Origin of the sequence: Streptomyces sp. NPDC058880, from assembly GCF_042742535.1 — a bacterium.
Lineage (GTDB): Bacteria > Actinomycetota > Actinomycetes > Streptomycetales > Streptomycetaceae > Streptomyces.
This window is the reverse complement of record NZ_JBHYMC010000045.1, coordinates 1-55,626: the sequence shown is the minus strand read 5'-3', so window position 1 is coordinate 55,626 and position 55,626 is coordinate 1. Positions and strand designations below refer to the sequence as shown.

The 55,626-nt window shown below is 72.7% G+C and carries 56 protein-coding genes and 1 riboswitch (1 of these 57 only partly in view); of the genes, 34 read left to right on the top strand and 22 right to left on the bottom strand.

Annotation, left to right across the window (positions count from 1 at the left end; translation table 11 throughout):
- On the bottom strand, positions 1-411 hold the beginning of the coding sequence (locus tag ACFW2G_RS23265) for an aldehyde dehydrogenase (NADP(+)) (RefSeq protein ID WP_384582937.1). The gene continues 1,113 nt to the left of window position 1, outside the view; the window shows 411 of its 1,524 coding nt (coding positions 1-411); it begins with the start codon at positions 409-411; its stop codon lies off the left edge, out of view.
- Between the two features lie 137 nt (positions 412-548).
- Between ACFW2G_RS23265 and ACFW2G_RS23260 the strand changes: the two genes are divergently transcribed.
- The 10 genes from ACFW2G_RS23260 (at position 549) to ACFW2G_RS23215 (ending at position 10,782) form a co-directional block, all read left to right on the top strand.
- The gene (locus ACFW2G_RS23260; protein ID WP_384454431.1) at positions 549-1,331 is read left to right on the top strand and encodes an IclR family transcriptional regulator; all 783 of its coding nucleotides are present in this window, start codon (positions 549-551) and stop codon (positions 1,329-1,331) included.
- 227 nt (positions 1,332-1,558) lie between these two features.
- Positions 1,559-2,458, top strand: a complete 900-nt coding sequence (locus ACFW2G_RS23255) for a hypothetical protein (protein WP_384582934.1) — start codon at positions 1,559-1,561, stop codon at positions 2,456-2,458.
- Positions 2,458-3,750: a sensor histidine kinase gene (locus ACFW2G_RS23250; RefSeq protein WP_384582931.1), complete on the top strand. Its 1,293-nt coding sequence runs from the start codon at positions 2,458-2,460 to the stop codon at positions 3,748-3,750. Before ACFW2G_RS23255 ends, ACFW2G_RS23250 begins: the two co-directional genes overlap by 1 nt.
- Positions 3,751-3,809: 59 nt before the next feature.
- Positions 3,810-4,430: a response regulator transcription factor gene (locus tag ACFW2G_RS23245; RefSeq protein ID WP_236647872.1), complete on the top strand. Its 621-nt coding sequence runs from the start codon at positions 3,810-3,812 to the stop codon at positions 4,428-4,430.
- 62 nt (positions 4,431-4,492) lie between these two features.
- Entirely contained in the window at positions 4,493-5,941 is a 1,449-nt protein-coding gene (locus ACFW2G_RS23240; RefSeq protein ID WP_037930159.1) for a penicillin-binding protein 2, read from the top strand.
- Between the two features lie 64 nt (positions 5,942-6,005).
- Positions 6,006-6,482, top strand: a complete 477-nt coding sequence (locus tag ACFW2G_RS23235) for a GNAT family N-acetyltransferase (RefSeq protein WP_384454423.1) — start codon at positions 6,006-6,008, stop codon at positions 6,480-6,482.
- Positions 6,483-6,613: 131 nt separating this feature from the next.
- Complete coding sequence (locus tag ACFW2G_RS23230; protein ID WP_384582928.1) at positions 6,614-7,318, top strand: DsbA family oxidoreductase; 705 nt, start codon at positions 6,614-6,616, stop codon at positions 7,316-7,318.
- 70 nt (positions 7,319-7,388) lie between these two features.
- Complete coding sequence (locus ACFW2G_RS23225) at positions 7,389-8,450, top strand: aminotransferase class V-fold PLP-dependent enzyme (RefSeq protein WP_384582925.1); 1,062 nt, start codon at positions 7,389-7,391, stop codon at positions 8,448-8,450.
- Between the two features lie 30 nt (positions 8,451-8,480).
- A complete protein-coding gene (locus ACFW2G_RS23220) occupies positions 8,481-9,584 on the top strand; it encodes an amidohydrolase family protein (protein ID WP_384454414.1) in 1,104 nt (367 codons plus the stop codon).
- A 223-nt stretch (positions 9,585-9,807) separates the two neighbouring features.
- Positions 9,808-10,782, top strand: coding sequence for an SCO1860 family LAETG-anchored protein (locus ACFW2G_RS23215; RefSeq protein ID WP_384582922.1), 975 nt, complete (start codon positions 9,808-9,810; stop codon positions 10,780-10,782).
- 334 nt (positions 10,783-11,116) lie between these two features.
- Here ACFW2G_RS23215 and cobC read toward each other — a convergent pair whose 3' ends face one another.
- Positions 11,117-12,568, bottom strand: coding sequence for an Rv2231c family pyridoxal phosphate-dependent protein CobC (gene cobC, locus ACFW2G_RS23210; protein ID WP_384582967.1), 1,452 nt, complete (start codon positions 12,566-12,568; stop codon positions 11,117-11,119).
- A 98-nt stretch (positions 12,569-12,666) separates the two neighbouring features.
- On the opposite strand from cobC, the gene ACFW2G_RS23205 reads away from it, so the two are divergent.
- A complete protein-coding gene (locus ACFW2G_RS23205) occupies positions 12,667-13,392 on the top strand; it encodes a ZIP family metal transporter (RefSeq protein ID WP_384454408.1) in 726 nt (241 codons plus the stop codon).
- A gap of 11 nt (positions 13,393-13,403) precedes the next feature.
- On the opposite strand, the gene ACFW2G_RS23200 is transcribed toward ACFW2G_RS23205, so the two are convergent.
- The 7 genes from ACFW2G_RS23200 to ACFW2G_RS23170 form a co-directional block, all read right to left on the bottom strand.
- Positions 13,404-14,855, bottom strand: coding sequence for a cobyrinate a,c-diamide synthase (locus ACFW2G_RS23200; RefSeq protein ID WP_384582919.1), 1,452 nt, complete (start codon positions 14,853-14,855; stop codon positions 13,404-13,406).
- Positions 14,849-15,448, bottom strand: a complete 600-nt coding sequence (gene cobO, locus ACFW2G_RS23195) for a cob(I)yrinic acid a,c-diamide adenosyltransferase (RefSeq protein ID WP_037930179.1) — start codon at positions 15,446-15,448, stop codon at positions 14,849-14,851. The genes ACFW2G_RS23200 and cobO overlap by 7 nt, the downstream gene beginning before the upstream one ends.
- Complete coding sequence (locus tag ACFW2G_RS23190) at positions 15,448-17,580, bottom strand: putative cobaltochelatase (RefSeq protein ID WP_384582916.1); 2,133 nt, start codon at positions 17,578-17,580, stop codon at positions 15,448-15,450. Before ACFW2G_RS23190 ends, cobO begins: the two co-directional genes overlap by 1 nt.
- Positions 17,581-17,758: 178 nt before the next feature.
- Entirely contained in the window at positions 17,759-19,279 is a 1,521-nt protein-coding gene (locus ACFW2G_RS23185) for a cobyric acid synthase (protein ID WP_384582913.1), read from the bottom strand.
- Positions 19,276-20,232: a cobalamin biosynthesis protein gene (locus ACFW2G_RS23180; protein WP_037930188.1), complete on the bottom strand. Its 957-nt coding sequence runs from the start codon at positions 20,230-20,232 to the stop codon at positions 19,276-19,278. Before ACFW2G_RS23180 ends, ACFW2G_RS23185 begins: the two co-directional genes overlap by 4 nt.
- 58 nt (positions 20,233-20,290) lie before the next feature.
- Positions 20,291-20,377, bottom strand: a riboswitch (cobalamin riboswitch).
- A gap of 172 nt (positions 20,378-20,549) precedes the next feature.
- Positions 20,550-20,771: a hypothetical protein gene (locus ACFW2G_RS23175; protein ID WP_037930191.1), complete on the bottom strand. Its 222-nt coding sequence runs from the start codon at positions 20,769-20,771 to the stop codon at positions 20,550-20,552.
- Between the two features lie 30 nt (positions 20,772-20,801).
- Positions 20,802-22,070: an inorganic phosphate transporter gene (locus ACFW2G_RS23170; protein WP_037930194.1), complete on the bottom strand. Its 1,269-nt coding sequence runs from the start codon at positions 22,068-22,070 to the stop codon at positions 20,802-20,804.
- 309 nt (positions 22,071-22,379) lie between these two features.
- Between ACFW2G_RS23170 and ACFW2G_RS23165 the strand changes: the two genes are divergently transcribed.
- Both ACFW2G_RS23165 and ACFW2G_RS23160 read left to right on the top strand, forming a co-directional pair.
- Positions 22,380-23,510, top strand: a complete 1,131-nt coding sequence (locus tag ACFW2G_RS23165; RefSeq protein ID WP_384582910.1) for an alpha/beta hydrolase — start codon at positions 22,380-22,382, stop codon at positions 23,508-23,510.
- 117 nt (positions 23,511-23,627) lie between these two features.
- Positions 23,628-25,052, top strand: coding sequence for a hypothetical protein (locus ACFW2G_RS23160; RefSeq protein ID WP_370466570.1), 1,425 nt, complete (start codon positions 23,628-23,630; stop codon positions 25,050-25,052).
- Between the two features lie 66 nt (positions 25,053-25,118).
- On the opposite strand, the gene ACFW2G_RS23155 is transcribed toward ACFW2G_RS23160, so the two are convergent.
- Complete coding sequence (locus ACFW2G_RS23155) at positions 25,119-25,514, bottom strand: VOC family protein (RefSeq protein ID WP_037930279.1); 396 nt, start codon at positions 25,512-25,514, stop codon at positions 25,119-25,121.
- Between the two features lie 62 nt (positions 25,515-25,576).
- Positions 25,577-26,467 carry a neutral zinc metallopeptidase gene (locus ACFW2G_RS23150; protein ID WP_384582907.1) on the bottom strand — a complete coding sequence of 297 codons (891 nt, stop codon included), beginning with the start codon at positions 26,465-26,467 and terminating at the stop codon, positions 25,577-25,579.
- Positions 26,468-26,697: 230 nt separating this feature from the next.
- Here ACFW2G_RS23150 and ACFW2G_RS23145 point away from each other — a divergent pair, with 230 nt between their 5' ends.
- From ACFW2G_RS23145 to amaP, 8 genes are all read left to right on the top strand, one after another.
- Positions 26,698-28,296: an ABC-F family ATP-binding cassette domain-containing protein gene (locus ACFW2G_RS23145; RefSeq protein ID WP_037930202.1), complete on the top strand. Its 1,599-nt coding sequence runs from the start codon at positions 26,698-26,700 to the stop codon at positions 28,294-28,296.
- 385 nt (positions 28,297-28,681) lie between these two features.
- Complete coding sequence (locus ACFW2G_RS23140) at positions 28,682-28,903, top strand: helix-turn-helix domain-containing protein (RefSeq protein ID WP_030010789.1); 222 nt, start codon at positions 28,682-28,684, stop codon at positions 28,901-28,903.
- 160 nt (positions 28,904-29,063) lie between these two features.
- Entirely contained in the window at positions 29,064-29,843 is a 780-nt protein-coding gene (locus ACFW2G_RS23135; RefSeq protein ID WP_384582904.1) for an enoyl-CoA hydratase/isomerase family protein, read from the top strand.
- 129 nt (positions 29,844-29,972) lie between these two features.
- The gene (locus tag ACFW2G_RS23130) at positions 29,973-30,398 is read left to right on the top strand and encodes an Asp23/Gls24 family envelope stress response protein (protein ID WP_106967711.1); all 426 of its coding nucleotides are present in this window, start codon (positions 29,973-29,975) and stop codon (positions 30,396-30,398) included.
- 17 nt (positions 30,399-30,415) lie between these two features.
- Positions 30,416-30,601: a hypothetical protein gene (locus ACFW2G_RS23125; RefSeq protein ID WP_030662934.1), complete on the top strand. Its 186-nt coding sequence runs from the start codon at positions 30,416-30,418 to the stop codon at positions 30,599-30,601.
- A gap of 6 nt (positions 30,602-30,607) precedes the next feature.
- Positions 30,608-31,015, top strand: a complete 408-nt coding sequence (locus ACFW2G_RS23120; RefSeq protein ID WP_384451726.1) for a hypothetical protein — start codon at positions 30,608-30,610, stop codon at positions 31,013-31,015.
- A complete protein-coding gene (locus ACFW2G_RS23115) occupies positions 31,012-31,572 on the top strand; it encodes a DUF6286 domain-containing protein (protein WP_052031358.1) in 561 nt (186 codons plus the stop codon). The genes ACFW2G_RS23120 and ACFW2G_RS23115 overlap by 4 nt, the downstream gene beginning before the upstream one ends.
- Positions 31,573-31,577: 5 nt before the next feature.
- A complete protein-coding gene (gene amaP / locus ACFW2G_RS23110) occupies positions 31,578-32,135 on the top strand; it encodes an alkaline shock response membrane anchor protein AmaP (protein ID WP_384451721.1) in 558 nt (185 codons plus the stop codon).
- 46 nt (positions 32,136-32,181) lie between these two features.
- Here the strand turns inward: amaP and ACFW2G_RS23105 are convergent, their stop codons facing one another.
- The 5 genes from ACFW2G_RS23105 to ACFW2G_RS23085 form a co-directional block, all read right to left on the bottom strand.
- Positions 32,182-32,937: an SDR family oxidoreductase gene (locus ACFW2G_RS23105; protein WP_384582901.1), complete on the bottom strand. Its 756-nt coding sequence runs from the start codon at positions 32,935-32,937 to the stop codon at positions 32,182-32,184.
- 10 nt (positions 32,938-32,947) lie between these two features.
- Positions 32,948-33,739: an SURF1 family protein gene (locus tag ACFW2G_RS23100; RefSeq protein ID WP_037930289.1), complete on the bottom strand. Its 792-nt coding sequence runs from the start codon at positions 33,737-33,739 to the stop codon at positions 32,948-32,950.
- Between the two features lie 80 nt (positions 33,740-33,819).
- Positions 33,820-34,053, bottom strand: coding sequence for a hypothetical protein (locus ACFW2G_RS23095; protein WP_075972011.1), 234 nt, complete (start codon positions 34,051-34,053; stop codon positions 33,820-33,822).
- Between the two features lie 110 nt (positions 34,054-34,163).
- Positions 34,164-35,141 carry a DEDDh family exonuclease gene (locus tag ACFW2G_RS23090; RefSeq protein ID WP_384582964.1) on the bottom strand — a complete coding sequence of 326 codons (978 nt, stop codon included), beginning with the start codon at positions 35,139-35,141 and terminating at the stop codon, positions 34,164-34,166.
- 122 nt (positions 35,142-35,263) lie between these two features.
- Positions 35,264-35,908: a TetR/AcrR family transcriptional regulator gene (locus ACFW2G_RS23085; RefSeq protein WP_037930217.1), complete on the bottom strand. Its 645-nt coding sequence runs from the start codon at positions 35,906-35,908 to the stop codon at positions 35,264-35,266.
- A 115-nt stretch (positions 35,909-36,023) separates the two neighbouring features.
- On the opposite strand from ACFW2G_RS23085, the gene ACFW2G_RS23080 reads away from it, so the two are divergent.
- The 7 genes from ACFW2G_RS23080 to ACFW2G_RS23050 all read left to right on the top strand — a co-directional run bounded on the left by ACFW2G_RS23080 (position 36,024) and on the right by ACFW2G_RS23050 (position 43,217).
- Positions 36,024-36,821, top strand: coding sequence for an acetoacetate decarboxylase family protein (locus tag ACFW2G_RS23080; protein WP_384582898.1), 798 nt, complete (start codon positions 36,024-36,026; stop codon positions 36,819-36,821).
- A 1-nt stretch (position 36,822) separates the two neighbouring features.
- Complete coding sequence (locus ACFW2G_RS23075; RefSeq protein WP_384451712.1) at positions 36,823-37,707, top strand: SDR family NAD(P)-dependent oxidoreductase; 885 nt, start codon at positions 36,823-36,825, stop codon at positions 37,705-37,707.
- Between the two features lie 12 nt (positions 37,708-37,719).
- Complete coding sequence (locus tag ACFW2G_RS23070) at positions 37,720-39,012, top strand: amidohydrolase family protein (protein WP_384582895.1); 1,293 nt, start codon at positions 37,720-37,722, stop codon at positions 39,010-39,012.
- A complete protein-coding gene (locus ACFW2G_RS23065; protein ID WP_037930224.1) occupies positions 39,009-40,232 on the top strand; it encodes an amidohydrolase family protein in 1,224 nt (407 codons plus the stop codon). Before ACFW2G_RS23070 ends, ACFW2G_RS23065 begins: the two co-directional genes overlap by 4 nt.
- A gap of 203 nt (positions 40,233-40,435) precedes the next feature.
- Positions 40,436-41,434 carry a sterol desaturase family protein gene (locus ACFW2G_RS23060; protein WP_384582892.1) on the top strand — a complete coding sequence of 333 codons (999 nt, stop codon included), beginning with the start codon at positions 40,436-40,438 and terminating at the stop codon, positions 41,432-41,434.
- Entirely contained in the window at positions 41,431-42,117 is a 687-nt protein-coding gene (locus ACFW2G_RS23055; protein WP_384451703.1) for a lysoplasmalogenase, read from the top strand. The genes ACFW2G_RS23060 and ACFW2G_RS23055 overlap by 4 nt, the downstream gene beginning before the upstream one ends.
- 56 nt (positions 42,118-42,173) lie before the next feature.
- Positions 42,174-43,217: a zinc-dependent alcohol dehydrogenase family protein gene (locus tag ACFW2G_RS23050; RefSeq protein ID WP_384582889.1), complete on the top strand. Its 1,044-nt coding sequence runs from the start codon at positions 42,174-42,176 to the stop codon at positions 43,215-43,217.
- A gap of 117 nt (positions 43,218-43,334) precedes the next feature.
- On the opposite strand, the gene ACFW2G_RS23045 is transcribed toward ACFW2G_RS23050, so the two are convergent.
- Complete coding sequence (locus tag ACFW2G_RS23045; RefSeq protein WP_037930625.1) at positions 43,335-44,879, bottom strand: S8 family serine peptidase; 1,545 nt, start codon at positions 44,877-44,879, stop codon at positions 43,335-43,337.
- Positions 44,880-45,136: 257 nt separating this feature from the next.
- Here ACFW2G_RS23045 and ACFW2G_RS23040 point away from each other — a divergent pair, with 257 nt between their 5' ends.
- From ACFW2G_RS23040 to moaA, 3 genes are all read left to right on the top strand, one after another.
- Positions 45,137-45,502: a DUF485 domain-containing protein gene (locus tag ACFW2G_RS23040; protein WP_037930627.1), complete on the top strand. Its 366-nt coding sequence runs from the start codon at positions 45,137-45,139 to the stop codon at positions 45,500-45,502.
- Positions 45,499-47,127 carry a cation acetate symporter gene (locus tag ACFW2G_RS23035; RefSeq protein ID WP_037930631.1) on the top strand — a complete coding sequence of 543 codons (1,629 nt, stop codon included), beginning with the start codon at positions 45,499-45,501 and terminating at the stop codon, positions 47,125-47,127. Before ACFW2G_RS23040 ends, ACFW2G_RS23035 begins: the two co-directional genes overlap by 4 nt.
- 177 nt (positions 47,128-47,304) lie before the next feature.
- Entirely contained in the window at positions 47,305-48,294 is a 990-nt protein-coding gene (moaA, locus tag ACFW2G_RS23030) for a GTP 3',8-cyclase MoaA (RefSeq protein WP_037930634.1), read from the top strand.
- On the opposite strand, the gene ACFW2G_RS23025 is transcribed toward moaA, so the two are convergent.
- A complete protein-coding gene (locus ACFW2G_RS23025) occupies positions 48,295-48,546 on the bottom strand; it encodes a hypothetical protein (protein WP_037930637.1) in 252 nt (83 codons plus the stop codon).
- Between the two features lie 136 nt (positions 48,547-48,682).
- A complete protein-coding gene (locus ACFW2G_RS23020) occupies positions 48,683-48,961 on the bottom strand; it encodes a DUF3099 domain-containing protein (protein WP_052031394.1) in 279 nt (92 codons plus the stop codon).
- Between the two features lie 240 nt (positions 48,962-49,201).
- On the opposite strand from ACFW2G_RS23020, the gene ACFW2G_RS23015 reads away from it, so the two are divergent.
- Entirely contained in the window at positions 49,202-49,480 is a 279-nt protein-coding gene (locus ACFW2G_RS23015) for a GlsB/YeaQ/YmgE family stress response membrane protein (protein ID WP_384582886.1), read from the top strand.
- A 90-nt stretch (positions 49,481-49,570) separates the two neighbouring features.
- Here ACFW2G_RS23015 and tyrS read toward each other — a convergent pair whose 3' ends face one another.
- The 3 genes from tyrS to ACFW2G_RS23000 all read right to left on the bottom strand — a co-directional run bounded on the left by tyrS (position 49,571) and on the right by ACFW2G_RS23000 (position 53,934).
- Positions 49,571-50,839 carry a tyrosine--tRNA ligase gene (gene tyrS / locus ACFW2G_RS23010; protein WP_037930644.1) on the bottom strand — a complete coding sequence of 423 codons (1,269 nt, stop codon included), beginning with the start codon at positions 50,837-50,839 and terminating at the stop codon, positions 49,571-49,573.
- A gap of 52 nt (positions 50,840-50,891) precedes the next feature.
- Entirely contained in the window at positions 50,892-52,283 is a 1,392-nt protein-coding gene (locus tag ACFW2G_RS23005) for a metallopeptidase TldD-related protein (RefSeq protein ID WP_384582883.1), read from the bottom strand.
- A gap of 88 nt (positions 52,284-52,371) precedes the next feature.
- On the bottom strand, positions 52,372-53,934 hold the full coding sequence (locus ACFW2G_RS23000; RefSeq protein ID WP_384451688.1) for a TldD/PmbA family protein: 1,563 nt from the start codon (positions 53,932-53,934) through the stop codon (positions 52,372-52,374).
- Between the two features lie 145 nt (positions 53,935-54,079).
- On the opposite strand from ACFW2G_RS23000, the gene fabG reads away from it, so the two are divergent.
- Positions 54,080-54,799: a 3-oxoacyl-[acyl-carrier-protein] reductase gene (gene fabG, locus ACFW2G_RS22995; RefSeq protein WP_031148971.1), complete on the top strand. Its 720-nt coding sequence runs from the start codon at positions 54,080-54,082 to the stop codon at positions 54,797-54,799.
- 5 nt (positions 54,800-54,804) lie between these two features.
- Entirely contained in the window at positions 54,805-55,575 is a 771-nt protein-coding gene (gene fabI, locus ACFW2G_RS22990) for an enoyl-ACP reductase FabI (RefSeq protein WP_037930663.1), read from the top strand.
- Positions 55,576-55,626 lie beyond the last annotated feature (51 nt).

The following is a 55,626-nucleotide window of genomic DNA, read 5'->3' as shown; positions in this document are numbered from 1 at the left end:
ATAGACGGCCACCACGCCGAGCGGGACCTTGTAGCGGCGCAGGTCGGGGCGCGGCGGAGTGCGGGAGGGATCCGCGTGGTCGATCCGGATGTCGAGGTAGGTCCCCTCCTCGACGGCGTCGGCGAAGGCGCGCAGCTGGCCGGTGGTGCGGGACAGCTCGCCGGTCAGCCGACCCGGGCCGAGCGCGGTCTCGGCGTCGGCGGCCTCGATGACGTGGGCGGCGGCCTCGTCGAGCAGGGCGGCGGCGGTGCGCAGGAAGGTGGCGCGGGCGGCGGCGTCCGCGAGCGCGCCGCGGGCGGCGTGGGCGGCTCGCACGGCTTCGTCCACTTCGCGGGATGTGGCCTCTACCGCAACCTGCTCGCGCTGCTTCCCGGTGCGGGGGTCCACACTCCAAACTGGTGTCGCTGCCATGGCCCACTGCCTCCTGGATCGTTCAGTATTCTGAACGCGGTTCCGGTGGATGAATGATCACATCTGTTGGGGACTCTATTTCCGGGTCCTCCGCGTGACAAGGGGCGACCCGAGGCGACCAGAGGGGAAGCAGCTGCATGACGACGACCGAGTCGGGGATCCCCGCCCAGGCGGCACCGGTCAAATCGGCGGTCCGGACCGTCCTGCTGCTGGAGCACTTCGCGGCCAGCCCCGGCCTGCACAGCCTGGCCGACATCCAGAACGACCTCGCCCTGCCCAAGTCCAGCCTCTACATGCTGCTGCGCACCCTGGTGAACCTCGGCTGGGTGGAGACGGACGCGACGGGCACGCGGTACGGCATAGGGGTGCGGGCCCTGCTGGTCGGCAGTTCGTACATCGACGGCGACGAGGTCGTCGCCGCCGCCCGGCCCACCCTGGATCGGCTCTCCGACGACACGACAGAGACCATCCACCTGGCCCGGCTCGACGGGACGAGCGTGGTCTACCTCGCCACCCGCCAGTCCCAGCACTACCTGCGGCCCTTCACCCGGGTCGGGCGGCGGCTGCCCGTGCACTCGACGGCGCTCGGCAAGGCGCTGCTCGCCACGCACTCGGACGCGGAGGTGCGGGCGCTGCTGCCGCGGCGGCTGGAGGCGGTGACCGAGCACACCATCACCGACCGCGAGCAGCTCATCGAGGAGCTGGAGCTGGTACGCGAGCAGGGGTACGCGCTGGACCGGGAGGAGAACACGCTCGGGCTGCGGTGTTTCGGGGTGGCCGTGCCGTACCGGACGCCGGCCCGGGACGCGGTGAGCTGCTCGGTGCCGGTGGCTCGGCTGACGCCGGGGCACGAGCAGGTCATCAAGGCGGCGTTGTTCGAGGCGCGCGACCGGCTGTCGGTGGTGACGCGCCGCATGTGACGGCGTGCGGGCCGCGGGGTGGGCCGGGTGCGGGTGACGGTGCGTGCGCCGCTGCGCCGCCCGCCGCCTCCCCCGCGTGGGGGAGGCGGTTCCCCACTGAGGGGGAGGCGGCGGGCCGCCGCGCACGGGACTGTTGGGGCATGACCGCACGAGCCGTTCACACGAGGCAGGCACCAGAGTCCTCCGCACCTGTTCCCGCGACCGGGAGGAGGCGCATCGTCACGGCAGTGGCCCTGGTGGCCCTGGTGCCGTATCTGGCGCTCAAGGTCGCCTGGCTGTCCGGCAGCCGGATCGGGATACCGGACGGCAGCGCGCTGTTGCAGCCCGGTCCGTTCCTCACGGCGGCCAATGCCGTCACCCTGGCCATGGACGCGTGCGTGATCCCGCTCGTCCTGGTGCTCACCAGACCCTGGGGGCTCAGAACCCCCGGCTGGATGCTGACCCTTCCGGCGTTCGCCGCCACCGGCCTGCTGACCCCGATCCTCCTGGCTTTCCCGGGGCAGTTGCTCGTACGCGCCCTGGGCTTCGGATCCGGCCCCGAAGCGGCGGCCGCGCGGGAGCCCTTCCTGGACTCCTGGGTCTTCACCGTCGTGTACACGGGATTCACCGTCCAAGGACTCGCCCTGGCCGCGCTGTTCGTGCCCTATGCGCGCAAGCGTTGGGGCCGGCGGTGGCAGGGCGTGGTGGGAGAGCGGCTGCCGCGACTCACGGGGGTGGTGGCGGCAGCCGCGACCTCCGGTGCCCTGGCTCTGACGGCGCTGTTCCTCTACTGGGCCGCAGGCGGCACCGCAGGGCTGAGTGCCGAGCGGGCCGAGGCCCATACGGCGGAGAGCGCCGTCGTGTCCCTGGCCCACGCGATGTGCGCGCTCGCCGCAGGAGCGGGGGCGCTGCTCCTGGCCCGCGGCGGAGTCCTTCGGGCGCGGTGGCCGCTCGGGCTCGCCTGGGTCGGTGCCGCCGCGACCCTGGCGTGGGGGGTCTTCCCACTGGCCGTCTCATGGGGGCCGCAGGTTGACGGCGGTGAAGGCCCCTCCACCGCCGAGCAGTTGATCTACGCTGGCCAGATGGTCACGGGATCGCTCGCCACCGCCGTCCTCACCCGGTTCCTCATATCCCGACGCGAGCGGTGATGCGCGGCGGCCTGAGCCGGCTGCTGGGCGCGCCGGCCCGGCTGCGATGGGTGCACCAGATCCTCGGCGGAGCCCTGCTGATGCCCTACTTCCTCCTGGCCACCGTGGGGGTCGGTATGGCGGCCGACGGTGCCAACGCCCTGTCCTCCCTGCCGCTGTGCCTCGCGGCCTACGCCGCGGCTCTGCCCCTGGCCGCCGTCACGGGGGTGTACGGCCTGGTCCGGCCGCTGTCGGTGAGTGCTGTCCGGGCCATGTGCCAGGTGCCGGGGGAGCGGCTGGCCGAAGGGCCGGCGCGGTCCTGGGCCGCGCGGGGGCGCGCGTCCGCGTGGTGGACCCTGCACCTGGGGGTCGGGGCGCTCGTCAGCGGCATGACGCTGGCCGTGCCTCCCCTGGCGGTGGTGCTGCTCGTGCTGCCGTTCGTGAGCGGCCTGCGCGAAGCCCGTCTGGGGTTCGGGTGGTTCGGCACGGGCGTCGAGACGTACGCGGCTCCCCTTCTCGGGATCGGCCTGCTGGCCGCGCTCACCCTGTGCGCGGCCGCCGCCGGGGAGCTGCTGGCCAAGCTGGCACCCGTACTGCTCGGGCCCACGGCCGCGGACCGGCTCGCCGCGGCCGAGGACCGTGCCGCCGACCTGGCCGTGCGCAACCGGCTGGCCCGGGAGCTGCACGACGCCGTGGGGCACGCCCTCAGCGCCGTCACCCTCCAGGCGGCCGCCGCCCGGCGGATGCTGGAGCGCGACCCCGTCTTCGTACGGGAAGCGCTCGCCGCGATCGAGGACACCACCCGGCGGACGGTGGGGGAGTTGGACGCCGTCCTGGGCCTGCTGCGCGAAGGGGAACCGGCCGGACCGGAGGGGCCGCCGGGCCGCGCCCCCACCCTCGCCGCCGACCTGGACGGGCTGCTGGACCGCACTCGTGCCGCGGGCACCGGCGTCAGCGCGCACCAGGACCCCGGTCCCGCGGGGGACTGGGCGCGGCTCCCGGAGATCACCTCGCGCGAGGCCTACCGGATCGTGCAGGAAGGCCTCAGCAACGCACTGCGCCACGGGGCCGGCTCGGTGGACCTGCGGATCCTGGTCCGGGCCGGCCAGGACACCGAACGACGAGAACTGGAGATCACCATGACCAACCCGCCCGCCGCACCCGAGGGCAGGGAGCCCCGTACCGACGGGGGCCGCGGGCTGCGCGGCTGCGCGGAGCGGGCCGCACTGCTCGGCGGCAGCATCGAGGCGGGCCCGTACCAGTCCCGGTGGCGGCTGCGCGCGGTCCTCCCGCTGGCCGGAGCGGACCGGTGACCGCGGCCGCCCCTGCGGGCCGGCCGCCCCTGCGCATCGTGCTGTGCGACGATGAGCGGATGGTCCGCACCGCCCTGCGGGTCATCCTTGAGGCCGAAGCCGATTTCGAGGTCGTCGGCGAGGCCGCCACCGGTGCCGAGGCCGTTCCGCTCGTGCGGTCACTCGCCCCCGACGTGGTGCTGATGGACGTGCGGATGCCCGAGATCGACGGAATCCGGGCCACCCAACAGATCCTCTCCACCATGCCCGAACCACCCAGGATCGTGGTCGTCACCACCTTCGAGAACGACGCCCACGTCTACGACGCGCTGCGTGCCGGAGCAGTCGGCTTCCTCCTCAAGCGGGCCGACCCCGACGAACTGATCGGGGCGGTCCGGCTCGTCGCCCGCGGGGACTCGCTGCTCTTCCCGGCCGCCGTACGGTCCCTCGCGGCCGCCCACGCGGCGGCTGCCGTCCCCGCCGCCGCTCCCTGGATCGCCACGCTGACCGGCCGCGAGGCCGACGTCCTGCGCCTGATGGCCACGGGGCTGTCCAACCACGAGATGAGCGAGCGCCTCGGAGTGGGGCCGCAGACGGTCAAGACCCACGTCGCGTCGGTGCTCACCAAGACCGGCTCCCGTGACCGCACCCAGGCGGTCATCGCGGCCTACGAAGGAGGATTCATCATGAGGAAAGCCTGAGAAGTCCGCCACAATCGGGGCAGAGCGGAACGCCCGAGGCCGCCGGGACGTCCTTTCGGGGGATGAACAAGACGATCAGGCGTGCGTCGGTCTTCTGTCTGCTCCTGGTGCTGGCCCTGCTGGTCCGCGTCACCTGGGTGCAGGCGTACCAAGGCCAGGCCCTCGCAGACGACAAGCACAACCGCAGGAACCTCATCGGGCAGTTCGAGAACCCGCTGGGCAACATCATCGTGGGCGGGGAGGCGATCACCGGCTCGGAGAAGACCGGGGGCAAGGACTTCGGCTACAAGCGGACCTATGTCGACGGCCCCCTGTACGCGCCCGTCACCGGCTACAGCTCCCAGGCCTTCGGCACCAGCATGCTGGAGGGCGTCTACAAGAACGTCCTCAACGGTTCCGACAGCCGGCTGAAGACCGTGATGGACACGCTCACCAACAAGCGGGCCGACCCGGGCAACGTCCTCACCACGATCGACAAGGACGTGCAGAAGGCCGCCTATGACGCGCTGCAGGGCAAGCAGGGCGCTGCCGCGGCCATCGACCCCGCCACCGGCGAGATCCTCGCCGTCGTGAACAACCCCTCCTTCGACCCCGGCAGCATCGCCGGCGCCAACGACCAGAAGGCCTGGGACGCGCTCTCCGCGGACAAGGGCAAGGCCATGGAGAACGTCGCGCTCCGCAAGCCGCAGGCGCCCGGCTCCACTTTCAAGCTCGTCACGCTCACCGCGGCGATCGAGAACGGCCTGGTCACCGACATCGACCGGCAGACCGGCATTCCCGACCCCTACACGATCCCCGGCACCCGCACCCTGCTGCCCAGCGAGGCGGGCTCCGCTGCCTGCAATAACGTCTCGGTGCGCACCGCCCTGCGGCTGTCCTGCAACAACGTGTTCGCCGAGCTCGCCTTCAAGCTCGGTCAGGACAAGATGCTCGCGACCGCCGAGAAGCTCGGCTTCAACGCGCAGATCGACACACCGGTCCGCACCAACCCACCGAGCAGGTATCCGACGCAGAAGATGTCGGTCGACCAGGTCGCGCAGACCGGAATCGGCCAGTTCGACGTCCAGGCCACCCCGCTGCAGATGGCGATGGTCACGGCCGCGATCGAGAACGGCGGCAAGCTCGTCGCCCCGCACATGGTCTCCGAGGTCACCGACGCCAACGGCAACGTGCTGGAAAGCTTCAAGGACCCGGAGTCCCGGCAGGTCATGAAGGAGCGGACGGCCTCGATGGTCCGGGACGCCATGCGCACGGTCGCCACCGAGGGCGGCGGCAAGCCGGCCCAGGTGCCCGGCGCCGAGGTGGGCGGCAAGACCGGCACCGCGCAGCGCGGCGTGAACAACAGCCTCGCGCCGCTGGCCTGGTTCACCTCGTACGGCAAGGCCGGTGGCAAGCAGATCGCGGTGGCCGTGGTGATCGAGAACTCCGACACCGACCGCTCCGAGATCGGCGGCGGCAAGCTGGCCGCGCCGATCGCGCAGAAGATGATGCAGGCCTGGCTGAAGAAGTAGGTGTGCGCTGGTGCGCGCCCGACGCGCCGGGAACCGACGTGGTTCCCGGCGCGTATCTGTCTTCGTGATCAGGAATGCGCTCCCCGCCGACCTCGACGCCATCGCCGCCCTCCACACCAGGGCCCGGGCCACCTACTACCAGGGCCACATACCTGAAGAGGCCTACGCGGGCGAGGCCGAGTTGGCCCGGACCCGTGAGGGCTGGACCCTGGCCGTCGCCCGCGACGCCGCCGAGGGCGGCGTGCTGTGCGCCGAGGAGGACGGCGAGCTCACCGGGGTCGCCGCCTTCCGCACGCAGGACGGCGAGGCCACGCTCACCCAGCTCCACGTCGACCCGGTCCGCTGGCGCCGGGGCACCGGGGCGGCCCTCCACGAAGCCTGCCTGCAGGTCTGGCGCCGCGCCGGGGTCCGCCGGGTGCGCCTGGAGGTCTACGAGCACAACCAGCGGGCCCAGGCCTTCTACGCCGCCCAGGGCTGGCTGCCCGATCCTGCCGCCACCCCGTCGGGCAGCCACCGCACCCTCTGGCTGGACGTCGCCTGAGGCCGAGGGGCCCGCCCACCGCTCGCCGCCCGCCGCGTGTCCGGGGAATGGGGCGCGAAGGCGGATGGTTCACACCACTGATGGTTGAACAACAAACCGTCCCCTCATCGACCCCGGAGAGAAGAAGGATCATGCGCGTCGAGATCTGGAGCGACATCGCCTGCCCCTGGTGCTACATCGGCAAGGCCCGTTTCGCCAGGGGGCTGGCCGGGTTCGCGCACCGCGACGAGGTGGAGGTCGTCTTCCGGTCCTTCGAGCTCGACCCGGGCAGCCCCAAGGGTGTGACCTCCCCCGTCGTGGAGATGCTCGCCGAGAAGTACGGCCGCACCCTCGACGAGGCGCGCGGCATGGAGGAGCACGTCGCCGCGAGCGCCCGCGCCGAGGGGTTGGCGTACCGGACGGAAGGGCGTGACCACGGCAACACCTTCGACATCCACCGGCTGCTGCACCTGGCCGGCGCCCGCGGCCGGCAGGAGGCGCTGCTCGACCTCGCCTACCGGGCCAACTTCGCCGAGGAGCGCTCCGTCTTCGACTCCGAGGTGCTGATCGCGCTCGCGGTCGAGGCCGGCCTGGACGAGGCCGAGGTCCGCGCCGTCCTCGCGGACGGTTCCGCCTATGCCGCCGAGGTCCGCGCCGACGAGCGCGAGGCCGCCGAGCTGGGCGCGAACGCGGTGCCGTTCTTCGTCCTCGACCGCCGCTACGGGATCTCCGGAGGGCAGCCGGCCGAGGTGTTCACCCGGGCCCTTGAGCAGGCGTGGGCCGGGCGTGAGGTGGAGGCGCCGGCGGAGGCCGCGGCCTGTGGGCCCGACGAGGCGTGCGCGGTCCCACAGATATAAGCAATGCTTGGAGTGGGTGCGCAAAACTCGGTAATGGACTTTGGTTCGCTCCTGGCGCAGAGTTGACGGCATGGATCTTTCGATCGCCGAAGCGACCCGTGCCGAGTTCGCCCACACCACCACCTACCTCAACTCCGCCGCCTGCGGCGTCGTCCCGCGTGCCGCCGTCGCGGCGGTGAAGGAACTGTCCGAGGCGGCGGGGGCCGGGATCCCCGCCGGATTCGGCGACTTCGACCGGGTCAACCGGGCCCGTGCCTCCTTCGCCCGCCTGGTCGGGGTGGACACCGACCGGGTGGCCGTCGGCTCGGCCGTCTCCACCCATGTCGGGCTCGTCGCGGCCTCGCTCCTCTCCGGCGCCGAAGTGCTCTGTCCGGAGGACGACTTCGCCTCTGTGATCAACCCGTTTGTCGTGCGGGACGACCTCAAGGTGCGTTTCGCGCCGCTGGAGTCGCTCGCCGAGGCCGTCGGCCCGGACACCGCGCTGGTCGCACTGAGCGCCGTACAGTCCGCGGACGGGCGCCGGGCCGACCTCGCGGCGGTGCGCGCGGCGTCGGCGGCGCACGGGGCCCGGATGCTCGTGGACGCGTCCCAGGCGGCGGGCTGGCTCCCCTTCGACGCCTCGCCGTACGACTACACGGTCACCGTCGGCTTCAAGTGGCTGCTCAGCGTCCGCGGAGCCTCCTTCCTGACCGTGTCGCGGGAGGCCCAGGACGCTCTGACGCCGCTGCATGCGGGTTGGGTGGCGGCGGAGTCGATGTGGGACGCCGTCTACGGCCCGATGCCGAAACCGGCCGACTCCGCGCGGCGGTTCGACGAGTCTCCGGCCTTCCTCGCCTACCATGCGGCGGAGGTCTCGCTGGCCCTGATCGAGCGGATCGGCATCGAGGCCGTGCACGCCCACGACACCGCCCTGGCCGCCCGCTACCGCGCCGGACTCGCGCGCCTCGGCCACGAGCCCGTGCCGGGCGACGCCGCCATCGTCTCCGTCCCGGGCCTCGCCGGCCGGCAGCCCGCGCTGCAGGCGGCCGGCGTCCTCACCTCGGCCCGCGCGGGCCTGCTGCGGGCCTCGTTCCACCTGTACAACACGGAGGCCGACGTGGACCGGCTCCTGGACGTGCTCTCCGCCTCCTGACGCCGCGGGGGCCGCACGTACAGTGCCGCCATGAGCGATGTGAGCGATGTGAGCGACGTGCTGCACGTGAAGGGGCGGGTGCTGGTCGGGCCCGACGAGGTCCGCGACGAGCTCTGGGTGGTCGGCGGGCGCGTCTCCTACGAGCGCCCGCCCGGCGCCCGCGAGGTCACCACCGTGACCGGCTGGGTCCTGCCCGGCCTGGTCGACGCGCACTGCCACGTGGGGCTGGACGCCCACGGTCCGGTCGACGCCGCCACGGCCGAACGCCAGGCCCTCACCGACCGCGACGCGGGCACCCTCCTGATCCGCGACGCCGGATCGCCCTCCGACACCCGCTGGATCGACGACCGCGAGGACCTCCCGAAGATCATCCGGGCGGGCCGGCACATCGCGCGCACCCGCCGCTACATCCGCAACTACGCCCACGAAATCGAGCCGGCCGACCTCGTCGAGTACGTCGGCCGCGAGGCGCGGCGCGGCGACGGCTGGGTGAAGCTGGTCGGCGACTGGATCGACCGCGACGCCGGCGACCTGACGGCCTGCTGGCCGCGCGCCGAGGTCGAGGCGGCCATCGCCGAGGCGCACCGGCTGGGCGCCCGGGTCACCGCGCACTGCTTCGCCGAGGACTCGCTGCGCGACCTCGTCGAGGCGGGCATCGACTGCATCGAGCACGCCACCGGCCTCACCGAGGACACCATCCCGCTGTTCGCGGAACGCGGGGTCGCCATCGTCCCCACCCTCGTCAACATCGCGACCTTCCCCAAGCTGGCGGCGGGCGGCGACGCGAAGTTCCCGCGCTGGTCGGCGCACATGCGGCGGCTTCACGAGCGGCGCTACGACACCGTCCGGGCCGCCTATGACGCGGGCGTCCGGGTCTTCGTCGGTACCGACGCCGGCGGGTCGCTGCCGCACGGACTGGTCGCGGCGGAGGTCGCCGAACTGGTGAAGGCCGGGATTCCGGCACTGGACGCCCTCTCGGCGACGGCCTGGGCGGCCCGCGAGTGGCTCGGCAGGCCGGGGCTCACCGAGGGCGCACCGGCGGACCTGGTGGTCTACGACAGCGATCCGCGGGCCGACGTGGCCGTCCTGGCGCAGCCTCGACGGGTGGTCGTCGACGGCAGGGTCAGGGCCTGAACGCGGTGCCAGGAGCGGAGTCGTGGGGGTGCGGGGAGTAACGCGGTGAGCGGGGCCGCAAATCGAAACCCCGCACGGAAACCACCCTTTGGGGTGAAGTGACCTCAGGTAGCTGCCCCGTCACCCACATTGAGTAAGGATTCCCAGGGTCGAAGCCGTCGGCGCGTGCGATGTCCCCCATTGGCCGCGCGACGGCACCCAACTCCCCGGGGGTTCCACCACCTTGAACAGCAACACCTTCCGCATGCCCGCGGCCGTTCTGCTCGCCACGGGAGCGGTCGCTCTGCTCACCGCACCGCCCGCCTCCGCCACGGGAGGAACCCCCGCCGGCGGAGAGGGCAGGTCCGGCGCGGTCGTCCTGCGCACCGGACTGGACGTGGGCCTGCTCAACAAGACCGTCGACGTCCCGCTGAAGGCCACCCTCAACGAGGTCAGCGCCCCGGCGAAGGCGGAGAAGACGGCGCTGACCGTCACCCTGGACGGGGTCGAGGGGAACAAGCCGGTCAGCGTCCTGCGCGCGGACGTCGCCACCTCCAGGGCCACCGCGGACAAGAAGAAGGCGGAGGCCGAGGCGAACCTGGCCAAGGCCCGTGTGCACGTGCCCGGGCTGCCGCTGCTCTCGCTGATCGAGGTGGAGAAGGTCACGTCCAAGGCCGTCTGTGAAGCCGGGAGGAAGCCCGTGGCCAGCGCGAACGTCCTGGGCACGGTGACCGCGCTCGGCAAGAGGGTCACCCTGTCGGCGGGCGGCCCCACCAAGGTCGAAGTCCCGGGGGTCGGCATGGTCAGCCTGGAGCTGTCCGGCACCGAGACCACCTCCACCACGGCCGCCGCCGCCGCACTCCGGCTGAAGGTGGCCGTGAACCCGCTGAACCTGAACGTGGCGCAGGTGGACGGCGAGATCGTGCTGGCCGAGGCGCACTGCGAGTCCCCGAAGGGCGCGGCCACGACGGCGAAGGAGCCCGAGCAGCCCGAGCAGCCCGACATCAAGACCCAGACCGGGACGAACACCGGTGGCACCACGGGAGGTTCGGGTACCACCGCCGGTTCCGGCGGCAGCGGTTCGGGGGCCACCACCGATGCCAACCTGGCCGAGACCGGCGGCGGTTCGCTCACCCCCTACATCACGGGCGGCGCGCTGACCCTGCTGGCGCTCGGCGGCGGTGCGCTCTTCCTGACCCGCCGGAGCAGGACCCAGTAGAACTGCCGGGCGACCCCGGTCCGTGTCCCGGCCCGCCGCACGGCGCGGCCGGGGCCCGGGACCGCGCCACCCGGCGAGCACATCGGAGGGGAGTGCTCAACGGGTGGCGTGGGCCAGATCCTGCCCCCCGCGCCCCGCGCCGTCACGGCCTCGGTGACCTGCCGGTCGATCCGCGCGTACGCGTCGCGCCCGGCGGCGGGAAGCGCCCCGTCGAGGGCCGCGCAGGAGGCGCAGAGGACGCGAACGGCGGCCCCGTGTCCGAGTGCTGCGTGAGGCAGTCGGCCCGCATCACCTCCCAGCGGCCCGGACGGTCCGCCACCGGAGAAGCGGGAGGTCAGCGGGAGGTCAGGGCCAGGGCCCGGTCCAGGGCCTGCAGCAGGCGGCCCGTCGTCGCCCGGTCGCGCACCGCCAGCCGGAGCCAGGTCCGGTCCAGTCCGGGGAAGGTGTCCCCGCGCCGCACGGCGAAGCCCAGGGCCCGCAGCCGGGTGCGGACCTCCGCACCGTCCGCCAGCTGGATCAGAACGAACGGACCCTCCGCCACGCCCGCCACCTTCACCTCGTCGAACTCCGCGAGCCCGGCCAACAGATGGGCCCGGTCCACGGCGATCCGCCGTGCGGCCTCCTCCGCCTCGGTCAGCGCGGCCGGAGCCACGCAGGCCTCGGCCGCCACCAGAGCGGGCGTCGACACCGGCCAGAGCGGCTGCGCGGCCGCCAGCTTCGCGATCACCTCGGGCTCGGCCAGCACGTAACCGATCCGCAGCCCCGCCAGACCCCACGTCTTCGTCAGGCTCCGCAGCACGACCAGCCCCGGCAGGTCCGTCCGGCCCGCGAGGGCCTCACGCTCGCCCGGGACGGCGTCCATGAACGCCTCGTCCACCACCAGGACCCGGCCCGGACGGGCCAGTTGGGCCAGGGCCGCCGCTGGGTGCAGCACGGACGTCGGGTTGGTCGGATTGCCGACGACCACCAGGTCCGCGTCCTGCGGCACCGCTGCCGGATCGAGCCGGAACCCGTCCGAGGCCCGCAGCACCACCCGCTCGACCCGGTGGCCGGCATCCCGCAGGGCCGCCTCGGGCTCGGTGAACTGAGGATGCACCACGACCGGCCGCCGGGCGCCCAGGGCCCGCGCGATCAGCACGAAGGCCTCCGCGGCCCCCGCCGTCAGCAGCACCCGCTCGACCGGCAGCCCGTGCCGCGCCGCCACTGCCGCGCGGGCGGCCCGCCCGTCGGGGTACGCGGCGAGGTCCTCGAGGGAGGCGGCGATCCGCCGCTTGAGCCACTCCGGCGGCGTGTGCGCCCGTACGTTGACCGCGAGGTCCTCCAGCGCGGAGCCCGCGTCCGCCACCTCGGCGTCCCCGTGGTGGCGCAGGTCGTGCGCTTCGGCCGTGGCCACCGCGCAGGTCGCCGACAGTGAACGCCGCTTGGGTACGAGGAGTTCTCCGCCCGCGACGAGGGCGGCGGCCTCCGCCACCGAGGGGGTCCCGGTCGCGTCCCGCACCGCCTCCGAGGGGTGCGGGACGGTGACGGCGGCCAGGCGGGCCGCGGGATAACCCAGAACGGGCACGCCGAAACGTTCCGCCGCACCGGTGATCCCCGCCTCGGCCGCCTTCGAGTCCACGGTGGCCAGCGCCGTCACGGCCGCCTCGGCCAGCCCGGCGCCCCGCAGCGTCTCCTCGACCAGTGCGCAGACCTCCTCCACGGAGACCCCCGCACGGCCACCGACCCCGACCACCAGCCGCGTCGTGTACTCGCCCACCGCGGGGCCTCCCTCCGTCGTCACGGTCACCGGCACCTCACCGGACACCCGTCCATCGTCAACACCGCGACACCCGCCACCCGTGCGCGGACGTGCGCGCGGGCTGCGGAGTCTGTATTCAGGGGCACATGGCCGTGATCGTGGCGTTGGGCGCGTTCCTGATGACCCTGTTGGGCGGTTGGACGGCGCAGCGCGTCACCGACCGCCGCCACCTCGTGCTGGGCCTGGCCGGCGGACTGATGCTCGGTGTCGTCGGCCTCGACCTGCTCCCCGAAGCCCTGCACGCGGCCGGCCGGGAGGTCTTCGGTGTCCCGCTCGCCCTGCTGCTCTTCGTGGCCGGCTTCCTGGTCGCCCACGTCGTCGAACGCCTGCTGGCCGTGCGCCGGGCCGCGCACGGCGCCGACAACGGCGGGCGCGTCCCGCAGGTGGGGCTCACCGCGGCCGCCGCGATGGTCGGCCACAGCCTCGCCGACGGGGTGGCGCTGGGCGCGGCCTTCCAGGTCGGTGGCGGGATGGGGGTGGCCGTGGCACTCGCCGTGATCACCCACGACTTCGCCGACGGGTTCAACACCTACACCCTCACCAGCCTCTACGGGAACGACCGCCGCAAGGCCCTGATGATGCTCTTCGCGGACGCCGTCGCGCCCGTCGCGGGCGCCGCGTCCACACTGCTGTTCACCCTTCCGGAGGAACCCCTCGGCGCGTACCTCGGGTTCTTCGGAGGCCTCCTGCTGTACCTCGCGGCCGCCGAGATCCTGCCCGAGGCGCACCACAAGCACCCCGCCCTGTCCACGCTGATGTGCACGGTGGGCGGGGTGGCCGGGATCTGGCTCGTGGTGGGCATCGCGGAGTGAGCCGGCAGGGTTCACGGCCGTGCTGCCGCGGCTTCCCGCACGGTCGCGGTCCACGCGGCCGCGGCCCCGGCGAAACGGCGGGCCACGGACGGCTCCGCCGCCCAGTGCGTGTGCAGATAGCTGGCGTGCACACCGCCCCGCACGAAGCCCTCGACGCGGCGCTCCGGGTGCGTCAGCCCCCATGCGGGAGTCTCCCCGGCGCCCGGCTCGACGACCGTCCGGTGGAACTCGTGCCCGCGCAGCCGGGTACCGGCCGCCGCGAGCGAGCTGTCGGACACCGCCACCGCCTCGCGGTAGCCGAGGGTCAGCCGCTCCGACATCCGCGCGTCCGCGTCGAGCACCCCGCACATGGGCTTCCCGTCCAGCGACCGGGCCAGGTACAGCAGCCCGGCGCACTCGGCCGCCACTGGACCGCCGGCCGCGGCGAACGCGGAGACGGCCTCGCGCAGCGCCTGGTTGGCGGACAGCTCGGGCGCGTACACCTCGGGGAAGCCGCCGCCGATCACCAGGCCGCCGGTCCCCTCGGGCAGGGCCTCGTCCCGCAGCGGGTCGAAGGTGACGACCTCCGCGCCCGCCGCCCGCAGGAGCTCCGTGTGCTCGGCGTAGGAGAACGTGAACGCGGGCCCGCCGGCGACGGCGACGACGGGGCGGCGGTGCCGCCCGGCGTCGCTCCTGGGGCCCGGAGCGGTGTCCCCCGGGGCGGACACCGGTGCCGGCTCGGAAGGCCCCGCCGCCGACCACGGGGCGCAGGACAGCGGCGGGGCCGTCCGCGCCAGCGCCATCAGCGCGTCCAGGTCGCAGCCCGCTCGGACCTGCTCGGCGAGTGCGGCCACGGCGGCCAGCGCCTCGGCGCGCCGCTCGGCCACCGGCACCAACCCCAGGTGGCGCGAGGGCGTGGCCACCTGAGGAGCCCGCCGCAGGACGCCGAGCACCGGCATGCCCGCCTCCTCCAGGGCCTCCCGCAGCATCACCTCGTGGCGGTCGGAGCCGACCTTGTTGAGGATCACCCCGCCGAGGCGCACCTGCGGGTCGAAGGACGCGAAGCCGTGCACCAGCGCCGCCACCGACCGCGACTGCGAGGAGGCGTCGACCACCAGCACCACCGGCGCCCGCAGCAGCTTCGCCACCTGCGCCGTCGACGCCAGCTCGCCCCGGCCCGCGGCCCCGTCGTAGAGCCCCATCACGCCCTCGACCACGGCCAGGTCGCACCCGGCCGCCCCGTGCGCGAACAGCGGAGCGACCAGTTCCGGCCCGCACATGAAGGCGTCGAGGTTGCGTCCCGGCCGCCCGGTGGCCAGCGCGTGGTACCCGGGGTCGATGTAGTCGGGCCCGGCCTTGTGCGGGGACACGGCGAGGCCGCGCTCCGCGAAGGCCGCCATCAGGCCCGTGGCCACGGTGGTCTTGCCGCTGCCGGACGACGGCGCGGCGACGACCAGCCGGGGGATGTCGGACGGGATCACCACTCGATGCCCTTCTGGCCCTTCTGGCCGGCGTCCATCGGGTGCTTGACCTTCGTCATTTCGGTGACGAGGTCCGCGAACTCCACCAGCTTCTCCGGCGCGTTGCGGCCCGTGATCACCACGTGCTGGGCGCCGGGGCGGTTCCGCAGCACCTCGATGACCTCGTCGACGTCGATCCAGCCCCAGTGCATCGGGTACGCGAACTCGTCGAGCACGTACAGCTTGTGCGTCTCGGCGGCCAGATCCCGCTTGACCTGCTCCCAGCCCTCCTTGGCCGCCTGCTCGTTGTCGAGCTGCGCGTCCCGCTGCACCCAGGACCAGCCCTCGCCCATCTTGTGCCAGACGACGGTGCCGCCCTCGCCGGAGGCGCCGAGGACCTTCAGCGCGTTCTCCTCGCCGACCTTCCACTTCGCCGACTTCACGAACTGGAACACCCCGATCGGCCAGCCCTGGTTCCAGGCGCGCAGCGCCAGCCCGAAGGCCGCCGTGGACTTGCCCTTGCCGGGGCCGGTGTGGACGAAGACGAGCGGGCGGTTGCGGCGCTGGCGGGTGGTGAGCCCGTCGTCGGGAACGACGGACGGCTGTCCCTGCGGCATTACGCGGCCCTCCTGGTGGTGTTGGGGGAAGCGGGAGTTGTCACTGCGGTACGTACGTCCTTCACGAGCCCGGCCAACGAGTCGGCCCGCAGCCCGTCGAGGGTGACGGCCGGCCCGCCGAGTTCGGCGGCCAGCGCCCCGGCCAGTCCCAGCCGGACCGGCCCCGACTCGCAGTCCACGACGACGGAGGCGACCCCGTCGGCGGCCAGCAGGCGGGCACTGCGCGCCGTCAGCTCGCGCGGGTCGCCGCCGGCGGAACCGGCCGAGGTGGCCCGCCCGTCGGTGACCACGACCAGCAGCGGCCTGCGGCTGGGATCCCGCAGCCGCTCGATCCGCAGCACCTCGTGGGCCTTCAGCAGTCCGGGCCCCAGCGGGGTCCGGCCGCCGGTGGGCAGCTTCTCCAGCCGGGCGGCGGCCGCGTCCACCGAGGAGGTGGGCGGCAGCGCCAACTCCGCGGCGGCGCCGCGGAAGGTGACCAGGCCGACCTTGTCCCGGCGCTGGTAGGCGTCGAGCAGCAGCGACAGCACGGCGCCCTTGACCGCGCTCATCCGCTGCCGGGCGGCCATGGAACCGGAGGCGTCGACCACGAAGAGGACGAGGTTGCCCTCGCGGCCCTCGCGGGTGGCCTGCCGCAGGTCGTCCTTGCGGATCAGCAGGCCGCGCCCGGAACGGCCGCGCGCCTTCTGGTGCGGGGCGGCCGCGTGCACGGTGGCCGCCAGGTGCAGCTTCGTAAGCTGCCCGCGTGGGCGCTGGGCGCCGGTGGTCCGACCGTGGGCGGTTCGGGCGCGCGAACGCCGCCCGGCGGCGCCTTCCCCGAGCCCCGGGACGCTCAGCATCCTGGTCCGGAACGGCTCGGCAGCGCGTACGGCGGCCTGCTCGGGCCCGCCGGTCTCCCCGGCGGGAGGCTGCGGGGCGGCCTCCGGTGGAGCCGCGGGGGCCTCGGCGGGCTGCTGCGCCGGGGGCTGGGCGTCCTGGGGACCGCCGCCCTGCGGGGGAACTCCGCCACCGTCGGGGCCGCCGCCGTCGTCCGGGCCCTGCGGGTTCTCTGGGCCGCCGTCCGGGCCGGGTTCCGGGTCCGGATCCGGCTCCGGCTCCGGATCCGGGTCGTCCTGGGGGTCCTCGTCGGGGAACTGGTCGAGGATCTCGTCCAGCCTGTCCTCGTCCAGGCCCGGTGCGTCGAAGGGGTTGCGGCGCCGCCGGTGGGGGAGGGCGAGCAGGGCGGCCTGCCGTACGTCCTCCTTGAGTACGGCCGTCCGCCCGGCCCAGGCCGCCAGTGCGGTCGCGGTCCTCGCCATCACGATGTCGGCCCGCATGCCGTCGACCTCGAAGCCGGCGCAGGTCGCGGCGATCTGCAGGAGCGCGTTGTCCCCCAGGCGGACCTGCGGCAGCAGTGCCCGCGCGGCGGTGACCCGGGCGCGGACCTGCTCCTCGTCCCCCGACCAGCGGGCGGCGAAGCCCGCGGGATCGTCCTCGTAGGCGAGCCGTCGGCGGACGACCTCCACCCGCTGGGCGGGCTCGCGGGAGGCGGCGACCTCCACGGTCAGTCCGAAGCGGTCGAGGAGCTGCGGCCGCAGCTCGCCCTCCTCCGGGTTCATGGTGCCGACGAGCAGGAACCGGGCCGCGTGCCGGACGGAGACACCCTCGCGCTCCACGTACGAGGCGCCCATCGCGGCGGCGTCCAGCAGCAGGTCGATCAGGTGGTCGTGGAGGAGGTTGACCTCGTCCACGTACAGGATCCCGCGGTGGGCGTCGGCGAGCAGGCCGGGCTCGAAGGCCTTCACGCCCTCGGCGAGGGCCCGCTCGATGTCGAGGGCGCCGACGAGTCGGTCCTCGGAGGCGCCGACGGGCAGCTCCACCATGCGGGCCGGGCGGGCGCCGCCGGGGCCGGTGCCGTGCGGGCCGTCGGGGCAGTCCGGGTCGGGTGCGACGGGCGCGCACGAGAACCGGCAGCCGGGCACGACGTCCACGGCCGGCAGCAGTGCCGACAGCGCGCGCACGGCGGTGGACTTGGCGGTCCCCTTTTCGCCTCGTACGAGCACACCGCCGACCGCCGGGCTCACGGCGTTCAGCAGGAGCGCCAGCCGCAGGTCGGTCTGGCCGACGACCGCGGTGAACGGGTAGGGCGTGCTCATGCGATGCCTTTCTCTGGGCGGATGTGTGTCTGCGTGCAGGTGCCGGCGCGGAGGTGCGGGGCGGCCGCGGGCCGTGGGCGGGCCGCAGCCGTGCGGGACCGTCCCCCGTAGGTCCTCCGTCCCTGCACCGGGGCTCCGTTGCGAACTCCGCTCCTCGGCAGCCGCGGGGCCCCGCCGGTCACGGGGCGCCCGGCGGGAGGAAGGGGAGGCCCGCCGGCGCGCCCGCTTCGATCAGGTCCAGCAGTGCACGGGTGTCGGCGTGCTCCTCGATCAGGTCGCCCAACAGGTCGAGCTGTTCCTCGCGCAGCGCGGCGAAGGAGGTGTCCGGGGCCGGTACGAACCGCCGTCCGGCGGCCGCCGCCACCTCGCGCAGGAACGCCCGGCGGAAGCCGTCCGACTCCAGCGAGCCGTGCCAGTGCGTGCCCCACACCGCCCCCACCCGGCATCCGTCCAGGAACGCTTCCCCACCCAGGACCTCGGCCACCCCGTGGTGGATCTCGTACCCGTCCACCGGCTCGCCGAGCGCGGTTCCGGTGGGCCGGGCCAGGGTCTTCTCGCGCTCGAAGCGGACGCGCACCGGAAGCAGCCCGAGGCCCTCCACCGAGCCGGCCTTCGACTCCACGTCGTCCTCGATGCGCTCGCCCAGGGCCTGGAAACCGCCGCAGATGCCCAGCACCGGGCGGCCCTCGGCGGCCCGCCGGACCAGCGCGTCCGCCAGTCCGCGTTCACGCAGCCACGCCAAAGCCTTCACCGTGCCCCGGGTGCCCGGGACGACGACCAGGTCGGCGTCGGCCAGTTCCTCGGCGCGGTCCACGAAGCGCACCACGACCCCCGGCTCGGCGGCGAGCGCGTCGACGTCCGTGAAGTTCGACATCAGCGGCACCGCGCACACGGCGACCCGCAGCACGTCCTCGCCCACGGGCGGTGCCACCACGGACTCGCGGACCGCGCCCCGCAGCGAGACGCGCAGGCCGTCCTCCTCGTCGATGCCCAGCCCGTGCCGGAAGGGCAGCACACCGTAGGTCGCCCGGCCGGTCAGCCCGCGGAGCATCTCCATGCCCGGCTCCAGCAGCGACACATCGCCGCGGAACTTGTTGACCAGGTATCCGGCGATCAACGTCTGGTCCTCGGGGGAGAGCAGCGCCGTCGTCCCGAAGAAGGACGCGAAGACCCCGCCGCGGTCGATGTCGCCGACCACGACCACCGGGAAGCGCGCGGCCCGCGCGATGCCCATGTTCACGATGTCGGTCCGGCGCAGGTTGATCTCCGCCGGGCTGCCGGCCCCCTCGCAGATCACGGCGTCATACGTGCCCCGAAGCTGCTCCAGACAGTCCGTGACGATGCCGAGCAGCTGCTCCTGCCGCCCGCCGTGGTAGCCGCGGGCGCTCATCTCGCCCACCGGCTTCCCCAGCAGCACCACCTGGCTGCTGCGGTCGCTGCCGGGCTTGAGGAGCACCGGGTTCATCAGCGCGGTCGGCTCCACCCGGGCCGCCTGGGCCTGCATCGCCTGGGCGCGCCCGATCTCGGCGCCCTCCCGGGTGACGAAGGAGTTCAGCGACATGTTCTGCGCCTTGAAGGGCGCCACCTTCACGCCCTGCCGGGCCAGCCAGCGGCAGATGCCTGCCGTGACCACGCTCTTGCCCGCGTCGGACGTCGTACCGGCGACCAGCAGTCCGCCGCCGCGCTGCGCGCCGCTCATGCGCGTCCCCCTCGTACTCGTGCCGCCAGCGTCCGGGCGGCCACGCAGGCGCCCAGGGCCAGCCACGTCACCTGTCGCGACAGCCGTACCGCCCGTTCGATGTCCGCGACCTCCACCGGGCGCCCGGCCCCGCCGTTCAGGACGGCCCGGTGCTCGACCCGGCCGCCGTAGGCCAGGGTCCCGCCCAGTCTGACGCCGAGCGCCCCGGCGAAGGAGGCCTCGACGGGACCGGCGTTCGGGCTCGGGTGCGCGGCGGCGTCCGCGCGCCAGGCGCGCACGGCTCCGCGCCGGTCGGGGCCGGCCACCACGGCGGCCAGGGCGGTCAGCCGGGCGCCGGGCCAGCCGGCGAGGTCGTCGAGGCGGGCGGAGGCCCAGCCGTAGCGCAGGTGGCGGGGGGACTTGTGGCCGACCATCGCGTCCAGCGTGTTGACGGCGCGGAACGCCAGCAGTCCGGGGACTCCGGCGGCGGCGCCCCACACCAGGGCCCCGACCACGGCGTCGGAGGTGTTCTCGGCCACGGACTCCACCACGGCCCGGGCCAGCTGCTGCCCGTCCAGGGCCTGCGGGTCGCGGCCGCACAGGTGGGGCAGGCGCTCACGGGCCACTTCGATGTCCCCGGCGGCGAGCGCGCCCCCGATGGCACGGGCCTCACGGCCCAGCGAGGTGCCGCCCACGACGGCCCAGGTGGCGGCGGCGGTCAGGGCGATACGGGCGGCCGCGGGCCGGGAGCGCACGACGCGGGCGCCCAGCGCGCCGACGGCGGCCGCGCCCCCGGCGCACAGCAGGGTGTGCAGGACGCCCCGGCCGCGGTCGTCACGCCACAGGGAGCGCTCGACTGCGGCGGCGGCTCGTCCGAAGGCGGCCACGGGGTGCCCTCGGCGGGGATCACCGAGGATCCGGTCGCCGATCAGGCCCGCCGTGGCGCCGTACGCGAAGACGCGATCGGCACGCATGGTGGCAGGTATGTCCTCACTCAGGGTCCGCGCCCTGGTTCGACGTGTCCGGCGGCGAGAGTTCCTGGCTCCCGGGGCGCACGCGCGGCGTGCGCTCTCCGGTGACAGTGGCGGGACCGCGCCGGATTCGCACCGGACTTCCTCTCCATGCCGCCGTATTGGCTCGGGCAGTCCACCACGCACCCGGAAGGCCCGTCAACTCGCCGTTGACCTGCGGTGCGGCAGGGCGGGGAGCGGGGAAAGCCGGATTGGGGAAAGCCCCCTCCGGGACGAACCCGGAGGGGGCTTTCACGTCTGGCTCGCGCTGGCGCGGGGGATCAGACGACGATCAGGTAGATCCCGTACGTCACGGCCGCCGCGACGAGCGCGAAGCACAGGTACGCGCCGCTGCGGGCCAGGGTGGCGGTGCCGCCCTGTTCGGTGGCGGCCTCGTGCTTGGACAGGCCCACCAGGCCCAGGGTGAAGAGGGCCACGAGGGCGACGGTGGCGAAGAGGCTGACCCCGAAGACGGAGCCGAGCGCTTCCCAGTCGATCTTCATACTGCCGATTCCTCTGTGTCTCTGTCTCGGTCAGACCGTGGCGGCCGGAGCTGCCGGGGTCTGCGTCGTGGCCGGGATGGTGGCCTTGAGGTCGTCGTCCGCGACCGCGGCGGTGGTGCCGGCCGCGGCGACGGTGGGCGGGACGGTGACGGCGGCGATCGCCGTGGTGACGACGCCCGGCTCTTCTGCGTCCGCCTGCTCGACCTCGTTGACGTTGTGGTGGTCGACGACCTGGCGGCGCGAGATGAGCCAGATGGCCAGGCAGGAGCCGACCAGGAAGACGGTGACGGCGGCGACGCCGACGTCACCGGCGCGCATGACGAGCTCGGCACCGGCGGAGACCAGCGCGGCGGCCGGCAGGGTCAGGCCCCAGGCGACGAACATGCGGGTCGCGGTGGACCAGCGGACCACGCCGCCCTTGCGTCCCAGGCCCGCACCCATGACCGCACCGGAGCACGAGTGGGTGGTGGAGAGCGAGAAGCCCAGGTTCGAGGAGGCCAGGATGACGGATGCGGCCGAGGTCTGGGCGGCGAAGCCCTGCTGCGGCTGCAGGTCGGTCAGGCCCTTGCCCATGGTGCGGATGATGCGCCAGCCGCCCAGGTAGGTGCCGAGAGCGATGGCCAGGCCGGCGGAGACGATGACCCAGACCGGCGGGTTCGCGTCGGGCGTGAGTGCGCCGCCGGCGATGAGGGCCAGCGTGATGATGCCCATCGTCTTCTGCGCGTCGTTGGTGCCGTGCGCGAGGGAGACCAGACCGGCGGAGGCGATCTGACCGGCGCGGTACCCCTTGGCGGAGGTCTTCTCGCCGACCTTGTCGCCCAGCTTGTAGGTGAGCTTGGCGGCCAGGTACGCGGCGACGCCGGCGACCAGCGGCGCGGCGATCGCGGGGATGAGGACCTTGGTCACGACGACCCCGCCGTTGACCGCGCCCATGCCGGCGGAGGCGACCGCGGCACCGATCAGGCCGCCCATCAGGGCGTGGGAGGAACTGGACGGGAGTCCGACCAGCCAGGTGACGAGGTTCCAGAGGATCGCGCCGACCAGCGCGGCGAAGATCACCTCTGGCTGGATGCCTTCCTCGTTGACGAGGCCCTTGGAGATCGTCTTGGCGACCTCCACGGACATGAACGCGCCGACGAGGTTGAGCACGGCGGACATGGCCACCGCGGTCTTGGGCTTGAGGGCGCCGGTCGAGATGGTGGTGGCCATCGCGTTGGCCGTGTCGTGAAAACCGTTCGTGAAGTCGAACACGAGAGCGGTGATGATCACGATCCCGAGGAGAAGCGTTATGTGCTCCATTTACCCAGGCTTCTGTTTGGCGTCAGTGGCTCGGCGAACGTAGGCAACCTGGATGAACGGAAGGTGAACTGACTCCGGCGGAGCGGTGTACGGGCACAGGGCGCGATCGAGACATTCGTCCTGATTGTTGCGCTGATTTCAGCATTAATGCACGTCAAAGCCGGGTGAACGAACCCCTCCGCATGTCCCCGACGGCGCCCGCGGCCACCCCGGCCGCCCCCGGAATGAGACCCGGATCACTCTCCCCGCGTAGACCCGGAAGGTGTGCCTCCGGTGGCTCGCCGGACTCTGCGCGACCACACTGGAACGGTGCGTACCGTGACAGCGACGGCAGCGGCCGTCACGACGACCCTCCTCGGGGCGGGCGCGGCCGCCGTGGCGGCCGGCCGGTACGCCGCCGATGCCGCCCTGCGCCCCCGGCCCGGCGTACCGCTCCCCGGCGGACCGCGGCTGAGCGTCCATTCCGCAGGCGACGGCAGGATCGCACTGACCCGCTCGCTGGCCTCCCTGCGCCCCGGCGTGTACGGCCTGGCCGCGCCCGGTGTGCACGCCGTCGTCGGCCCCGTGCTCCCGGACGCGGCCCACGACCCGGACACCGTCGTGCGCCGGCTCCTCTCCGTCACCCACGGCAGCCTGGACCCCGGCACCAGGGTCACCCTCACCCCCCAGGTGCACATCGGCGATCCGCGCACCGCACTCGGGCTCGACCACGCCGACGTGGACGTCCCCGGCGAGCTCGGCGCGCTGCCCGCCTGGTTCGTGCCGGCCGCCCGGGACACCTGGGTGATCACCGTGCACGGACTCGGCGCGGGCCGCGAGCACCCGATGGTCGTCATGCCCTTCCTGCACCGCCACCGGCTGCCCGTCCTGGACCTCGGCTACCGCGGCGACCTCGGCGCCCCCGAACCCCCCGACGGCCTCGGCCACCTCGGCGAGTCCGAGTGGCGGGACCTGGACGCTGCCATCCGCTACGCCCTGCGCTACGGCGCCCGCCGCGTGGTCCTGCACGGCTGGTCCACCGGCGCCACCATGGCCCTGCACGCCGTCGAGCGGTCGGCGCTCGCCGACCGGATCGCCGGACTCGTGCTGGACTCGCCCGTGCTCGACTGGCACACCACCCTGCGCGCGCTCGCCGCGGCGCGCCGCACCCCGGCTGCGCTGCTGCCGCTGGCGGTGCGGGCCGCCGAGGGCCGCGCGGGGCTGCGTGCCGACCGCCTCCCACCGGGCTCCGACCCCGCAGCGCTGAAGGTCCCCGTACTGATCTTCCACGGCCCGGACGACACGCTCGCCCCCTGGGACCCCTCCCGAAGGCTCGCCGCCGCCCGCCCCGACCTGATCACCCTGCACACGGTGCGCGAGGCCGGGCACGGCGCGATGTGGAACGCCGATCCGGCCGGCTACGAGGAAGCCCTGCGCCGCTTCCTCACTCCTCTGATGTGAAGGCCGTGTGACGGGCCGGGCCCTGCGGGCGGCTTGTCCCGGTCTGCACCCGGGGTAGTTGGTGGAAGGAGCCGCTTCCGTTTGGGCTTTCGGCCAGTGACGGGCGAGACTGCTTCCGTGACGTCCCGAAAGCCTGATGAGCAGTTGGCTCGCGACTCCAGACTCCGACTCGTCTCCCCGCGCTCCGTCGCCGCGGCACGCAAGGCGGTGACCGACCGTCGCACCCGCCCGGCCGCGCGCCCCCCGGCGGGTACCCCGGCCACCGCCGACCTCGCGAACCGGGCCCGGGCCTCACTCGCGGACGCCGTGCGCCTGACCCGCTGGGCGGAACGCAACCTCGGCGCGGTGGACGGCGGCCGGCCCGCCCCCACGGGAGCCCTGGCCGCCGCCGACGTCGAACGCGCCGCCGACGAGCTGGGCCTGACGCACGGCCAGATCCGGGTCGGCTGGGACCGCGCCCGCCTCGCCGGCCTGGTCGAGGTGCACGGCGGCCACGCCCGGCCCGGCTGGCGGCTGCGCGCCTGGGACCGCGACGACACCGCGGTGCTGCGCGGCTGGGTCGCGCTCTTCGACGCCTGGTCGCTCGTCCACCCGGCCCCCGCCGACATCGCCCCCGCGGCCGTCGCCGAGGTCGTCGAGGCCATGCCCCAACTGCTCTCCCTGCTCCAGCTGTCCGCCGGCCCGGTGACCGTCCCCGACCTGCTCGACCTGCTCGGACAGCGCGTCACCGAACTGCGCGACGAGCGCTGCGAGATCCCCTACGAGGCCGAGCCCGCGACGGCACTGACCTCCGCGGCCGGCTCCGCCGAAGCACGCCCCGTCCCGCTCGCCCGGCTGCTGCGCTGGGCGCTCGGCGGGCTCGCCGCCGTGGACGCCGTCACCCTCGGACCCGCCCGGGCCGCCCTCACCCCGCTCGGCAGCTGGGCCGTCTGGGTCAAACTGGAACAGATCTGCGTCGCGGCGCAGAGCCCGGCCGGGAACATCGAGCAGTCCGCCGCAGCCATGCTGCACGGCTGTGCGCGGCTCACTCCCGGACCGGCCCGCGCCGAATACCGGGCCTGGCTCGCCGCCCGCCCCGTCGGCCACGCCGTCGCCGAACTCCTCCAGGCCGCCCGCGGCGAGGACGCCCTGCTGCGCGGCCTGGCCTTCGAGGCGCTGCGCGTGGTCGGCGCCCCGGCGGAGCCCGAGGTGCGCGCCACCGTGCGCGAGCCCGCGCTGCGCCCGTACGCGCTGCTCTGGCTCGCCGAGCACGACGGCATCGACCCCGACGAGGCGCAGGACGTGCTCACCGCGGAGGAGTCGACCTGGCTCTGGGTCGACACCGCCGCAGCCATCGCCGACCACGGTGAGGCCGAGCTGCTGGCCCGCCACCTGGACTCGGCCGTCCGCACCACCGTCCCCCGGCTGCTGGACGAGGTCCGCGCGGTCGGCCACCCGCGCACGGTGCAGGTCCTGGTCGCGCTGGCCGCCGCCCATCCGGACCCGGCCCTGGCCAAGGCGGTCCGCCGGGCCGCCTTCCAGGTCCACACCGGCGGCGCCTGACTCCCGCGCTACGCGCGTACGCGCCGTGGGCCCGACCGGACCCGCGGCGCGTACCTCCCGCGGCCCTCAGGCCTGCGGCGCGTACGTACCGAAGCTCCAGATGTTGCCCTCGCCGTCCCGCGCCATGTAGTCGCGGGAGCCGTAGTCCTGGTCGGTGGGTCCCATCACGATCTCCACGCCGTGCTCGACCGCCCGCCGGTGGTGGGCGTCCACGTCGTCGACCACGACGTAGACCCCCGAGGGGCCGGCGCCCTCCATGGCCTTGTCGAAGGCCCCGCCGGTGCCCTTGCTGCCCAGCATCACCACACCGTTGCCGTAGGACAGCTCCGCGTGCACCACCGCGCCGTCGTCCCCTTCGTACACGGCGACCTGGCTGAAGCCGAAGGCCTCCGTCAGCAGCTTGATCGCCGCCTTGGCGTCGCGGTAGACCAGCGTGGGACAGATGGACGGAACGCCTGCCATGACGATCACTCCCTCTCGTGACGGTGACCCGCGTCACACAGCATGGCAGGCGCCGCCGACGGTCAGCGGAAGGTGTTGCACTGGGTCATGTCGCCGGTCCGGAAGCCCTGGTAGAACCACTGCTGGCGCTGTTCGGACGAGCCGTGCGTCCAGGACTCCGGCGTCACCCGGCCCTGGAACATCTCCTGGATCCGGTCGTCGCCGACCGCGGCCGCCGCGTCCAGCCCGTCCCTGATGTCCCGGTCGGTCAGCGTGGTGATCAGGGGCCGCCCCGTGGACTCGTCCGGAGTCCGCGTCGCGTGGTGCGCCCACACGCCCGCGTAGCAGTCCGCCTGCAGTTCGACCCTGACCGCGTTGCTGTCCGCGCCCTGCCGCCCGTCCTGGGCCCGCTGGAGCGTGCCGGTCAGGTTCTGGATGTGGTGCCCGTACTCGTGGGCCACCACGTACGCCTGCGCGAAGGGGCCGCCGCTCGCGCCGAACTTCGTCCGCAGCTCCTCGAAGAAGCCCAGGTCCAAATAGACCTGCCGGTCCGCAGGACAGTAGAACGGGCCCACGGCCGAGGTCGCTGCCCCGCACGCGGTGCTCACCGTGCCGGTGAAGAAGACCGTCGACGCCGGGGCGTACCGGCCGTTGCGGCGCGTGAACTCCTGCCGCCAGAAGTCCTGGGTGCTGTTGACCACCGCCACGAGCCGGCAGTCCTCGCGCGCGTTCGCGTCCCGCCCCGTCCGGCACGCCTGCTGCACCTGGCTGACGGAGGACGCGGCCGGAGCGGGCTCCTCGTCCCCGGAGGACAGCCCCAGCTGCTCCGGTCCGACACCGAAGAGCAGGGCGACGACGAGCGCGACGAGGCCGACGAGCCCGCCGCCGATGGTGGCCCTCCCGCCCGGGACGCGACGTCCACGCAGATCCTTGACCTCGGACGTGTCCAGATCGGCGTCGTCGTCGAACTGCATCCCGCACCGTCCTCCATCCGTGAGGCGGGCGCGGCCGCGCGGCCGCCCCTGCGGCGAGTATCGACCCGTTCACCCCGGCCTGCGCCCCGGCTCGCCCGGCCGCCGCCCCGGAAACCAGTTGCACACCCCCGGTAGAATGCCTCTCATGGCAAATCTCCTCGCGGATTAGCGGCGTCGAAGCCTCGCGTCCTGCCCCCTTCCGCCGTCCCGACCCGCCCTGGAGTATTTCCGTGATCACCGCCACCGGCATCGAGCTGCGCGCCGGCGCCCGCGTCCTCATCGAGTCCGCCTCTTTCCGCATCGCCAAGGGCGACCGCATCGGCCTGGTGGGCCGCAACGGAGCCGGCAAGACCACCCTCACCAAGTGCCTCGCGGGAGAGGGCCAGCCCGCCGGCGGCACCATCACCCGTTCGGGCGAGGTGGGCTACCTCCCGCAGGACCCTCGGACCGGTGACCTCGACGTGCTGGCGCGCGACCGGATCCTGTCCGCCCGCGGTCTCGACGTCCTCATCAAGAAGATGCGGATGAACGAGGAGCGCATCGCCACCGGATCCGGCGCCACCCGCGAGAAGGCGCTCAAGCAGTACGAGCGCCAGGAGACCGAGTTCCTCACCAAGGGCGGCTACGCCGCCGAGTCCGAGGCCGCGACCATCTCGGCCGCCCTCAGCCTGCCGGACCGGGTCCTCGGCCAGCCCCTGCACACCCTCTCCGGCGGTCAGCGCCGACGCGTCGAGCTCGCCCGCATCCTCTTCTCGGACGCCGACACCCTGCTCCTCGACGAGCCGACCAACCACCTCGACGCCGACTCGATCGTCTGGCTGCGCGACTACCTGAAGAACTACCGCGGCGGCTTCGTCGTGATCTCCCACGACGTCGACCTCGTCGAGACCGTCGTGAACAAGGTGTTCTACCTCGACGCCAACCGGTCCGCGATCGATGTCTACAACATGGGCTGGAAGCTCTACCAGCAGCAGCGCGAGGCCGACGAGAAGCGCCGCAAGCGCGAGCGCCAGAACGCCGAGAAGAAGGCCGCGGCCCTGAACTCCCAGGCCGACAAGATGCGCGCCAAGGCCACCAAGACGGTCGCCGCGCAGAACATGGCCAAGCGGGCCGAGCGGCTGCTGTCCGGCCTGGAGGCCGTCCGCGTCTCCGACAAGGTCGCCAAGCTGCGCTTCCCGGACCCGGCGCCCTGCGGCAAGACCCCGCTGACCGCCGAGGGCCTGTCGAAGTCCTACGGTTCCCTGGAGATCTTCACCGACGTCGACCTGGCCATCGACAAGGGCTCCCGCGTGGTCATCCTCGGCCTCAACGGAGCCGGCAAGACCACCCTGCTGCGCCTGCTCGCGGGCGCCGAGCAGCCCGACACCGGCCAGGTCACGCCCGGCCACGGCCTCAAGCTCGGCTACTACGCCCAGGAGCACGAGACGCTGGACCCGGACCGCACGGTCCTGGAGAACATGCGCTCCTCCGCGCCCGACCTGGACCTGGTCGACGTGCGCAAGACACTCGGCTCCTTCCTGTTCTCCGGGGACGACGTCGACAAGCCCGCGGGCGTGCTCTCCGGCGGCGAGAAGACCCGTCTGGCCCTGGCCACGCTGGTCGTCTCCTCGGCGAACGTACTGCTGCTCGACGAGCCCACGAACAACCTCGACCCGGCCAGCCGCGAGGAGATCCTGGGCGCGCTGCGCACGTACAAGGGCGCGGTCATCCTCGTCACGCACGACGAGGGCGCCGTGGAGGCGCTGGAGCCGGAGCGCATCATCCTGCTCCCGGACGGTGTCGAGGACCTGTGGGGACCGGACTACCGGGACCTGGTGGCCCTCGCCTGACCCCCGCCCCGGACGTGCCGGGAGGCGCCGGGACGCCCTCCCGGCTCTGATCCAGTTCCTTATGGATCATTCGGCTCAGGGGTGATCCATCATCTGAGTGAGACGGTCTCGTACCGTTGCGCGTCGTACGACGGCCCCGGCCGCGCCCTCGCGGGGGTGTGACCGGGGTCTTCGCGCTTCCGCGCTCCGGCCCCTGACCTGGTGATTCCCGGGTCGGCGGGCGAAGTGTGACGGAAGTCATGCAACGGAAGAGTCGATTCCGGTCTGCTCGGGTGTCCACCGCGCGGGAAATGCCGCCGTACCGACCTTGCTGAATGGGTGGCCAGGAAGCCGGGGAGGGGTGATCATGAGAAGTCCAGAGCGCACTTCCCATGAGGAGGCACGGGTGGCCGAGACTCTGAAGAAGGGCAGCCGGGTTACCGGCGCCGCGCGCGACAAGCTCGCGGCAGACCTGAAGAAGAAGTACGACTCCGGTGCGAGTATCCGGGCGCTGGCCGAAGAGACCGGCCGGTCCTACGGATTCGTGCACCGGATGCTCAGTGAGTCCGGGGTCTCGCTGCGTGGCCGCGGTGGCGCGACACGTGGCAAGAAGGCTGCTACGGCCTGACCCCGGTCCATCGGATCCAGACGCTCCAACGGCTTCAAGGCTCACACATGAACCGACGTCCCCTTCGGTGACCCCCCGGTCGGCCCTCCGGTCGACTGGGTGGTTACTGTGCAGTCACTTAGGCCGGGCTTGCGGCCGACTGCACACCGGAGGCATACGGATGGCTCTGCTCGACAAGGACGGCGTACGACTCACCGTCGACGACACGGTCGCCACGGTGACACTGACCAATCCGGCCAAGCGAAACGCCCAATCCCCCGCGCTCTGGCGGGCTTTGGCCGAGGCGGGCAGGTCGTTGCCGGGTACTGTCCGGGTCGTCGTGCTGCGCGGCGAGGGCAAGTCCTTCTCCGCCGGGCTCGACCGGCAGGCGTTCACCCCCGAAGGCTTCGAGGGCGAGCCGTCCTTCCTCGACCTGGCGCGCGGTTCCGAGGAACTGCTCGACGCCACGATCTCCGAGTACCAGGAGGCGTTCACCTGGTGGAGGCGTAACGACATCATCTCCGTCGCCGCCGTGCAGGGGCACGCGATCGGCGCCGGCTTCCAGCTCGCGCTCGCGTGTGATCTGCGCGTGGTTGCCGACGACGTGCAGTTCGCCATGCGCGAGACGAGCCTGGGCCTGGTGCCCGACCTGGCCGGCACCCAGCCGCTGGCCTCCCTGGTCGGCTACGCCCGCGCGCTGGAGATCTGCGCGACGGGCCGCTTCGTGCACGCCGAAGAGGCGGAGCGCGTCGGCCTCGCCAACCTGGTGGTCCCGGCGGGCGAGCTCGACGCCGCCGTCCGCGACCTGAGCGCCGCCCTGCTGGCCCCGCCCCGGGACGCCATGATCGAGACCAAGACCCTGCTGCGCGGGGCGCTGGCCCGCCCGTACGACGAGCAGCGCGCCGCCGAGCGCGCCGCCCAGGCGCGTCGCCTGCGGGACCTGGCGGGCCTCTCGGACTGACCCGTCGCGCGCCGCCCCCGGACCGGAAACCGCCCCGGGACGACGCCGACCGGCGTAGTCCCGGGGCGCCCGGGCGCCCGGGCGCCTACCGTGGAGCGGAGTGAGTCCGTACACGTGAAGGGACACGCGATGACCGAAAACGCATCAGGGGGCTCCCACAAGGCTCCCGGCGACCGGGGGCGCACGACCATCGCGGACGGGGTGGTCGAGAAGATCGCCGGACTGGCCGCCCGTGAAGTGGTCGGCGTGCACGCCCTGGGCAGCGGCCTCTCCCGCACCTTCGGCGCCGTCCGGGACCGGGTTCCCGGTGGCGGGAAGGCAGCGGTCAGCCGCGGGGTCAAGGCCGAGGTCGGCGAGGTCCAGACCGCCCTCGACCTGGAGATCGTCGTCGACTACGGCGTGTCGATCCGTGACGTGGCCCGGGCGGTCCGTGAGAACGTCGTCTCCGCGGTCGAGCGGATGACGGGCCTGGAGGTCGTCGAGGTCAACATCGCCGTGAGCGACGTCAAACTGCCCGACGAGCCCGACGAGGAGCCGGAGCCCCGACTCCAGTAGCCGAGAGGAGCCCGTACATGAGTATGGCGGTCGCCGGCATGTTGGCCGGCATGGCCCTGGGGTTCGCCGGCTATTTCGGTGGATTCGGCGCCTTCCTGCTGGTGGCGGCCCTCGGAGCCGTGGGCTTCGTCGCCGGCCGCTTCCTCGACGGGGACCTGGATCCCGGGGACCTGTTCCGCCGCCGCGACGACCGGCGCAGGTGAGGCGCGATGGACACCCCGCCGCAGGACGCGCCGCCGGGCCCCGCCGCGCCGCGGAGCACCGCACGGGCCACCCCGCACGCGGTGGCCGCCGCCGACCGCGGGGCCACCCGGATCGCCGACCGGGTCGTTGCCAAGATCGCCGCACAGGCCGCCCGGGAAGCGGTCGCCGCCGGCTCCGGCGCGCCCCCGCAGGCCACCGTCACCGTGCACCACGACATCGCCCGGGTCCGGATCAGCCTGGAGCTCGACTACCCCGGTGACCTCGCCGCCCAGTGCGCGGCCGTGCGCAGCCGGGTCACCCGCCGTGTCGAGGAGTGTGCGCAGATGTCCGTACCCGAGGTCGACATCGACATCGAGCGCCTGCACTCGGCGCACACCCGAACCGCCGCCGGGCGGGACCGGCGGCTGCGGTGACGGCCACCCGGTTCAGATCCGCCCGCCGCATCCCCGCCGCACTCGTCGCCCTGCTCGTGCTCGCGGTGGCGGGCCTCTTCCTGTACGACCTGGCCGCCGTACGGGCCGACCGGCCCGCCATGGCCTGGCGCCGCGAGCTCGCCCACCAGCTGGAGGTCCACACCCCGGCGGACCTCCCCGTACAGCTGGCCGGCGGGGCGCTGGCCCTGGTCGGGGCGGTACTCCTGCTGTTGGCCGTCACTCCCGGGGTCCGCAGGATCCTGCCCATGCTGGGCCCCGACCCGAGCGGGGACGCGGTAGCGGGCGCGGGCCCGCCCCTGCGCGCCGGCATCGGCCGGCGGGACGCGGCCCAGGTCCTGCGGGACCGGGCCATGGAAGTGCCGGGCGTGCGGTCGGCGCGGGTCCGGGTGGGCCGCTCCCGCGTCCGGGTGCGGGCCAGGTCGCACTTCCGCGAGCTGGACGAGGTACGGGCCGACCTCGACGCGGTACTGGCCGTCGGGATCGAAGAGCTGGGCCTGGTGCACCCGCCGCGGCGGCGCGTACGGGTCAGGAGGTGAGCGGGGTGCTCGGTACGGTGAACCGGATCCTGCTGGCGGTGGCCGGAGCCGTCCTGCTGGCGGCCGGGATCGTGCTGCTGACGGGGGTGCGCCCGCTGCGGGGCCGTACGGCGCCGCTGCTGAGCGCCGAGGACCGGCACCGGTACCTGCACGCCGAGGGCTGGGCCTGGTGGGTGCTGTGCGCGGTCCTCGCCCTGTGCCTGGTGCTGGCACTGTGGTGGCTGCTGTCGCAGCTGCGGCGATCGAGGCTGCGGGAGGTCGCCGTGGACACCGGGGACGGCGCCTTCGCCGTGCTGCGCGGGCGCGCCCTGTCCGACGCCGTCGCCGCGGAGGCCCGCGCCCTGGACGGGGTCGCCGGCTGCCGGGTCGTCCTGCGCGGGCGGCGCGGGGCGCCCGCCCTGCGGGTGGCGGTCGAGCTGGAGCCCCACGCGGTCCCCGCGGACGCCCTGGCGGGGCTGGCCGGACCGGTCCTCACCCACGCCCGGACCTCGGCGGGCCTGGCGGAACTGCCGGCGGAGGCCCGCTTCCGGGTGACGTCGCACCGGGCCCGGCGCGTCAGCTGAGGGTGCGCCGGGCCGCTGTGCGACGGGCGGGGGTGGCGACGTGCGGTCAGAAGCCGTGCCGGGAGCCGCCGTCGACCGGGAGCATCACGCCCGTCAGGTACGAGGCGGCCGGCGACAGCAGGAACGCGGCCGTGCGGCCGAATTCCTGCGGGGAGCCGTAGCGGCGCAGCGGGATACGGGACTCGTTGCCCGCGCGGGCGGCGGCGGCGTCGCCCGACAGCGCGTCGAGCTCCCGCACCCGGTCGGTGTCGATGCGGGCCGGCAGGAGGCCGACGACGCGGATGCCGCGCGGACCGAGCTCCACCGAGAGGGACTTGGCGAAGCCGGCCAGACCGGGGCGCAGGCCGTTGGAGATGGTCAGGCCGGGAATCGGCTCGTGGACCGAGCCCGACAGGACGAAGCCGATGACCCCGCCCTCGCCCAGCACCGCGGCGGACGCCCGGGCGAGGCGCACCGCACCGAGGAAGACCGATTCGAAGGCGTCCGACCACTGCTCGTCGGTGCTGTCGACGGCGAAGCCCGGCACGGGCCCGCCGACGCTGATGAGGATGCCGTCGAAACGGCCGAAGCGCTCGCGCGCGGTGGCGATGAGCCGCCCGGCCGCCGCCGGATCCGCGTTGTCCGCGGCCGCTCCCACGGCATTGGGGCCGAGTTCCGCGGCGGCTTCGGCCGTCCGCTTCTCGTCGCGACCCGTCACGAGGACCTTCGCGCCGTCGGCGACCAGTTCCCGGGCGGAGGCGAAGCCGAGGCCGCGCGTGGCCCCGGTGACGATGTAGACACGGTCTTTCAGTCCAAGATCCATGCCCGACACGCTACGCCGTCGCGGGCTCCTGTTCGGCGGCTTCGGCCCGGGCCGCGGCCTCCTCGCGATCGCGCCTCTCGCGCCGTACGAGGACCAGCCAGCCCACCGGTACCGCGGAGGCGAACAGCCACCACTGGACCGCGTAGGCCATGTGCGCGCCGATCGAGTCGTGGTCGGGGTCGGCGACGGTCTCGGGGCCGCCCTCCGCCGGAGCCGGATCGGTCAGCTCCAGGTACCCGCCGAGCACGGGCCGGCCCAGGGACTCGGCCTGCTGCTCGCTGTTGATGAGCATCACCTGCCGGTCGGGCAGGCCCTTGCGGTCCTTGATGCCGCTGCCGCCGCTCGTCTCGTCGGCCTTCAGCCGGCCGGTGACCGTGACCTCGCCCGCGGGCGCGGCCGGCACCGGTGGGTAGGCGCGCGGGTCGTCCCCGCCCGCCACCCAGCCGCGGTTGACCAGCACCACCCGGCCGTCGGCGAGGACGAGCGGGGTCAGGACGTGGAAGCCGACCCTGTCGTCGTTCGAGGTCCGCATCCGTACGACCACCTCGTGCGCGGAGTCGTACGTGCCAGTGGCGGTGACCGCGCGCCAGAAGTCGGCGCGGGGAACCTTGTGTCCGGGGGAGGTGACCTCCGCCACCGGGACCGGCTCCGCCCGCAGGTTCGCCTCGATCAGTTGGTTCTGTGCGACCCGGTGCACATGGCGGTGGTACTGCCAGAACCCGAGCTTGATCATCACGGGGATGAGGACGAGGGCGATGAGGGTGAGGCACACCCACTGCCGGGTCAGCACAAAGCGGTACACGCCCACGACGGTACCCCGGCGGACGGTGACCCCGGCGGCCGGGTGGCCTTCCGGGGTCGCGGCAGGAGGCGGAGCGGCGCTCAGACGTGGTCGACGATGCCCACCTTCCCTTCCGCACGGGCGCAGTGCCCTCCGCAGAACCACTGGCCCTCGACCTCGACGCCCTGTCCGATGATCTGGACCCGGCAGTGCTCGCAGATGGGCGCCATGCGGTGGATGGCGCAGGAGAAGCAGTCGAAGACGTGCACGGCGCCCTGCGCGTGCACCTCGAAGGACATGCCGTAATCGTTTCCGCAGACCTCACAACGTGCCATGCGCCGCATGGTGCGCACGGCGCAGCGGTGGAACAAGATCCACCCTGGTGAGTCGCTGCGCGGACACCCGGCCGGCCCAACAGGCCTCGGCCGGTCCGCTCACCGCCCGGTCATTCCCCGGCCGGGGCCACGTCCCGCAGCAGCTGCGTGAAGGCGGCCTCGTCGACCACCGGGGTGCCGAACGACTTCGCCTTGACCGTCTTCGAGGTCGCCGAGTCGGGGTCGTTCGTCACCAGGAGGCTGGTGAGCCGCGACACGCTCGTCGCGACGTGCAGGCCCGCCTCGACCGTCCGGTCCTCCAGCAGCTCCCGCTCCACCGAGGTGTCACCGGAGAAGGCGATCCGCATGCCCTGCTTCAGCGGCTTGCCGTCCTCGAACCGCCCCGGGTTGGGGTGCGGGCACGGCGGCCGCCTGCGCGAGGGCCGCCAGCTGCTTCCCCGGTAGGACGCCTGGTGGCCCACGCGGGGGGTGGCGGCCGAGTCCGACCACTCGGTCAGCGGCCGGCACTCCAGCAGGGGCAGCCGTACGCCGCCCCGCGCCGCGGCGTGCAGCGACGGACGGAAGGCCTCCGCCAGCACCCGGGCGTCGTCGAGGGCGTGGTGCGCGCGCTGCTGGACCACGCCGAAGTGCGCGGCGAGCGACTCCAGCTTGTGGTTGGGCAGCGGGAGGTCCAGCTCCTTCGACAGGGCGATGGTGCACAACCGCTGACGGACCGGCGCGGCAGCCTCGGCGCGTGCGTACTCCCGGGCGATCATCTGCCAGTCGAAGATGGCGTTGTGCGCCACCAGCACCCGGTCCGCGAGCCGGTCGGTGAGCTCCTCGGCGACATCCCGGAAGAGCGGCGCCCCGTCGAGCACGTCGCTCGTCAGACCGTGGATCCACACCGGCCCCGGGTCCCGCTGCGGGTTGACCAAGGTGTACCAGTGGTCCTCCACGTTGCCCTGGGCGTCGAGCCGGTAGACGGCCGCGGAGACTATCCGGTCGTCGCGAGCGAGCCCGGTGGTCTCCACGTCGACGACCGCGTACCCCTGTGGGTAGGCGGTCGGCCACGTCGTCTCTGCGGTCGTACGGTCGTCGAGCATGGTCACAGAGGATATCGGCACGGACCGACACCGCAGCCCCACCCTGGGTCAGCCCAGGGCCGAGACCAGGTCCGCGGCGGCCAGCTGTTCGAGCCCGCAGCCGTCAACGGGTCCCGGCGCAAACCGGCTCACGGACCGCTCCTGCGGTCCTGCGGCGGCGCCATCAGCAGGGCGGTCACCAGGGCCCGCACGGACAGCAGGAAGAGCCGCTCCGGATCCGCGGGCCGGGCCAGCGCGCGGGCCAGGGCGGGGTCGTGGGAGGCCGTGGCCGGGTCCCAGAGCTCGCTCTCGGCCGGGGACTGGGCGGGGGCGCGTTCACGGTTGCGCTCCACGAGCAGGAACCCGACGATCTGGAACTGCACGGCGCGCACCGCGTCGGCCGCCCGGGCGCCGTGCAGGCCCGCGGCGTGCACCTCGCGGACGAGGGCCTGCTGGGCGGGCAGGAACATCCGCTCCGTGAGGCCGCGTTCGTGGACCATCGCGATGAGGTGCGGGCGCTCGCGCAGTTCGCGGCGCAGGATCCGGGCCACCGAGACCATCCGCTCGGCCGGGGTGCGGCCGGCCGGGAGGATTGCGCCCATCTCCTGAACCGTCCGCTCCACGAGGGCGTCGAGCAGCGATTCGCGGTTGCCGACGTGCCAGTAGATCGACGTCACGGCGGTGCCCAGCTCGGCAGCGAGTCCCCGCATCGTGAGGGCGGCCGGACCGCGTCGTCGAACCAGGGACGCGGCGGCGTCGAGCACCTCGTCACGGGTCAGCGAGGATCTTGCCATGGCAGCCGTCCCCCGATCTGTTGCCGCGTCAGTTCTGGTGTGCGCACGGGTCTTTACCCTTCATCGGCAGCGGTGTAACTGTGTTACAGAACCGAACCGAGAGGTGGTGCGAGAGATGGCACGCGTACGGTACGGAGCGCGCACCGAGGTCGAGATCGCCGCGTCGCGCGAGAAGAGTTCCCGGCTCCCCGACATCTGGTCCACCGGCGTGGTGGCCGTCTGGGAGACCGATCCCGACGTGGTCGCCGCGGTCCTGCCGCCGCCGCTCAAGCCGACCGGACAGGCCCTGGTGCGGGCGAACATCAGCAAGGTCGACCTGCCCGGCTACCCGCTCGGCGCCGGCTCGGTGGCCGTCGCCGCCCGGCACGACGGCGTGGAGGGCTGGTACCCCCTGGTCATGCCGATGACCCACGAGCGCGCCCTGACCGGCGGCCGCGAGGTCTTCGGCGAACCGAAGAAGCTGGGCGAGGTCACCGTCGAGCGGGACGGCCTCGTCGTACGCGCGGCCCTCGCCCGGCACGGGATCGCCTTCGTCGAGGTGCGCGGCGCCGTGGACCGCCCGCTCCCACTGCCCGAGCCCACCCGGAAGACCGACTTCTACTTCAAGTTCCTTCCTTCCGTGGACGGTTCGGGCTTCGACGGGGACCCGGTCCTGGTGCACTGCGTGCGCAACGAGAAGGTCCGCAGGCTGGAGCACGTCACCGGTGACGTCGTCCTGCGCGAGTCGATGTTCGATCCGGTCGCCGACCTCCCGGTCCGCCGGATCGTGGAGATCACCATCGGCGAGAAGACCACCGACCAAAGGGGCCGGGTCGTCGAGCGGGTCAGTGCCCGGTCCCTGCTCCCGTACATCCACCAGCGCTACGACGACCCCCTCCAGCTCCTCGACGGCCCGCCGGAAGGGAGCCTGTGAGATGCGGCTCGAACCGGGACAGACGGCCGTCGTCACCGGCGCGGCGAGCGGCATCGGCCTCGCCATGGCCCGCCGCTTCGCCGCCGAGGGGCTGCAGGTGGTCCTCGCCGACGTCGAGGAGGGCGCCCTGCGCAAGGCCGCCGGCGAACTCACCGCGGACGGTGCGCAGGTGCTCGCCCGGGCCGTCGACGTCGGCGACCGCGAGTCCGTGCTCGCCCTTGCCGACGCGGCCTACGACGCCTACGGCGCCGTCCACGTCCTGTGCAATAACGCGGGCGTCGGCTCCGGCGCGGAGGGCCGGATGTGGGAACACGAGCCCAACGACTGGAAGTGGGCCTTCTCCGTCAACGTGTGGGGCGTCTTCCACGGCATCCAGGCCTTCGTCCCCCGCATGATCGCCGGCGGCGCCCCCGGCCACGTCGTCAACACCTCCTCCGGTGACGGCGGCATCGCCCCGCTGCCCACCGCCTCCGTGTACGCCGTCACCAAGGCCGCCGTGGTCACCATGACCGAGTCCCTCTACGCGCACCTCAAGGCGGAAGGCGCGTCGGTCGGCGCCTCCGTGCTCTTCCCCGGCCCGCACATGCTGCGCACCGGACTGTGGGAGTCCCACCGCAACCGGCCCGAGCGGTACGCCAAGCAGCGCCCGCGCCGGACCCCGTACCGCAGCCTCGACCAGTACGAGGCCGCGATGAAGCAGGCCGGCCGCGAGGTGGACTTCACCCCGGTCGAGGAGGTCGCGGAGCACGTCGTCGACGGCATCCGAGCCGGCCGCTTCTGGATGCTGCCGCCGAGCGAGCACAGCGACCGGCAGATCCGCGCCCGGTCACAGTCGATGCTCGACCGCGCCGACCCCGCCTACCTGGAGAGCTTCATCCTCGACTGAGGAGCGACCGCAGTGAGTGACACACCGTACGAGGACCCGTACCTGATCATCTCCTCCGACTGCCACGCGGGCCTGCCCACCGCGCAGTACCGCCCCTATCTCGCCTCCCGTCACCACCGCCGGTTCGACGAGTTCCTCGGCCAGCGCGACGCCCGCCGCGCCGAGGCCACCCGGCTGGGCATCCGCAACGAGGCCTTCGCCGAGAAGTGGTTCCACGACCACGAGGAAGGGCTGCGGGGCGGCTGGGACACCGGTCAGCGGCTCAAGGAGCTCGACGGCGACGGCGTGGCCGGTGAGGTCGTCTTCCCCGACGCGGACGCCGTCGACAGCCAGACCGCGGCCCCCTTCGGAGTGGGCCTCGGGCTCTCCGGCGACCAGGACCCCGAGCTCGGCATGGCGGGCGCGCAGGCGCACAACCGCTGGCTGGCCGAGTTCGTCTCGCAGACCCCGGAACGCCATTGCGGTGTGGCCCTGCTGCCCGTCACGGGCGATCCGGACAAGGTCGTCGCCGAGGTGCACCGGGCCAAGGAGTCCGGGCTGGGCGCGCTGATGATCCCCGCCATGTGGGTGGACCAGGCGCCCTACCACGACCGCCGCTACGACCCCGTCTGGGCGGCGGCGGCCGAGACGCGGATGCCCATCGTCACCCATTCCGGGGCCTCGCCGCGCCACGAGTACGGCGACCACCTGGGCATCTTCGTCTCCGAGGTCACCTGGTGGCCGGCCCGCCCGCTCTGGTTCCTGCTCTGGTCGGGGGTGTTCGAGCGGCACCCGGGCCTGAGGTTCGGCGTCGCCGAGTCGGGCTGCTGGTGGCTGCCGAACCAGCTGTGGTTCATGGACCGGCTCTACCTCGGAGCGCACGGCGGCAAGAAGCTCTCGCCCTTCGAGGAGCTGAAGCGGCCGCCGAGCGAGTACCTGGACCGCCAGGTGTTCGTCTGCGCGACGAACACCAAGCGGCGGGAACTGGCCCAGCGCTACGAGATCGGCGTGGACAACATCCTGTGGGGTTCGGACTTCCCGCACCCCGAGGGCACCTGGCCGAACACCCGGACCTGGCTGAAGAACACCTTCCACGACATCCCCGTCGACGAGAGCCGCCGGATCCTCGGCCTCGCAGCGGCGGAGGTCTTCGGCTTCGACACCGCGAAGCTGGCCCCGCTCGCCCGCCGGATCGGCCCCACCCCGGCCGAGCTGGGCCAGTCCCCGGACCAGGCGGCGGTGACGGCCTCCTGGGCGCGCTCGCGCGAGGTGGGACGGCACTGGCTGACCGGCCACGACTTCCCGGTACTGGGGGTCGCGCAGTGACCGGCGGCGACCGCTACACGGTGATCTCGGCGGACTGCCACGCGGGCGCCGACCTCCTGGACTACAAGCCGTACCTGGAGAAGCGCCACCACGACGACTTCGACGCCTGGGCCGCCGGTTACGTGAACCCGTACGAGGACCTCCTCGCGGACACCGCGGACCGCAACTGGAACTCGGCGCGGCGCCTGGCGGAGCTGGAGGCCGACGGCATCGTCGCCGAGGTCGTCTTCCCCAACACCATCCCGCCGTTCTTCCCCAAGGCCTCCCTGATGGCGCAGCCGCCGACGGCCGCGGAGTACGCGATGCGCTGGGCCGGCCTGCAGGCCCACAACCGCTGGCTGGCGGACTTCTGCGCGGACGCCCCGGGCCGGCGGGCGGGCGTCGCGCAGATCCTCCTCAACGACGTGGACGCGGCGGTGCGGGAGGTCCGCCGCACGAAGGAGGCAGGCCTGACGGGGGGCATCCTGCTGCCCGGCGTACCGCCCGGTTCCACGGTCCCCGAGCTGTACTCGGAGGTCTACGACCCCCTCTGGGCGGTGTGCGACGAGCTGGACGTCCCGGTCAACCACCACGGCGGCTCGGCCTCGCCGCCGCTCGGCGACGAACCGGCGGCCCGGGCCGTCTTCATGGTGGAGACCACCTGGTTCTCGCACCGTGCCCTGTGGCACCTCGTCTTCGGCGGGGCGTTTCGACGTCATCCGGGCCTCAGACTGGTCCTGACCGAGCAGGGCTCCGGCTGGATCCCCGGCGTGCTGGAGATGCTGGACTACTACCACGGCCGCCTGGTCGCGGCCTCGGCCACGGCTGAGTCCAAGTTCGGGGCGGGCCTCGCCGAGGCGATGGGCAGGGGCCCGAGCGAGGTCTGGCGGGACAACTGCTTCGTGGGGGCCAGCTTCATGCGCCCCCACGAGGTGCCGCTGCGGGACCGGATCGGCCTCGACAAGATCATGTGGGGCAGCGACTACCCCCACGACGAGGGCACGACCCCCTTCTCCCGCGAAGGCCTCCGCATTGCCTACGCGGGCCTCCCGCGGGACGAGGTCGCCGCGATGGCCGGCGGCAACGCGGCCCGCGTGTACGGCTTCGACCTGACCCGGCTGGACGCCCTGGCCGCGCAGCACGGCCCCCTGGTCTCGGAGATCGCCGAACCCCTGGCGCACGTCCCGCCCGAGGCCACCAGCCCGGCCTTCGCCCGCGGCGGCTCGGTCCGGGTCTGGTAGCGCCCCGCGCGGCACGCCGGGGCGGCTCGCTTCCGACGGACGAGCCGCCCCGGCGGGCGACCGCCGCCGTCCCCGGCGCCGGTCGGGAGGACCCCCGCGCAGCACGCCGCGCCCCACCCCGGCCGAACCGACGGTAACCTCGATGGATACCGATCGGTAACAACCTCTAGCGGCAGCCCCGAAGGCGCCTCTATGGTGCGGACATGCCGAACCTGCCCGATGTCGTGCTGTGGTCCATACCCGCCTTCGTGCTGCTCACCGTCATCGAGCTGGTGAGCTACCGGCTCCATCCCGACGAGGACGCGGCCGGGTACGACACCAAGGACGCCGCCACCAGCATCGGCATGGGGCTCGGCAGCATCGGCTTCGACCTCCTGTGGAAGATCCCGGTGGTCGCGGTCTTCACCGCCGTCTACGAACTCACCCCGCTGCGGGTTCCGTTGCTCTGGTGGACCGTCCCGCTGATGCTGCTCGCCCAGGACTTCCTCTACTACTGGCAGCACCGCAGCCACCACGTCATCCGCATCCTGTGGGCCTGCCATGTGGTCCACCACAGCAGCCGGAAGTTCAACCTCACCACCGCGCTGCGGCAGCCCTGGACCAGTGCCACGACCTACTGGTTCTACCTGCCGATGGTGGCGGTCGGGGTGCACCCCGCCGTGATCCCCTTCTGCTACGGCATCAACCTGCTCTACCAGTTCTGGGTCCACACCGAGCGCATCGGGAAGCTGCCCCGGGCCTACGAGTACGTCTTCAACACCCCGTCGCACCACCGCGTCCACCATGCGTCCCAGGGCGGCTACCTGGACCGCAACTACGGCGGCATCCTGATCGTCTGGGACCGGATGTTCGGCTCCTGGGTGGGGGAGACCGAAAAGCCCGTCTACGGACTCACCAAGAACATCAACACCTACAACCCGCTGCGCGTGGCCACTCACGAGTACGCCGCCATCGCCCGGGACGTGCGCGCCGCCCGGACCTGGAGCGAGCGGGCCGGACGGGTGTTCCGCGGCCCCGGCTGGCAGCCCGCGGACTCGCCCGTCCCGGCTCCGGCGTCAGCCGTTCCGGCTCCGGCGTCCGCGCCCGCCCCGGCCCCGGCGTCAGCCGTTCCGGCTCCGGCGTCCGCGCCCGCCCCGGCTCCGGCGTCCGCCGCCCCGGCATCCGCGCCCGCCCCGGCCGCCGTGCAGGAGACCACCGCGTGAGCACCGCTGAGTCCACCGGCCGCCCCGGCCCCTCCTGGGCCGCCGAGCGGGCGGTGCCCGGCAGGGAGCGGCTCGGCCGCGCCGCCCTCGTGTGCCTGGCCGTGGCCGCCGCCGCCGACCTCGGGTCGCTGCTCGCCGACTGGCACCTCGGGCACGTCATCGCCAAGCCGCTCCTGATGCCGCTGCTGGTGGTCCACGTGATCACGCGCGGCGCGCCCCGCCTGTTGGCCGCCGCCCTGCTCTTCGGCTGGGGCGGGGACCTGGCCCTGCTCTTCGACGCCGAGGCGGCCTTCCTGGTCGGCATGGGGTCCTTCGCCGTCGGGCACGTCTGCTACCTCGTCCTGTTCGGCAAGCGGCCCGCGAACCCCCTGCTGGGGGGCGCCTACGCGCTGGCCCTGCTGGGCACCGTCGCCCTGCTGTGGCCCGACCTGCCCGCTGACCTGCGCATCCCCGTGGCCGGCTACAGCCTGCTGCTGACCGCCATGGCCTTCCGCTCCAGCGCCCTCGGCCTACGGGCCGGCATCGGCGGCGCGCTGTTCCTGCTGTCCGACACCCTCATCGCCACCGGTGTCGCCGAGTGGCCCCAGCTGCCCCGCCCCGACTTCTGGATCATGGCCACCTATCTGGCCGCCCAGTACCTGCTGGCCACCGGAGCGACCATGCGCGAAGCAGGCGTACGGTAGGACGGTTCCACAGTCGTACAAGACTGAACGATCTCGAACCGGAGGACTGCACCACCATGCGCGCCACCGTCATCCACGCCCCGCACGACATCCGCGTGGAGGGGGTGCCCGACGCTGCGATCCAGCGCCCCGAGGACGCCGTCGTCCGCGTCCTGCGTGCCTGCATCTGCGGCAGCGACCTGTGGGCCTACCGGGGCGAGGCCGCGCGCCAGCCCGGCCAGCGCATCGGCCACGAGTTCCTGGGCGTCGTGGAGGAGACCGGCCCGGCGGTGTCGGGCCTGCGCGCCGGCGACCTGGTCGTCGCGCCCTTCATGTGGTCGGACGGTACCTGCGAGTACTGCAAGGAGGGCCTCTACACCTCCTGCGACCACGGCGGGTTCTGGGGCTCGGTCGGCCACGACGGCGGTCAGGGCGAGGCCGTGCGCGTCCCGCACGCCGACGGCACGCTGGTGAAGCTGCCCGCCGAGGCCGCCTCCGACGACCACCTGCTCACCGGCCTGCTCGCCCTCTCCGACGTCATGGGCACCGGGCACCACGCCGCCCTGGGCGCGGGCGCGCGTCCGGGCGCCACGGTCGCCGTGGTCGGCGACGGCGCCGTCGGCCTGTGCGGCGTCCTCGCCGCCAGGCGCCTCGGCGCCGAGCGGATCATCGCCCTGGGCCGCCACACCGTCCGTACGGACATCGCCAGGCTGTTCGGAGCCACCGATGTCGTCGCCGAGCGCGGCGAGGCCGCCGAGGCGGCCGTGCGCGAGCTGACCGGCGGCCGTGGCGCGCACTGCGTCATCGAGGCGGTCGGCACCGAGCAGTCCATGCGCACCGCGGTGAACATCACCCGCGACGGCGGGGCGATCGGCTACGTCGGCGTCCCGCACGGCAGTGGCACCGGCCTCGACCTCGGCGTCATGTTCGACCGCAACATCACCCTGCGCGGTGGTGTGGCCCCGGTCCGCGCCTACATTCCGGAGCTGCTGGAGGACGTGCTGAGCGGGGCGATCGACCCGTCGCCCGTCTTCGACCGTGCCGTCCTTCTGGACGAGGTCCCGGACGGCTACCGCGCGATGGACGACCGCAGCGCGCTCAAGGTGCTGATCAAGCCCTGACGGTGCCCCGGGTGCGCGAGCCGTGATCCGCGGCCGGTACGGGCCCGGGCCCGCCGTCGGGCGCGGCCGGGCCGGGCGGAGTGGTCCCCGCCCGGCCCGGCCATTCACCGCGCGGGACTACTTCACGGCCTTGAGGGCGTCCACGACGCCGTAGCCGTAGTAGCCGGTCTGGCCCCACTTGGCCTGGCAGGTGGTGGCGTTGACCAGGGTGCCCGTGGCGTCGTATATCTGCGCCGGGCAGGCCGCCTTGGCGGCCTGCGCCTTCAGCATCGTCCGGAGCTGCGACGGCGTCGCCGACGGGTGGGCGCTCTTGAGCAGCGCCGCGACGCCCGCGACGTGCGGGGCGGCCATCGAGGTGCCCTGCTTGTAGCCGTAGCCGCCGCCCGGGACGGTCGAGAGCACGCGCCCGTTGGCGTCCGGGGTGGCCGGGACCTGCCACTTGTCGCCGCCGGGGGCCGCGACGTCCACGACCCCGAGGCCGTAGCTGGAGTAGTACGAGCGCAGGCCCTTGTCGCCGGTCGCGGAGACGGTGACCACGCCCGGCAGCTGCGTGGGCAGGTCCAGGCAGACCTTCGGGTCGATGGTGCGGGTGACCGGGGTGGTGTCGTTCGGGCTGGTCGTGTCCTCCAGCGAGGCCGCCGCCAGGTCCTGGTTGGAGTTGCCGGCCGAGGCCACGTGCAGCGTGCCCTTGCGCTCGGCGTACCGGGTCGCCCGCCCGATGGCCTCCACCAGCGCCTTCTGGTCGTCGTCGGTCTTGCAGTTGAAGAGCCACGGGTCGACGTAGTAGCTGTTGTTGGTCACCTCGATCCCCTTCTCGGCGGCGAACATGAAGCCGCAGACGACCGCCTCGGTGTAGAAGAGGCTGGTCCCGGGCTCGCTCACCTTGATCGCGGCGATCTTCACGCCGGGCGCCACACCGCTGATGCCGATGCCGTTGCGCGGGGCGCCGATGGTGCCGGCCACGTGCGTGCCGTGGTCGCTGCCGTCCGGGTACGGGCGCCAGGCGCCCTCGGTGGTGTCCGCGACGCCGCCCACGCAGTTGGCGGACTGGCCCTTGGAGAAGTTCGGGGCGAGGTCGGGGTGGGTGTCGTCCACGCCCGTGTCGATGATGCCCACGGTGACGTTCCGGCTGCCATCGTTGATCTTGTGAGCCTCGTCGGCCTTGATCGCCCGCAGGTCCCACTGGTTGGGTTCGAGCGGTTCCTGCCCCTCCTGGGCCTGTGCCGCCGCCTTGGCGGCGTCCGCCTCGCTCAGCCGCTGGGTCGCGCCCTCCTCGGTGGTCTGCACGGCCGACATCGGGGCCGTCCGGGTGGCGCCGACGGACACGAACAGCCCACGCTGGGCGCGCAGCCGCTTGGCGAAGTCCGGGTTCTGGGAGTGTGCGACGACGACCCCGATCTCCTCATAGGCCGTCACCACCGTTCCACCGGCCCGCTCGACGGCCTTCTTCGCCGCCTTCACCGTGGCGTAGGCGTTCAGGTTCGCCACGTACGACAGTTCGGGGCCGGTGGCCGCGGCCCTCGAAGCCGTCGCCGTGTCCGCGGTGCCGGCCAGCGGGGCGGCGGCGGCCGACACCGAGGGCAGCAGGGCGAGCGAGGCGGTGAGCGCCAGGCCGACCGGTACGGCGAGGGCACGCCGGCGGACGGGTCCCAGATGAGCCATGGGTTCTCCAGATCATCTTGAAAAGCCGCCCGTACGCGGTCGCGTCGGGCGGGTCCATGACAAGTGAACCTAGTGCCGACGTTCCCCTTTCCGCCATCAGTTCGAGAAATCGGTCCCCGAAGAATCCAAGGGCGTTGAACCGTCCCGACACGCCGGCCGTGCCGTTGACAGAGGGGGCTCAGCGCCATCGATCCCCCCACACGGAGGTTGTTTTGTCCGTCGTCCCCACCGCACCCGCGTCACAAGGAGATCCCCCCGTGACCACCGAAGCAGCGCCGCCTCCGGGCAGCGCGGGAACGCCCCTGGCGGGCCCCACGGCAGATGAGTTCGTGAGCGTCCAGCAGAGCCCCGAGTTCGCCGAACTCCGCAGCTCCTACCGCTCCTTCGCCTTCCCGCTCACCGCGGCCTTCATCGCCTGGTACCTGCTCTACGTCCTGCTCTCCAACTACGCGGGCGGCTTCATGGGGACCAAGGTCTTCGGCAACATCAATGTCGCCCTGGTGCTCGGACTCGCACAGTTCGCGACGACCTTCCTCATCGCCTGGCTGTACGCGCGCCACGCCGCCGCCAGGCTCGACCCCCGGGCGGCGGCCATCAAGGCGCGGATGGAGGGCTCCGAATGAGCGGAACGCACCACCTGACGCCGCTCGCGGCAGGAGCCTCCGAACACCGCCCGCTCATCATCACCCTGTTCGGGCTGTTCGTCGTCGCCACCCTGATCATCACGGTCTGGGCCGGCCGCCAGACCAAGGACGCCGCGGACTTCTACGCGGGCGGCCGCCAGTTCACCGGCTTCCAGAACGGCCTCGCCATCTCCGGCGACTACATGTCCGCCGCGTCCTTCCTCGGCATCGCCGGCGCCATCGCCCTCTTCGGCTACGACGGCTTCCTGTACTCGATCGGCTTCCTCGTGGCCTGGCTGGTCGCCCTGCTGCTCGTCGCCGAGCCGCTGCGCAACTCCGGCCGCTACACCATGGGCGACGTCCTCGCGTACCGGATGCGCCAGCGGCCCGTCCGCACCGCCGCCGGGGCCTCCACCATCGTGGTCTCGATCTTCTACCTGCTCGCCCAGATGGCCGGCGCCGGCGTCCTGGTGTCCCTGCTCCTCGGCATCACCAGCGACGGGGGCAAGGTGGCGGTCGTGGCGCTGGTCGGCGTCCTGATGATCGTGTACGTGACCATCGGAGGGATGAAGGGCACCACCTGGGTCCAGATGGTCAAAGCGGTCCTGCTGATCGCGGGCGCCCTCCTGATCACCTTCCTGGTGCTCCTGAAGTTCCACTTCAACGTGTCCGACCTGCTCGGAAAGGCGGCCGAGAACAGCGGTCAGGGGGCCAAGTTCCTCGAACCGGGCCTCAAGTACGGCAAGGACGCGACCTCGAAGCTGGACTTCATCTCCCTCGGCCTCGCCCTCGTCCTGGGCACCGCCGGCCTCCCGCACATCCTGATCCGCTTCTACACCGTGCCCACCGCGAAGGCCGCCCGCAAGTCCGTCAACTGGGCCATCGGCATCATCGGTGCCTTCTACCTCATGACCATCGCCCTCGGCTTCGGTGCCGCGGCCCTGCTGGAGCGGGCCGACATCCTGGCCTCCAACAGGGCCGGCAACACCGCCGCGCCCCTGCTGGCCCAGGCCGTCGGCGGCGGTGCGGACTCCACCGGCGGGGCCGTCCTGCTCGCCGTGATCTCCGCGGTCGCCTTCGCCACCATCCTCGCCGTGGTCGCGGGGCTCACCCTCGCCTCCTCCTCGTCCTTCGCCCACGACCTGTACGTGAACGTGATCCGCAAGGGCAGGGCCACCGAGCAGGAGGAGGTGCGCGCCGCCCGCTGGTCCACCGTCGTCATCGGCGCGGTCGCCATCGGCCTGGGAGCCCTGGCCCGCGACCTGAACGTGGCCGGGCTCGTCGCACTCGCCTTCGCGGTCGCCGCCTCCGCCAACCTGCCGACGATCCTCTACAGCCTCTTTTGGAAGCGCTTCAACACCCAGGGGGCGCTCTGGTCCATCTACGGCGGACTCGTTTCGGCCGTCGGCCTGGTGCTGTTCTCCCCGGTCGTGTCCGGAAAGCCGACCTCGATGTTCAAGGACGCGGACTTCTTCTGGTTCCCGCTGGAGAACCCGGGCCTCATCTCCATCCCCCTCGGCTTCCTCCTGGGATGGCTGGGAACCGTCCTGACGAAGGAGAAGGCCGACCCGCAGAAGTTCGCCGAGCTGGAGGTGCGCTCCCTCACCGGAACGGGGGCGCACTGACATCGTCCGAACACCTGGCGTGGCCGTGTCGTAGGTCCCTACGACACGGCCGTGTCACGTCTCGTTCATTCGGGCATCACGGAACGACACATGCGTCCCGTAGTCTCGAAATAGAACGCGTGAAGTGGATCCGATGTCGCGCGTACGTCTACTTCCGGACAGGGGAGGGGGCCCACAGTGCTTCTTGACACCTATGGCCGCGTGGCCACTGACCTGCGCGTCTCGCTCACCGACCGGTGCAACCTGCGCTGCACCTACTGCATGCCCGAAGAGGGCCTGCAGTGGCTCGGCAAGTCCGATCTGCTCACCGACGACGAGATCGTCAGGCTGATCCGCATCGCCGTCACGCAGCTCGGCATCACCGAGGTCCGCTTCACCGGCGGCGAACCGCTGCTGAGACCCGGCCTGGTCGGGATCGTCGAACGGTGCGCGGCCCTGGAGCCCCGCCCCAAGATGTCGCTGACCACCAACGGCATCGGCCTGCGCCGCACCGCTCAGGCCCTGAAGACCGCCGGCCTGGACCGGGTGAACGTCTCCCTGGACACCCTGCGCCCCGAGGTGTTCAAGACCCTCACCCGCCGTGACCGGCACAAGGACGTCATCGAGGGCATGGCCGCGGCCCGCGAGGCCGGCCTCACTCCCGTCAAGGTCAACGCCGTGCTCATGCCGGGGCTCAACGACGACGAGGCCCCCGACCTGCTGGCCTGGGCCGTCGAGAACCAGTACGAGCTCCGCTTCATCGAGCAGATGCCCCTCGACGCCCAGCACGGCTGGAAGCGCGACGGCATGATCACCGCCGGGGACATCCTGGAGTCGCTGCGCACGCGCTTCACGCTCACCGAGGAGGGTGTGGACGAGCGCGGCTCCGCCCCGGCCGAGCGCTGGGTGGTCGACGGAGGCCCCGCCACCGTCGGTGTCATCGCCTCGGTCACCCGGCCGTTCTGCGGCGCGTGCGACCGTACCCGGCTCACGGCCGACGGCCAGATCCGTACGTGCCTGTTCGCCACCGAGGAATCGGACCTGCGCTCCGCCCTGCGCTCGGGCGCCCCGGACGAGGAGATCGCCCGGCTGTGGAAGGTGGCGATGTGGGGCAAGAAGGCCGGCTCCGGCCTCGACGACCCGACGTTCCTCCAGCCCGACCGCCCCATGTCCGCGATCGGCGGCTGATCAGCGCGGGCGCTCCGAGCCCTCCGGCTGCACCCACGCGTCGAGCCCGACGACGTCCTTGAGGAAACCGCGGACCCCCAGGAACTGGGAGAGGTGTTCGCGGTGCTCCTCGCATGCCAGCCACGTCTTGCGCCGCTCCGGCGTGTGCAGCGCCGGATTGTTCCACGCGAGGACCCAGACGGCCGCGTCACGGCAGCCCTTGGCCGAGCAGGTGGGGATTTCTTCGGGGGTGGGGGAGTCGGAGGAAGTCACGGCCCCACCCTAGAACGGAAGGGCGACGCCGAGCAGCCACGGGGGGAGCTGCCCGGCGTCGGTCCGTCGCTCCGACGGGGGATGCGGAGCGCGTGAGCAGTATGTCACGCAGGACCCGGTGCAGTGCACCGGAACTTCATGATTGATCTGAGCTTTTATTGAGGTTTCCCGCGTCCAGCGCCGGACGGACGGGAGCCGGGACGAAATGGGAGGGCAGCGACGGCGTCGACTCGCGGCCGGCGTTGGCGATGACCACGGCCACGTACGGCAGCAGCGCGCCCGCGACGAGCGTCACCACAGCCACCGGGCGCGATACGTTCCACAACAGCACGGTCGCGATGACCGACAGGGTCCGCACCGTCATCGAGATGACGTAGCGGCGCTGGCGGCCCCGCACGTCCTCGGCGAGCCCCATGCGCGCGCCGGTGATCCGGAAGACCTCGGCCCCGTTCCGCTTCTGTCGCTTGACCCGTTCCACGTCACTACCACCCGATCGCCGGCCGGGCGTTCCGCTGCCCGGACCCTCTCCACGGTACGCGGCCCCCGCCGCCGCGGGGACAGGGGGACCCCCAACGGTGCCGCCCGAAATGCGCGGTACGCCGGACGGGTCGAAACTGGGCCCACGTGCGCACACCGCGCCGGGAGGAGGCTGGACATGAGCTGGTTGTGGGCGATCATCGTCGGTTTCGTACTGGGGCTGATAGCCAGGGCCATCCTGCCGGGCAGACAGCACCAGCCACTGTGGCTGACCACGCTGATGGGCATCATCGGCGGGATCCTCGGCAACGCCGTCGCCGTCTGGATCGGCGTCGCCGACACCCGGGGCATCGACTGGACCCGCCACCTCCTGCAGCTCGCGGGAGCGGTCCTCTTCGTCTTCCTTGGCGAAATGGCCTACAAGGCGATGCGCGGCAGCAGTCGGCAGACGACTTAGGGGTGCGGCACACGCCGGAGGGGCCGGCCGGACCACGAGTCCGAACCGGCCCCTCCGCCGTGTGCCGTGCGGGTCCGCCTCCCGCGCCGGTCAGGCGCCGGTGACCTCGACCGCCGCCAGGTTCTTCTTGCCGCGGCGCAGCACCAGCCAGCGCCCGTGCAGCAGGTCCTCCTTGGCGGGGACCGCGTCCTCGGCGGTGACCTTCACGTTGTTCACGTAGGCGCCGCCCTCCTTCACGGTCCGGCGGCCGGCCGACTTGCTCGCGACCAGGCCCGTCTGTGCGAAGAGGTCCACTACCGGGGCCGGCTCCGCCACCTCGGCGTGCGGCAGCTCGGACAGGGCCGCGGCCAGCGTGGCCTCGTCCAGCTCGGCCAGATCGCCCTGACCGAACAGCGCCCGCGACGCGGCGATCACGGCGGCGCACTGGTCGGCGCCGTGCACCAGCGTGGTCAGCTCCTCCGCCAGCGCCCGCTGGGCGGCGCGTGCCTGCGGCCGCTCGGCGGTCTGCGCCTCCAGTTCCTCCAGCTCCTCGCGGGACCTGAAGGAAAGGATCCGCATGTAGGTGGAAATGTCCCGGTCGTCCACGTTCAGCCAGAACTGGTAGAACGCGTACGGTGTGGTCATCTCCGGGTCCAGCCAGACGGCCCCACCCTCGGTCTTGCCGAACTTCGTGCCGTCCGCCTTGACCATCAGCGGGGTCGCCATCGCGTGGACGTGTGCGTCCGGCTCGACCCGGTGGATCAGGTCCAGGCCGGCCGTCAGGTTGCCCCACTGGTCCGAGCCGCCCTGCTGCAGGGTGCAGCCGTGACGCCGGTACAGCTCCAGGAAGTCCATGCCCTGGAGCAGCTGGTAGCTGAACTCCGTGTAGCTGATGCCCTGGTCCGACTCCAGCCGCTTGGCGACTGAGTCCTTCGTCAGCATCTTGTTGACGCGGAAGTGCTTGCCGATGTCCCGCAGGAACTCGATGGCGGACATGCCCGCCGTCCAGTCCAGGTTGTTGACCAGGACCGCGGCGTTCTCGCCCTCGAAGGACAGGAACGGCTCGATCTGCGAGCGCAGCCGGGTCACCCACTCCGCGATGACCGCGGGGTCGTTCAGGGTGCGCTCGGCGGTCGGACGGGGGTCACCGATCTGACCGGTGGCCCCGCCGACCAGCGCGAGCGGCCGGTTGCCCGCCAGCTGCAGCCGCCGCATCGTGAGCACCTGCACCAGGTGGCCGACGTGCAGTGAGGCGGCGGTCGGGTCGTAGCCGCAATAGAACGTGACCGGACCGTCCGCGAAGGCCTTGCGCAGCGCTTCTTCGTCGGTGGACTGGGCGAAGAGCCCGCGCCACTTCAGTTCGTCGACGATGTCCGTCACGGTCTCTCGACTCCTTACGTTCTGTGGAAATGCCGTGCTCAGTCTAGGTGGGTCAGACGCCCTTACTCACCGAACTCATGTTGAAGTCCGGGATGCGGACAGCCGGCATCGCGGCCCGTGTGAACCAGTCGCTCCACTCGCGCGGCAGGGTCTTCTCCGTCCGGCCCGCCTCCGAGGCCCGCGACAGCAGGTCCACCGGGGATTCGTTGAACCGGAAGTTGTTCACCTCGCCCACGACCTGCCCGTCCTCCACCAGATAGACGCCGTCCCGGGTGAGGCCCGTGAGCAGCAGGGTGGCCGGGTCCACCTCGCGGATGTACCACAGGCAGGTCAGCAGCAGGCCCCGCCGGGTGTCCGCGACCATCTCGTCCAGGGTCTTGTCACCGCCGCCGTCCAGGATCAGGTTCCCGAAGCCGGGGGAGACGGGCAGGCCGGTCAGGCCGGCCGTGTGCCGGGTGGTCGAGAGTCGGGCCAGCTCGCCGTCCCGGATCCACTCGGTCGCCGGGACCGGTAGGCCGTTGTCGAAGGCCGAGACGTCGTCGCCGGAGCTGTGGGCAATGACGAAGGGCGCGGACTCCAGGCCCGGCGCGTTCGGGTCGCTGCGCAGCGTCAGCGGCAGGTCGGTCAGCTTCTCGCCGAGCCGGGTGCCGCCGCCGGGCTTGGAGAAGACCGTGCGGCCCTCCACCGCGTCCCGGGCGGACGCCGACCACATCTGGTAGATCAGCAGGTCCGCCACGGCCGTCGGCGGCAGCAGCGTCTCGTACCGTCCGGCCGGCAGGTCGATACTCCGCTCCGCCCAGCCCAGCCGTACGGCGAGCTCCGCGTCCAGCGCGGTGGGGTCCACGTCCTTGAAGTCCCGGGTGGAGCGGCCCGCCCAGGCCGAGCGCAGGCGGTCCGGGGACTTCGCGTTGAGCTCCAGGGTGCCGTTGGGCTGGTCGTGGCGCAGCCGCAGGCCGGTCGAGGTGCCGACGTAGGTGGAGACCAGCTCGTGGTTGGCGAAGCCGTACAGTTCCCGGCCGCCCGCCCGGGCCCGGGCGAAGGCCTCTCCCAGGGCCGGGGCGAAGTCCGCGAACACGGCGGAGGTGGTTTCGGCCGGGCCGTCGGTGAAGTCCGGCGAGGCCGGGGCCCCGGTGACCAGCGGCTGGGCGTCCTCGGCGGGACCCGCTCCCCGCGCGGCCGCCTCGGCGGCCCGCACCAGCGGCTCCAGGTCCTCCGCGGTGACGGCGGAGCGCGACACGACCCCCGAGGCAGTGCCCTCCTTGCCGTCGACGGTCGCGATGACGGTCAGGGTCCGCCCGCGGGTGACGCCGTTGGTCGTCAGGGCGTTGCCGGCCCAGCGCAGGTTGGCGCTCGACTCCTCGTCGGCGATGACGACGCACCCGTCGGCGGTGGACAGCTCCAGGGCCCGCTCGACGATCTCGTGCGGCTTGGTCGATCGGCTCATCGGCCGTCCTCCTGCGTGGTGTTCAGACTGTGCTGTCCCGGGGGGCGACCCCCGGACCCCCGGCGGATCCCGTGGTGATCGTGCGTGCTCATCGGCCGGCCTCCTGCGTGGTGTTCAGGATGTTCACGTCGCGGAACAGCGCGGACGGGCAGCCGTGCGAGACCGCCGCGACCTGGCCCGGCTGGGCCTTGCCGCAGTTGAAGGCGCCGCCCAGGACATAGGTCTGCGGGCCCCCGACCTTCTCCATCGAGCCCCAGAAGTCGGTGGTGGTGGCCTGGTAGGCCACGTCCCGCAGCTGCCCGGCCAGCCTGCCGTTCTCGATCCGGAAGAACCGCTGCCCGGTGAACTGGAAGTTGTAGCGCTGCATGTCGATCGACCAGGAGCGGTCGCCGACCACGTAGATCCCGCGTTCCACGCCGCCGATGAGGTCCTCGGTCGACAGTCCGCCGGGGTCCGGCTGGAGGGACACGTTCGCCATCCGCTGGACGGGCACGTGCCCGGGAGAGTCGGCGAAGGCGCAGCCGTTGGAACGTCCGAGGCCGGTCAGCCTCGCGATCCGCCGGTCGAGCTGGTAGCCGACCAGGGTGCCGTCCTTGACCAGGTCCCAGCTCTGCGCCTGGACGCCCTCATCGTCGAAGCCGACGGTGGCCAGCCCGTGCTCAGCGGTGCGGTCGCCCGTCACGTTCATGATCGGAGAGCCGTACCTGAGCTTGCCGAGCTGGTCGAAGGTGGCGAAGGAGGTGCCCGCGTACGCCGCCTCGTAGCCCAGCGCCCGGTCGAGCTCGGTGGCGTGGCCGATCGACTCGTGGATGGTGAGCCACAGGTTGGACGGATCGACCACCAGGTCGTAACGCCCGGCCTGCACGCTCGGTGCCCGCATCTTCTCGGCGAGCAGGCCGGGGATCTCCTCCAGCTCGGCGTTCCAGTCCCAGCCGGTGCCCGTCAGGTACTCCCAGCCGCGGCCGGCGGGTGGGGCGATGGTGCGCATCGAGTCGAACTCGCCCGTCGTGCCGTTCACCGCGACCGCCGTGAGCTGCGGGTGGATCCGGACCCGCTGCTGCGTGGTCGTGGTGCCCGCGGTGTCGGCATAGAACTTGTTCTCGTGTACGGCGAGCAGCGACGCGTCCACGTGCGCCACGCCGTCGGCCGCCAGAAGACGGGAGCTCCAGTCGGCGAGCAGCGCGGCCTTCTCCGCGTCCGGCACCTCGAAGGGGTTCACCTCGTAGGCGGAGATCCACGTCTGGTCCGCGTGCACCGGCTCCTCGGCGAGCTCCACGCGCTCGTCCGAACCGGCGGCCCTGAGCACCTGCGCGGACAGCTTCGCCATGGCCACGGCCTGGGAGGCCACCCTGGCGGCGCCGTCCATGGTCAGGTCCACGCCGGAGGCGAAGCCCCAGCTGCCGGCGTGTACGACCCGGACCGCGTAGCCGAGGTCGGTGGTGTCGGACCCACCGGAAGGCTTGGCGTCACGCAGCCGCCACGAGGCGCTGCGGATCCGCTCCAGCCGGAAGTCGGCATGGTCGGCACCCAGCGCGCGGGCCCGGGCGAGCGCCGCGTCGGCGAGCGCCCGCAGGGGCAGCGCGGTGAAGGCCGCGTCGATGGAATGGGGCACGGAAGTCCTCCCGGGGTCGGGGACGGTCGCCCCGATCATGTCGCGATCGGGGTGCTTGTGCCTACATCTTTCTGTAGGGACTCGACAGAGCCCGCTGCGCGGCCCTGTCGGGGGTCGATTCCCCGGACGAGCGACGCGACCTATAGGTTTTCGGTATTCAGACCGCTAGCGAAAGGGTGATCCGTTGAGCCGCTCGGTTCTCGTCACCGGAGGAAACCGGGGCATCGGCCTCGCCATCGCCCGAGCCTTCGCGGAGGCCGGCGACAAGGTCGCGATCACGTACCGGTCGGGTGAGCCGCCGCAGGCGCTCACCGAGCTCGGTGTCCTGGCGGTGCGCTGCGACATCACCGACTCCGAGCAGGTGGAGCAGGCCTACAAGCAGATCGAGGACGCGCACGGCGCGGTCGAGGTGCTCGTGGCCAACGCCGGCATCACCAAGGACACGCTGCTGATGCGGATGTCCGAGGAGGACTTCGCCTCCGTGGTCGACACCAACCTCACCGGCACGTTCCGGGTGGTCAAGCGCGCGAACCGCGGCATGCTCCGCGCCAAGAAGGGCCGGGTCGTCCTGATCTCCTCGGTGGTCGGGCTCCTCGGCTCGGCGGGGCAGGCGAACTACGCCGCCTCCAAGGCCGCGCTGGTCGGCTTCGCCCGCTCGCTCGCCCGCGAGCTGGGCTCCCGCAACATCACCTTCAACGTCGTCGCGCCCGGGTTCGTGGACACCGACATGACGAAGGTGCTCACCGACGAGCAGCGTGCGGGGATCGTGGCGCAGGTGCCGCTGGCCCGCTACGCGCAGCCCGAGGAGATCGCGGCAGCCGTCCGCTTCCTGGCGTCCGACGACGCCGCGTACATCACCGGAGCCGTCATTCCCGTTGACGGCGGATTGGGCATGGGTCACTGATCACCATGAGCGGAATTCTCGAGGGCAAGCGCATCCTCATCACGGGTGTGCTGATGGAGTCCTCCATCGCCTTCCACACGGCCAGGCTGGCGCAGGAGCAGGGCGCCGAGGTCATCCTCACCGCGTGGCCCCGCCCCTCGCTGACGGAGCGCATCGCGAAGAAGCTGCCCAAGCCGGTCAAGGTGATCGAGCTCGACGTCACCAACGATGAGCACCTGGCCCGCCTGGAGGGACTCGTCCGCGACGAGCTCGGCGGCCTCGACGGCGTCGTGCACTCCATCGGCTTCGCGCCGCAGGACGCGCTCGGCGGCAACTTCCTGAACACGCCGTTCGAGTCGGTCGCCACCGCCATGCATGTCTCGGCGTTCTCTCTGAAGTCGCTGACCATGGCCTGCAAGCCGCTCTTCCCGGCGGAGGGCGGGGCCGTCGTCGGCCTCACCTTCGACGCGCAGTTCGCCTGGCCGCAGTACGACTGGATGGGCCCGGCCAAGGCCGCCCTGGAGGCCACCAGCCGGTACCTCGCCCGCGACCTGGGCAAGGAGAACATCCGCTGCAACCTGGTCTCGGCCGGTCCGATCGGCTCCATGGCCGCGAAGTCCATTCCGGGATTCGGCGAGCTGGCCGAGGTCTGGAACACCCGCTCCATGCTGGAGTGGGACATGAGCGACCCGGAGCCGACCGGCCGCGGCGTCGTCGCCCTGCTGTCGGACTGGTTCCCGAAGACCACGGGTGAGATCGTCCACGTGGACGGCGGCGTCCACGCGATGGGTGCCTGACCCCGGGCCGCAACCGAGCATCCGTACGGCGGCGGCCGCGCTTCCCCCCGG

Coding starts and splice junctions, on each gene's coding strand:
- ACFW2G_RS23260 (WP_384454431.1), top strand. CDS start 549: ATGACGACGACCGAGTCGGGGATCCCCGCCCAGGCGGCACCGGTCAAA.
- ACFW2G_RS23250 (WP_384582931.1), top strand. CDS start 2,458: ATGCGCGGCGGCCTGAGCCGGCTGCTGGGCGCGCCGGCCCGGCTGCGA.
- ACFW2G_RS23245 (WP_236647872.1), top strand. CDS start 3,810: ATGGTCCGCACCGCCCTGCGGGTCATCCTTGAGGCCGAAGCCGATTTC.
- ACFW2G_RS23240 (WP_037930159.1), top strand. CDS start 4,493: ATGAACAAGACGATCAGGCGTGCGTCGGTCTTCTGTCTGCTCCTGGTG.
- ACFW2G_RS23230 (WP_384582928.1), top strand. CDS start 6,614: ATGCGCGTCGAGATCTGGAGCGACATCGCCTGCCCCTGGTGCTACATC.
- ACFW2G_RS23225 (WP_384582925.1), top strand. CDS start 7,389: ATGGATCTTTCGATCGCCGAAGCGACCCGTGCCGAGTTCGCCCACACC.
- ACFW2G_RS23220 (WP_384454414.1), top strand. CDS start 8,481: ATGAGCGATGTGAGCGATGTGAGCGACGTGCTGCACGTGAAGGGGCGG.
- ACFW2G_RS23205 (WP_384454408.1), top strand. CDS start 12,667: ATGGCCGTGATCGTGGCGTTGGGCGCGTTCCTGATGACCCTGTTGGGC.
- cobO (WP_037930179.1), bottom strand. CDS start 15,448: ATGCCGCAGGGACAGCCGTCCGTCGTTCCCGACGACGGGCTCACCACC.
- ACFW2G_RS23190 (WP_384582916.1), bottom strand. CDS start 17,580: ATGAGCACGCCCTACCCGTTCACCGCGGTCGTCGGCCAGACCGACCTG.
- ACFW2G_RS23185 (WP_384582913.1), bottom strand. CDS start 19,279: ATGAGCGGCGCGCAGCGCGGCGGCGGACTGCTGGTCGCCGGTACGACG.
- ACFW2G_RS23180 (WP_037930188.1), bottom strand. CDS start 20,232: ATGCGTGCCGATCGCGTCTTCGCGTACGGCGCCACGGCGGGCCTGATC.
- ACFW2G_RS23175 (WP_037930191.1), bottom strand. CDS start 20,771: ATGAAGATCGACTGGGAAGCGCTCGGCTCCGTCTTCGGGGTCAGCCTC.
- ACFW2G_RS23170 (WP_037930194.1), bottom strand. CDS start 22,070: ATGGAGCACATAACGCTTCTCCTCGGGATCGTGATCATCACCGCTCTC.
- ACFW2G_RS23155 (WP_037930279.1), bottom strand. CDS start 25,514: ATGGCAGGCGTTCCGTCCATCTGTCCCACGCTGGTCTACCGCGACGCC.
- ACFW2G_RS23150 (WP_384582907.1), bottom strand. CDS start 26,467: ATGCAGTTCGACGACGACGCCGATCTGGACACGTCCGAGGTCAAGGAT.
- ACFW2G_RS23135 (WP_384582904.1), top strand. CDS start 29,064: ATGGCTCTGCTCGACAAGGACGGCGTACGACTCACCGTCGACGACACG.
- ACFW2G_RS23130 (WP_106967711.1), top strand. CDS start 29,973: ATGACCGAAAACGCATCAGGGGGCTCCCACAAGGCTCCCGGCGACCGG.
- ACFW2G_RS23125 (WP_030662934.1), top strand. CDS start 30,416: ATGAGTATGGCGGTCGCCGGCATGTTGGCCGGCATGGCCCTGGGGTTC.
- ACFW2G_RS23120 (WP_384451726.1), top strand. CDS start 30,608: ATGGACACCCCGCCGCAGGACGCGCCGCCGGGCCCCGCCGCGCCGCGG.
- ACFW2G_RS23105 (WP_384582901.1), bottom strand. CDS start 32,937: ATGGATCTTGGACTGAAAGACCGTGTCTACATCGTCACCGGGGCCACG.
- ACFW2G_RS23095 (WP_075972011.1), bottom strand. CDS start 34,053: ATGGCACGTTGTGAGGTCTGCGGAAACGATTACGGCATGTCCTTCGAG.
- ACFW2G_RS23085 (WP_037930217.1), bottom strand. CDS start 35,908: ATGGCAAGATCCTCGCTGACCCGTGACGAGGTGCTCGACGCCGCCGCG.
- ACFW2G_RS23080 (WP_384582898.1), top strand. CDS start 36,024: ATGGCACGCGTACGGTACGGAGCGCGCACCGAGGTCGAGATCGCCGCG.
- ACFW2G_RS23075 (WP_384451712.1), top strand. CDS start 36,823: ATGCGGCTCGAACCGGGACAGACGGCCGTCGTCACCGGCGCGGCGAGC.
- ACFW2G_RS23060 (WP_384582892.1), top strand. CDS start 40,436: ATGCCGAACCTGCCCGATGTCGTGCTGTGGTCCATACCCGCCTTCGTG.
- ACFW2G_RS23050 (WP_384582889.1), top strand. CDS start 42,174: ATGCGCGCCACCGTCATCCACGCCCCGCACGACATCCGCGTGGAGGGG.
- ACFW2G_RS23045 (WP_037930625.1), bottom strand. CDS start 44,879: ATGGCTCATCTGGGACCCGTCCGCCGGCGTGCCCTCGCCGTACCGGTC.
- ACFW2G_RS23035 (WP_037930631.1), top strand. CDS start 45,499: ATGAGCGGAACGCACCACCTGACGCCGCTCGCGGCAGGAGCCTCCGAA.
- ACFW2G_RS23020 (WP_052031394.1), bottom strand. CDS start 48,961: ATGGGGCTCGCCGAGGACGTGCGGGGCCGCCAGCGCCGCTACGTCATC.
- ACFW2G_RS23015 (WP_384582886.1), top strand. CDS start 49,202: ATGAGCTGGTTGTGGGCGATCATCGTCGGTTTCGTACTGGGGCTGATA.
- ACFW2G_RS23005 (WP_384582883.1), bottom strand. CDS start 52,283: ATGAGCCGATCGACCAAGCCGCACGAGATCGTCGAGCGGGCCCTGGAG.
- ACFW2G_RS23000 (WP_384451688.1), bottom strand. CDS start 53,934: ATGATCGGGGCGACCGTCCCCGACCCCGGGAGGACTTCCGTGCCCCAT.
- fabI (WP_037930663.1), top strand. CDS start 54,805: ATGAGCGGAATTCTCGAGGGCAAGCGCATCCTCATCACGGGTGTGCTG.